This is a genomic window from Streptomyces sp. NPDC024698, assembly GCF_055559015.1.
Map to the genome: position 1 here is coordinate 56,982 of NZ_JBVHLK010000015.1, position 57,184 is coordinate 114,165.

Genomic DNA, 57,184 nt, shown 5'->3' on the forward strand with positions numbered 1-57,184 from the left:
CCTGGCCCTGCACGCGGCGGCGGGATTCCGGGTCATCGGCACCCGCGAACGCATCGGCCGGCGCCACGGCACATGGCGCGACGTCGTCCTCATCGAACGCCGGAGCCCGGTGATCTCGTGACCTGGCCCCGGGCCCCGCTAGGCGCCGGGCGGCCGGAAGTCGACCTGCCTGCGGGCGGCCTCGTCGATCTCTTCGAGGGTGAGGAGCGGCGTGGCCCTGGTCTGGAGCGCGCCGCTGGCCTTGACGCCGAGGCTGACGGCGGCCATGGAGACCGTGTCGGGGAAGTCGAGGACGCACACGAAGTCGTCCTCCCCGAAGGAGAAGTACATGACCTCGACCCTCCCGCCGAGGCCCGCGACCACCTGTTCGACGGCGGCACGACGGCCGCTCGCCCCTTCCTTCAGCACACCCTTGGCGCCCTCGGGCGTGTAGCGGGCCTGGATGAGGAACTTCGGCATTGGAGTGCTCCCTGCCCGTGACGAGTCCGGTACGGGGATGACCTTCCCGCTGCCGCCCCGGCCGCCGGTCGGCGACCGGGGGATTCACTCGTACGGCTCCGGCGAGCACCCGACCACCCGGCGGCCCGGGCGGCCTCGTACGGCCGATGCCGCCGGGCCGCCCGGGCGCGTACCGCCGGTTAAGCGAACTGGCCGGGCCGGTAGTCGCCCGCGGGCTGCTGGATCATGACGTTCGCGCGGTTGAAGGCGTTGATGAGCGCGATGCAGCACACCAGCGCGGCGAGCTGCTCCTCGTCGTAGTGCTTGGCGGCGTTCGCCCAGCACTCGTCCGTGACACCGCCGGCCGCGTCGGCGATACGGGTGCCCTGCTCCGTCAGCTCCAGGGCGGCGCGCTCGGCGTCGGTGAACACGGTCGCCTCCCGCCAGGCAGCGACCAGGTTGAGACGCACGGAGGTCTCGCCCGCGGCCTCGGCGTCCTTGCTGTGCATGTCGGTGCAGAACCCGCAGCCGTTGATCTGGCTGGCGCGAAGCTTCACCAGCTCCTGGGTCGCGTGCGGCAGCGTCGAATCGGCGAGCGGCCTGCCCGCGGCGACGATGTGCTTCATGAACTTGGCCGCCACCGGGTCGGCGAAGAGGTTGAGACGGGCTTCCATGGTGCGCTCCCTGGGTCGTTGTCGTGGCTACACCTGGATGACGGAACGGCCCGGCAGGATGTGACCGGCCCGGATGTGACCTGCGTCTCCCCCGGACGGGCAGGCTCCGGGCGCTGTCGCGACCTCACACCAAGGCCCTAGAATCGAATACGTGTCCGAAAAAGTGTCCCGCCTACAGCACCTGCGCAGCGTCCGCGTCTGGCTGCTCTGGCAACTGCGCCGCACCGAGGACACCATCGCCGAGCTGGAGCGCCAGGAGGTCGCCACCACCCGTGCGGCCCGTACGTCTCCCCCGCCGCCGCGCGGCTGCAAGCTGGCGATGCGCCGGGCGGGCGGTGACGGTGCCGGCGCGGCCCCGGACGCCGTCCACACCGGCGACTGCGGCCTGGCCGGGAAGAACACGAAGCCGCTCGCCCGCGAGCAGGCTCTCCGCGCGATCACCGAAGACGGCGTCACGGCATGCCCGTACTGCCGCCCCGACACGGATCTGGGTGTCCTGTGAACCACGACCACGACCACATACAGCCGAACGACGACGGCACGCGGCCGGACGAGAACCGGCGGCACGACGGCACGCGGCCGGACGGCGGCACGCGGCGGCCCGGCTCCGGAGGGACGCGCGCCGACCGCGCGCACGTCCCCACCGCGCCCATCGTCGTCGGCCGCCCGGCCGCCACCGGAGGCCGCCGTGTGACGATCCGCGGCGGGAACGCCGGCATCGCCCACAGCGACGCCGACGTGGTCGAGTTCCTGCGCCGCGCGGGTCTGCCCGACGCGTGGGACCACCTGGACGATCCGCAGTGGGTGGAGTGGCAGGACGGCCGGCCCCGAACCTACGACAACACCCCTCCGGGTCACGGGGATCACGGTGAGGTGATCGGATGACCCGAAGGGGTGGTGTCGTGGCGATGCGTCGCGGATACGAGGGTCGTAAACGCGTGCGGAAAAACGATCAGCCGGATCCGACGAAGAGCACCAGCAGCAGCCAGACGACCGGAGCCGTCGGGAGCAGGGAGTCCAGCCGGTCCATGATCCCGCCGTGGCCCGGCAGCAAGGTGCCCATGTCCTTGATGCCCAGGTCCCGCTTGATCATGGACTCGCCGAGGTCACCGAGCGTGGCGCTGGCCGCGACCGCGAGGCCGAGGATCAGACCCTGCCACCAGGTGCCGTCGTCGATCAGGTACTGCATGCACAGCGCACCCGCCGCCATCGCGAACGTGACCGCTCCGAACAGTCCCTCGCGGGTCTTTCCGGGGCTGATCCGCGGTGCCAGCTTGTGCTTGCCGAAGCGCCAGCCGATGGCGTACGCCCCGGTGTCGCTGACGACGGTCAGGAGCAGGAAGGTCAGCACGCGGCGCGGGCCGTCGTCGGCCGTGAGCATCATGGCCACGAAGGTCGCCAGGAACGGCACGTAGAAGGCCGCGAAGACCCCCGCCGTGACGTCCCTGAGGTAGCCCTCGGGCGGTTCCGTCATCCGCCAGACCAGGACGGCCAGCGCGGTGAGCGCCATGGCGACCCAGGCACCCTCGGCACCACGCACGTAGCCCGCGACGACCATGGCGGCCCCGCCGACCGCGAGCGGCACGAGGGGTGCCTTGATGCCCTTGCGCTCCTCCAGCCGTGAGGTGAGCTCCCAGAGCCCCACCACCACGGCGACCGCCACGACGCCCACGAAGACGGCCTTGACGACGAACAACGACGCGACGATCACCGCGCCGAGTCCGACGCCCACTCCTATGGCCGCACCGAGGTCGCGGCCCGCACTCTTCTTCTGCGGTGCGGGGGCGGGCTCGGGTGCGGTGCTGGGCATGGGCTCCTGCGGGCTCTGCGGGTCGTGCGACGGATCCCCGTAGGGCACCGCCGGCGTGTCGTTGCGGACCGAGGGGCCGCTCAGCCGAGCGGCCCCCCTGTCGTCATCCTGGTCTCCGCCATGTGCGGGTACGTCGGGCGCGGTGGGCATGGGCCGAGTGTGCTGCGCGTCATGCGCATCGTACGTGGGACCCGCCGGGGCCGCCCCCTGGGCAGGCCCCTGCTCGGACGGCCCCCAGTACCCGGCTTGTGGCGGCGCTCCCCAGGAAGAGTCGTTCATCAGACCTCGAGCAGCTCAGCTTCCTTGTGCTTCAGGAGCTCGTCCACCTGGGCGACGTACTTCGCCGTGGTGTCGTCGAGTTCCTTCTCCGCACGACGGACCTCGTCCTCGCCGGACTCCTTGTCCTTGACGAGCTTGTCGAGAGCGTCCTTGGCCTTGCGGCGCACGGCGCGGATCGAGACCTTGGCGTCCTCGCCCTTGGTCCGCGCGACCTTGATGTAGTCCTTGCGGCGCTCTTCCGTCAGCTCGGGGAACGTCACCCGGATGATGTTGCCGTCGTTGCTGGGGTTGACGCCCAGGTCGGAGTCGCGGATCGCCTGCTCGATGTTGCGCAGCGCGCTCTTGTCGAACGGGGTCACCACGGCCATGCGCGGCTCCGGAACGGAGAACGAGGCCAGCTGGTTGATCGGCGTCAGCGCGCCGTAGTAGTCGGCCACGATCTTGTTGAACATCGCCGGGTGCGCACGGCCGGTGCGGATCGCGGCGAAGTCCTCCTTGGCGACCACGACCGCCTTCTCCATCTTCTCCTCGGCCTCGAGGAGGGTCTCTTCGATCACCACTTGCTCCTGCGTGTCTTGAGTAGGCCCGGCAGCGGTTCCTCGTCGGAGTCCGGCGGCCGGCTGCGTCGCGTCTTGTTCCTGCACGGTTCCGGACCGGCAGGACATTGTCCATCCCCCGGTCGGGGTCCGTCCCGGACCGGAAGGCGTACCCGGTCCAGCGCGTTCCCCGTCAGGCTCGGCCGCTCTGGTCGCCCACGAGTGTGCCGATCTTCTCACCCTTGACGGCCCGCGCGATATTGCCCTCCGCAAGGAGTTCGAAGACCAGGATCGGCAGCTTGTTGTCCCGGCACAGCGTGATGGCGGTCATGTCGGCGACCTTGAGGTCCCGGGTGATGACCTCGCCGTAGCTGAGAGCGTCGAACTTGACCGCCCCGGGGTTGGTCTTCGGGTCGGAGTCGTAGACACCGTCCACGCCGTTCTTGCCCATGAGGAGCGCCTCGGCGTCGATCTCCAGGGCCCGCTGGGCGGCGGTGGTGTCGGTGGAGAAGTACGGCATTCCCATGCCGGCGCCGAAGATGACCACACGGCCCTTCTCCAGGTGCCGTACACCGCGCAGCGGGATGTACGGCTCCGCGACCTGGCCCATGGTGATGGCGGTCTGGACGCGGCTGTCGATGCCCTCCTTCTCCAGGAAGTCCTGGAGGGCGAGGCAGTTCATGACCGTGCCGAGCATGCCCATGTAGTCGGAGCGCGCCCGGTCCATGCCGCGCTGCTGGAGTTCGGCGCCGCGGAAGAAGTTGCCGCCGCCGATGACGACGGCGATCTGGGCGCCGCCGCGCACGACGGCCGCGATCTCGCGGGCGATCTTGTGCACCACGTCGGGATCGACGCCCAGTCCCCCGCCACCGGCGAACGCCTCGCCGGAAAGCTTCAGCAGGAAGCGGCCCGCGCCCTTGCCGTCGTCGCTCTTCTCGCCGTTGCCGGCCTGGGTGGTGGTCATGGAGATCTCCTCATGGTGCACATACGAAGAAGGCCATTGCCGGTGGGGTGTGTTCGCATCCCATGCTCGGCAATGGCCTCCTCGTCAGATCTGCTGTCGTCCGGCACACACGTGTGAGTGCCGGCGTACGCGGACGACTGCTGTCGACCCTATCGGGGTCGCGCGTCGATCGCTGTACGGACTCAGATGCCGACCTTGATGCGCGAGAAGCGCTTCAGGGTGACACCGGCCTCGTCCAGAACCTTCTGGACGGACTTCTTGTTGTCGAGCGCGTAGGGCTGACCGAGGAGGGTGGCCTCCTTGAAGAAGCCGTTGACGCGACCCTCGACGATCTTGGGGAGGGCGGCCTCGGGCTTGCCCTCGGCGCGGGTGGTCTCCTCGGCGACGCGACGCTCGGTCTCGACGACCTCGGCCGGAACGTCCTCACGGGAGAGGTACTTCGGCGCGAAGGCGGCGATGTGCTGCGCGATGCCCTTGGCGAGGTCGGCGTCGGCCTTGTCCAGCTCGACCAGAACACCGATCTGCGGGGGCAGGTCGGGCATGGTGCGGTGCATGTAGGAGGCCACGAACGCGCCGGAGAACTGGGCGAAGCGGTCCAGGACGATCTTCTCGCCCAGGTTGGCGTTGGCCTCGTCGACGAACGCCTGAACCGTCTTGCCGGGCTCGATCTCGGAGGCGAGCAGCGCCTCGATGTCGGCCGGCGACGTCTTGACGACGTGCTGGGCGATCTCGTCGGCGACGGCCTGGAACTTCTCGCCCTTGGCGACGAAGTCCGTCTCGCACTTCAGCTCGACCAGGACACCGGAGGTGTTGTCGTCAGCGATGATGGAGACCACGGCGCCGTTCTCGGCGGAGCGGCCCTCGCGCTTGGCGACGCCCTTCTGGCCCTTGATGCGCAGCGCCTCGACGGCCTTGTCGACGTTGCCGTCGGCCTCGTCCAGCGCCTTCTTGCAGTCCATCATGCCGGCGCCGGTGAGCTCACGGAGCTTCTTGACGTCAGCGGCGGTGTAGTTCGCCATGATTCCTGGAGTCTCTCTCGAAGTCTGAAGATCTACGGGCGGAACGGCGGGGGCTTGGTGCGCCCCCGCCGTTCACAGACCCGAAGGGGTGAGGGGGTCAGGCCTGCTCGGCGTCCGCGGCGGGGGCCTCGGCGGCGGGCGCCTCGGTCTCGGCGGCGGGGGCCTCGGTGACCTCGGCCTCGGCCTCGGCGGCCGGAACCTCGGCCTGCTCGGCGTCGGCGACCTTCTCCGTCTCGGCGGAGGTCTGGACCTCGGCGTCGTCGGCCTTCTTCTCGCCCTCGAGCAGGTCGCGCTCCCACGCGGCGAGCGGCTCGCCCGCGGCCTTGTCACCCGCGGCCTTGCCGGCGCCCGAGCGGGAGATGAGGCCCTCGGCGACGGCGTCGGCGATCACGCGGGTGAGCAGGGTGACGGAGCGGATCGCGTCGTCGTTGCCCGGGATCTTGTAGTCGACCTCGTCGGGGTCACAGTTGGTGTCGAGGATGGCGACGACCGGGATGTTGAGCTTCCGGGCCTCGCCGACCGCGATGTGCTCCTTCTTGGTGTCCACGATCCAGACGGCGCTGGGCACCTTCTGCATCTCGCGGATACCACCGAGGGTCTTCTCCAGCTTGGCCTTCTCGCGCGAGAGCACGAGAAGCTCCTTCTTGGTGAGACCCGAAGCGGCGACGTCCTCGAAGTCGATCTGCTCGAGCTCCTTGAGGCGCTGCAGACGCTTGTAGACGGTGGAGAAGTTGGTGAGCATGCCGCCCAGCCAGCGCTGGTTGACGTAGGGCATGCCGACGCGGGTGGCCTGCTCCGCGATGGCCTCCTGCGCCTGCTTCTTCGTGCCGACGAACATGACCGTGCCGCCGTGGGCGACGGTCTCCTTGACGAACTCATAGGCGCGGTCGATGTACGACAGCGACTGGAGCAGGTCGATGATGTAGATGCCGTTGCGCTCGGTGAAGATGAAGCGCTTCATCTTCGGGTTCCAGCGACGGGTCTGGTGACCGAAGTGGACGCCGCTTTCCAGCAGCTCCCGCATCGTGACGACGGCCATGGCCGTTCTCCTCGGTTTTCTCGGTTGTACCGCGTGTACCGGACGGCACTCGCGCCTGACGCCCGCGACGCGCCTTGCCACAAAGGACCGAGAGGCGCTGACACCGGTGGTGACCGGATGCCGGGGCGTGCGAAGTCGACCCGATGACCCGGGTCGCCATCAGAAGTGTACGGGACCCGAGAGGGCGCAGGTGACGCCGCTGTCCACAACCGGCCGGTACTCCACAGATCCCGGCCATGATCCGTCCGATGCGGGACGGTTCCCGCATGCGAGTGAACCGATGTGAGCGATTCCGGCGGGGTCTCCTGCTGTGTCTGGTCCTGACCGTCCTGTGCGTCCCGACCCCGTCCGCACGGGCCCACGCCCCGAGCCCCACCCCACCGGCCCACGACCGGCCGGTCCATGACCCGCCGCCGGCGGTCGACCCTTCCGTGCCGGCGGTCGCCCGCGTCTGGCCCGTGGGTGTCCGGCCGTTCGTCGTACGGGGCTGGGAACCGCCGGCGACGGCCTACTCCCGTGGGCATCGCGGGGTCGACCTCGCGGCCGGGCCCGGCGCCCCGGTGCGGGCCCTCGCGCCCGGCCGGGTCTCCTACGCGGGCCGGGTCGCGGGGCGCGGGGTCGTCTCGGTGGAGCTGTCGGGCACGGGGACGCCTCCGCTGCGGACGACGTACGGACCCGTGCGGGCCTCGGTGCGCAAGGGCGACAAGGTCCTCGCGGGCCAGATCGTCGGCACCCTGGAGACGCCGGACCCGCACTGCGGGGCGACGCCCTGTCTGCACTGGGGCCTGCGCAGAGGGCCCGCCTATCTGAACCCGCTGTCGCTGCTTCCCCCGTGGCTCCTGCACGCCGGCCCGTCCCGCCTGCTGCCGGTCGACGGCCCGGGCACCCGCTCCTGACCGGCGAAGACCGGTGGAACCCGACGGAACCGGCAAGGGCCCGACGGAACCCGGCGCGGACCCGGCGGAACCGGCGAGGACCAGGGGAACGGGAGGCGGTCCGGGCGTCGGCGGTGGGGCTCAGCCCCGGACGCCCCGGAGGGCCATCGTCACGGCCGCCTCCGTGATCGCGGAGGGGTCCTCGGCGGCGCCCAGCTCGATGCGCCGCGCGGCGGCGTCCACCACTCCCTGGAGGAGCATCGCGGCCAGCCGCGGCTCGGCGTGCCCCATCTCCTCGAGCGCCTCACCGATCATCGTGACCAGCCCGCCGTGCGCGGCCCGGATCTTGTCCCGGGCACCCGCGTCGAGTTCACCGGCGGAGATGGCGACCACGGCCCGGTGCCTGCGGTCCCCGACGAGGGCCAGCTGGCGGCGCACATAGGCCTCGACCGTGGCCTCGGCGCCGTCCGCCGCAGCCATCGCGGCCGAGACCTCGGCCGCCCAGACGGGGAAGTCGACCTCGCACAGTTCCTCGACCACGGCCGCTCTGGACCGGAAGTACTCGTACACGGACGAACGCGCGAGGCCCGTGCGCTCGGCGAGCGCGGGGAAGGTCAGCGCCTCCGTCCCGCCCTCGGACAACAGGGACCGCGCCGCGTCCAGCAGGGCGGCTCGCTGCATCGACCGGTGCTCGGCCACGGAGGCCGCTCGAATCCTTGGCACGTCAACCACTGTACGGACGCGGCACCACCGACGGGAACCACTCGGGCGAGCCCGCCGCGGTGGCGTCGCCCGCACCGGTCCGGTCGCCGGGACGGCGCGGCGACATCACCCGGGGTCGGGGCAGGGCCCGGGTCAGCGTCCGAAACTGGCCAGCTTGGCGCGCAGCTGAAGCACCGACTTGGTGTGGATCTGACTCACCCGGCTCTCGGTCACGCCGAGCACGTTGCCGATCTCCGCGAGCGTGAGGCCTTCGTAGTAGTAGAGCGTGACCACCGTCTTCTCGCGGTCGGGCAGCGTGTTGATCGCCCGCGCCAGCAGCCTCCGCAGCTCCCGGTCCTCGGCCACCTCGACCGGATTGTCGGCGGCGGTGTCCTCCAGCGTGTCCATCAGGCTCAGCCGGTCGCCGCCCTCGCCGCCGGCATGCAGCAGCTCCTCCAGGGCGACCACATTGGCCAGCGACAACTGGCTGAACACCGCGTGGAGTTCCTCGACGCCGATCCCCATCTCGGCGGCCACCTCCGCCTCCGAGGGGGTGCGCCTCAGCCGCGCCTCCAGCGTGGCGTAGGCGCGCTCCACATTGCGTGCCTTCTGCCGAACCGACCGCGGGATCCAGTCCAGCGCCCGCAGTTCGTCGATCATCGCGCCGCGGATGCGCGTGATCGCGTACGTCTCGAACTTGATCTCCCGTTCGATGTCGAACTTCTCGATCGCGTCGATCAGCCCGAACACCCCCGACGAGACGAAGTCGGCCTGCTCGACATTGGCCGGCAGACCCACGCTCACGCGGCCCGCGACGTACTTCACCAGCGGCGAGTAGTGCAGGATCAGCTGCTCCCGCAGCCGTTCGTCACCGGTCGACTTGTACGACCGCCACAGCTCGTCGAGCGTCGAGGGCGCGGGCGGGCGCACGCCGCCGCCGTCGCGGGCGGCTGGCGGGATCGCCGTCCGGTCGGTCCCGGAGGTGTGCTGGGGCATTCGTCGCCTTGTGCCGTTCTGCCGTGAACTGGGATTGCCTGGTCGTCCTGTCGGCTTCATGCCGAGATCACTGGTGAGCTTCGGATTCCTGTGAGCGTAGCGTGACTGGGCTGTCGCAGTGCGCGAAGAGCGGGCTGTCACCCGCACGCGAAACCTTTCCCCGGGACGTCTCCCGGAGTCACGGCGGTCGCCGTGCGTGACCGCCGAGGGGCGCCAACTGCGCTGATTCGCAGGCGTGTCGGCGTTCCCCCGGACGGCCGAACACGCTCGGTCAGCATCTGTCCCGGTCACCCCGGACGGGGGCCGTCGCCTGGCGTGTCAACTTCCAGCCGTCGCCGTGTCGTTCGACGTATCCAAGTGCTCGGAGTTCGTACAGTCGCCCGACCGCGTCGTCCGTGCTGGTCGCCGCCCGCCGGGCGATCTCCTCGGCCCCGGCCGGATCCCGGGCCGGGAGAGCGGCCAGGACCCGCCCCGCACCCGGTTCCAGCAGATCGCGCGGCAGGACGGGCCCACGCCGCTCCGGGGCCAGCTCCCCCATGCCGCCCACCAGTTCGGCGACCTCCGCGGCGTCGGAGACCAGGGCGGCCTCCCCGCGCAGCAGTTCGTGCACCCCGGCGGAGAGAGCGCTGGTGGCGGGTCCCGGCACGCCCATCGTGAAGCGGCCCAGCCGCTGGGCCGCGCGGGCGGTGACGAGCGCTCCGCTGCGGTACGCCGCCTCTACGACCACGGTGCCCCGGGTGAGCGCCGCGATGACCCGGTTGCGGAGGACGAATCTGCTCGGCGTCGGATGCTCGCCCGGCGGCAACTCCCCCACCACGAGCCCCTGTTCGGCGATCCTGTCGATCAGCCGGGCATGTCCGCGCGGATAGGGGCGGTCGACGCCGCAGGCGAGCACCGCGACAGTGGCGCCGCCCGCCCCGAGGGCGCCCCGGTGCGCGGCGCCGTCGATGCCGTAGGCGCCGCCGGACACCACGACCCAGCCCCGTTCCGCGAGCCCGGCGCCGAGGACGGCGGCCATGTGCGCGCCGTACTCCGTACAGGCACGGGCGCCGACGACGGCGACGGACCTCAGCGCCCACAGCCGCAGGCCGGCCCGGCCCCTGACCCACAGTCCGACCGGCCCGGCGTCCCCGAGGTCGTCGAGCTGGGCGGGCCATTCGGATTCACCGGGACAGATGAACCTCACCCCGGCGTCCCGGGCGAGGGCGAGGTCGCGCTCCGGGTCGGCCCGCGCGGCCCTGGCCCGCAGCCCGGCCCACCGTCTGTCGGTCATCCCCGGCGGCCGCCCCGGGTCCGCGTGCAGCCTTCGGACCGCCTCCGGGGCCCCGACCTCCCGGATCCAGCGTCCGCAGACCTCGTCGCCCGGTTCGACGACCCGGGACAGCGTGACGCGGGCTCCGCGCTCGGCGGCTGTCATGCCGGCGAGCCGATCGCCATCGGTACCCCGCGCGGGACGCCGGTGCGCAGCTGAAGGGCCAGGGCGACGTCCCCGGCGTCGGGCCGGTCGTGTCCGGACAGGTCGGCGACCGTCCAGGCGACCCGGAGCACCCGGTCGAGTCCACGGGCCGTCAGCAGCCCGCGCTCCAGGCCCCGCTCGGCCTCGTCCATCGCTCCGGGACGCGCCTGCCAGCGTCCGCGCAGCTCGCGTCCCGGTACCTCGCTGTTGGTGTGCCAGGGCGTTCCCTTCAGACGCTCCGCGGCCCGCTCCCGCCCGGCGAGCACCCGGTCCGCGACCGTCTTCGTGGACTCGCCCCGTGCGTCGCGCGCGGTCAGTTCGGCCCGGGTGACCGGCTCGACGTCCACGCGCAGGTCCACCCGGTCGAGCAGCGGCCCGGAGAGCCTCGCCTGATAGCGGCGGATGACGGAGGGAGGGCATTCGCAGAAGTCGTTCGTCGTGCTGAGACGCCCGCAGGGGCAGGGGTTGGCGGCCAGCACCAGCAGGAACTTCGCGGGGAACCGCACGACACCGGCGCTGCGCGCGATCACCACGTGTCCGGCCTCCAGGGGCTGCCTCAGGGCGTCCAGGACGCAGCCGCTGAACTCCGGCGCCTCGTCCAGGAAGAGCACGCCCCGGTGCGACAGGGACACCGCGCCGGGCCGGGCGAGCCCCTTGCCGCCGCCGACGAGTGCCTGCATGGTCGCGGAGTGATGGGGTGCGCAGTAGGGCGCGACGTCCACCATCGGTTTGCCGGGGGGCAGCAGGCCCGCGACGGAGTGGATCGCCGTCACCTCCAGGGATTCCTGCCGGGTGAGGCGCGGCATGATCAACGGCATCCGCTCGGCCAGCATCGTCTTGCCCGCGCCGGGCGGCCCCTGGAGGAAGACGTGATGGCCTCCGGCCGCCGCCACCTCCATCGCGGTGCGCGCCGACAGCTGGCCGACGACGTCGCCGAGGTCGTGGCCCCGGTCGTGCTCCGGCACGGCGATGCCGCACAGGCCGGTGGCCTCGCCCGTGCCGGGCAGGCGCAGACCGGCCGACAGCGGGTCCGGGCGGCCCCACTCGTCCGGTTCCTCCTCGGGCACCGGTTCGTCCGCGAGGACCGCGATCAGCTGGCGCAGGCTGCGGACGCCGAGCACCGAGACTCCCGGCACGAGTGCGGCCTCGGCCGCCGCGCATTCCGGCACCACGACCTGTTCGTACCCGGCCTCGGCCGCGGCGAGGACGGCCGGCAGGATGCCCCGGACCGGCCGGACCCTGCCGTCGAGCCCCAGCTCCCCGATCATCACGATGTCGGCGAGCACACGGGGATCGATCCGCTCGGCGGCTCCCAGCACGGCGCTCGCGACGGCGAGGTCGAAGCCCGATCCGCCCTTGGGCACCGAGGCCGGGCTCAGCCCCACCGTCAGCTTCTTCTGCGGCCAGGCGGCGCCGGAGTTGGCGTCTTCCCTGATGATCTGATGTGTTCAAGCGCATCAGGAGGGGCTCGAGTTGAGCGAGTGGCATGTGGAGTGGGTGCCGGATCCGGAGCGGTGGGGGCCGTTGCCGGCTGGGGGTGTCCTGGGAGTACAGGACTTGCCGGGGGCGGTGGCCCGGATCGGACTGAAGCCGGGCGATCCCGTGTACGTACGGCCGGATGGCATGGTCGACACGGAGCTGTTGGATTTCGTCCGCTCCAAGGAATTCAGAAATCTGGAGCGGGAATCGAAGCGGAATTACGCGACGGATATCCGAATCCTTCTGGGGTTCCTGTCGTCTCGCGGGGTGTCGTGGCAGAAGGCGACCGAGCGGGATCTCGCGGACTTCCGTGACTGGCGATGCCGGGCTCCGGAGAATCCGCAGCGGATCGGCGGGACGAAGTGGAATCGTGAGGCAGCAGCGTTCACCAAGCTTTTCAAGTGGGGCAAGGTCTACCCGCTGCCGGTGGATGTGTCGAGGCGGGAGGACCGGGCCGCGGACTCGGTGAGTGCTCGGGTGTCGTGGCTGACACCGCGGACGTGGGGCCTGTGGTCGGACGTCGGGCTGCGGGGTCACACCCGCGCGGGGGTGGCCGCGGCGGGGTGGGAGTCGCGGACGGAGATCCGTAACACCAGCTTCGTGCAGCTGCTGCTGAGCTCAGGTCTGCGGCGGCAGGAGGGTGGCTCGCTGCTGACGTTCGAGCTGCCGACTCAGCAGCTGCGCCACGGTCGCTACCTCCATGGCCGCGTCGCGGGCGCTGTGACGCGGTCGAAGACCACCCGCACGTTCTACGCGTCGGTGGACGCTGTCGGCCAGGTCGAGGCTTACGTGCAGTCGGAACGGGCCTGGGCCGTTCAGCGGGCACAGGAGAAGGGCGTCTACGAGCGGTTGCCCGCGATGCGGCTGGTCACGAAAGTGACGCGCGGGCTGAAGCCGAAGGTCGAGTGGGTTGACGCCGACGGTGTCGTCGGCGGGCAGGACCTGAATCTGCTCGGCTGGCACGAGCGGCAATGGCTGTTCCTGGGCGGGCCGGACGGGCCGGAGCCGGCATGGTTGTGGCTGACCGAGCAGGGCCTGCCGATGCTCCCGGACCGGTGGAACGGCGTGTTCAGGACCGCGAACCTGCGCTGCGAGGAGGTGCTGCTCACCGAGGAAGAACGCAAGATCGAGCGGAAGGTTCGGCTTTCGGAAGTACGCGGGAAGACTCCGTATGCGACCCCGCACTCTGCCCGGCATTCCATGGCTCTCTTCATGCTGATCCTGCTGAACGAGCTCTTCGAGTCCCGATACGGGCTGACGAAGAAGGACCGGCGGGACTTCGCCCAGCTGTTCGGCGATCCATGGTGGCTCGTGAAGACGATCTTGGGGCACGTGGATGTGGAGACGACGAAACGGCACTACCTCGCGCCCGTCTCCCACCTGCACCTGGAGTCGATCCTCGCCGCTGCGGAGGCTACCGATACGGGTCAGGACGTGGAGGATGTGGACGGGGTGTTCTCCCGGCTGGCCCGCGAGACGGCCGGGATCCAGGACATCGACACCCTTCTCGGCGAGGCCGCCTCATGAGCAGGCGGGGACGGCGGGCCAGCCTTCCACCGGGCGACCATCGCACCGAGCCGCTCATCGTCCCGGACGGGCTCGTGGTGACGGTCGTGAACAAGGCTGGCCACAGCAAGACGTTCGACTTCGCCGAACTGCCTGCTCCAGAGCCGATGCGACGGTCCCTGGCGGCCGCGTTCGCGGTCCAGGCCCGTCGCTGGGAGAGCCACCTCACCGCCTACAACTACTGGCTCAGACTCGTATGGTTCGCCCGCTTCTTGGCCGATCAGGAGCATCCCCCGCGGGACCTCGATGAGGTGACTGCGGCCATGCTCAAACGCTGGCGCACACGACACGTCGGCTCCAACGCCGGCAAGCAGATTCTGACGTCGGTACGCGGAGTGCTCGTGCACGATCCCCGGCTGGGCGACGGTCCGGTGGCCGAGGAACTTGCTCGCCGCCTTCCCAGGGCGAAACCGAGCAAGCAGTCCTTCACGGAGGCGGAGCGAGAGAAGGTACGGCTGGCCGCTCGGCGGCAGTTCCGAACCGCGTTGCTGCGGATCCGTGAGAACACCCTGGTCCTGGAGCGCTGGCGGGCCGACGACATCCCCGAAGGCAGCAAAAAGTGGCGGCTGGGACAGATCCTCGACTTCCTTGCACGCGCAGGTGACGTCCCCCGCACCCTCCTGCCGAGCGGCCAGACCACCGTGACGAACCGCAGGGTCCTCGACGGCAGAAGCGTGGACCGGACCTGGGGCCGGTTGTTCCTCACCCGTGGGGAATTGACGGCACTGGCCGTGCTGCTGACCGACCAATTCGGATGGAACCTCGCGGTCTACGACCGCATGCCCGCCCCCACGACCACACCGTCAGCCGGAGAGACGACCACGGTGACCTACCAAGTCCAAGTAGAGAAGCGGCGGGCCGGGGCCGGTCGCTGGTTCTCCACAGAGAACATCACCGACTCCGGCGCTGATTCCGCGGGACGGCTGATCACCCACGCTCTGGAGGCCACCGCGCACGGCCGTGCTCTGGCTGCCCGCCTCGCCCCGGGCACGGACCTGCTGATGACGGCCCGCGCCAGTATTACCGGGGGTGATCGCCAGGACCTGGACCGGCCCCGCCCGGTTGGCCCCCTCGTCTTCGGCATCGCGACCGGCGACGTCAAGGGATGGGTGGAGCATCACCAACTCGGCGGGTCACCCTTCCAGCGGGCCCGGCGGACGACAGTGACCCGCGAGGGCCGCCCACTGCAGCACACCCGGGGCACCCACGAGAGCGTCTATGTCCTACCCGACAAGAACGTCCAGGAAGCTGCCCAAGAAGTGATCGAAAGCGGCGCCCAGGAGGCTCTGGATCTGGCACGGAAGATCGCCTTCGCCGGCCACCTCACCAGCACCGCGAACCCAGATCACTCGGAGACGGCGACAGCCGACTGCGAGGACGAGACGACCACCCCCTGGCCCTCGCCCGACGGCGGATGCGGAGCCAACTTCCTGCTCTGCCTCGCCTGCACCAACGCCCACGTCCACCCAGGCCATCACCCCCGCCTTGCCCATCTTCACGAGCAGATGGGCGGCCTGCGATCCGCTCTGCCCGACCACATGTGGCACCAGCACTGGAACGACCATTGGCAGCGGCTGGAGGACCTGCGGGGCAAGGTCGGCCCGGCCGCCTGGGCCGGAGCGCTGGCCCGCGTCACCGGCACAGACCACGAAATCGTCGATCTTCTCCTGAAAGGTGCACTCGCCCCATGACTGCCGCGGCAACCGAGGACGACCCGTATGTGCTGCCGATGCCATCACCGGACAGCCCCATCGTCCTGCCGAAGTGGATACGCCCGAACAATCCGCATCCCGTCTCCCGCTACCACGACCGCATCTGGCCCCTGGCCCCGCTCATCGACAACCCCGGCACCAGGCTCATCAGCATCCACTGGGAGAAGTGCCCAGCCCGGATCCGTGGCCTGCTGAAATTGCCAGCCTGGACCATGATCAACGGCCAGCTTCGGCCCACCCGCATCAGGAGCCGCGGCACGGCGACCCGCTCCCGAAGCTCCGCCGAGGACATGGCAAGCACGTGTCGGGAGTGGATGCGACTGGCACGCTGGCTGGAAAAACGCGGCATCACAGATCTCGCCGCCTGCACCGAGGACGAGTGGCGGAAGTATCCAGATGAGCGCTGGAAGGGCGGGGTGAGCCGCGGCCGCGCCGAGAAGGTCCTGGGATGGTTGACGGACCTGTGGCTGTTCGACCAGCTCTCCGCGCATCCGGCGGGGATCGCCCGGCCTCCGTGGGACAGCGAAGGCATTGACGACTTCCTGCCCGCTGTCAGTGACAAGGGCGGCGGCGAAAACTCGACCGAGCCGCTGGATCCACAGGTCATCGGCCCCTTGCTGATCTGGGCGATGCGCGTGATCGAAGACTTCGCCGACGACATCCTGGCGGCTTGGACGGAAAACCGCCGCCTGACCGCCCTGATCGGCGCAGTTCCCCCCGTCCAGGGCGGCCAAGCCGCCGTTGAGGCCTATCTGATGCCCCTCATTGAGACGGGCGCCCCGTTGCCAAGCACCAGGAACCAGGGCAAGAACACCGTGGCCCGAACATTCATCGCCGCCACGACTGGTGCCAGCGGCGGCCAGGTCGACCGGTTCGCGATCAAGCACGGGCTCAGCGCGCTGACGGCACAACGTCCAGGACCTTGTCCGCTGGACATACCGGTGACCGGACGCATCAACGGACGCCCCTGGCGCACGCACCTGGACTTCAATGAGGCGGCCAGCCTGATGAAGCACCTCGGCACCGCCGCCATGATCATATGTCTTTATTTGACAGGTATGCGCCCACAAGAAGCGCAGGGATTGCGCTCAGGATGTTGCCCCGACCCCGAACCGGGCCCGAACGGCGCCCCCGGCCGGCACCTGATCCGCAGCCGTCACTTCAAGAACATCACCGACGAGGATGGCAACCACGTCTCCGAGGGCGAGGCGCGCGAAGTCCCCTGGGTTGCCATCACACCTGTCGTCCACGCAGTCCGAGTCCTGGAACGGATCGTCCCCGAAGGGGAGTACCTCTTCAGCGCCGCCCACCACGACTTCCCCTTCCAACGCAACCACCACGGCGCGCTGAAGGGCGAGGCATTGAACCAGCGGATCGAGGACTTCGTGACCTGGGCAAACCATGAGGCCAAAGCCAATGAGCTCCCGGGCCAGGCCATCCCGAAAGATCCACACGGATCGATTGGGATGTCGCGCTTTCGCCGGAGTCTGGCCTGGCATATCGCACGTCGCCCTGGCGGGCTGGTCGCACTCGCCATTCAGTACGGGCACATGCGCACCGTTCTGGATGCTCGCACCTCCAGCGGCTACGGCTCCCGCAGCCGCTCCGGAATCCACGGCGTTCTCGACATCGAGACGGCCCTGGCTGCCGCTGACACCGCCGCCCATCTGCGCGACCGCATCGCCGCTGGCGAGAAGGTCTCCGGGCCTGCCGCCCGACGCGCCATCACCGGCGCTGCCACCACACCCCGCTTCGAGGGCCGCATCGTCCCCAGAACGTTCGCGCGAAAGGCCGCCAAGTTCCTCGCCCGGGACGGCGTTGTGCTCTATGACAATCCGGACGCGTTCCTGATCTGCGCGTTCAAGCACGACAACGCGCTCTGCGAGCCTGAGCCGGGCGCGACCGCCCCGCGGCAGTACGCCTGCCAGAGCGGCTGCGGCAACACCGTCCGCACTGACACCCACGCACGTCAGTTGCGGGAGAAGGCCGACGAGATCGACCTCAAGGCCACCGTCGTCCCGGAGAAGCTCGCCAATCGGCTGCGACGCAATGCCGACATCCTCCGCAAGACGGCCGACGACCACGACGCCACCGCACAGACCGCCGAGGCCCTGATATGAACCAACAGCACCAGGACGAACGCACTCGCATCCGCGAGGCGATGGACCGGCTGCTGGCCGGGAAGGCCACCGCTTCCAATGGCAGCCTCACCGTCGTCGCACTCGCTGCCGAGGCCAGCGTTCACCGCATGGCCCTCATGAAACGCCACGCGGACCTGAAAAACGAGTTCTACGAGCGGGTTCGAACTGAAGCCCGGCAGGTCCCAGAGTCCGAGAAGCGACTGCGGGAGACCGTCGCGAAACTCAAGAAGACGATCACCAATCAGAAGGCCGAGATCGAAGAACTTCGCAATCTAGTGACCCGTCTCACCCTCGCCAGCGCCGTTCTCACCCAAAAGAAGGACGAGGCCACAGAGCCAGTCGCGGCTCCTGACAACGTCACTCCCATCCGCCCGCGCACCACCTAACTGGTCCGGCAATACTCACACCGCTTATGCCGGCCTGCGCCGCCTCCTGGCCGCCGGGTACGGCAGCGAAGTATCGGGCTCATGACCTAGCCGGTGCTTACGAGCCTCGCCTGGTGGAGCACACCACTGCGGTCACGGTGCTGGACGATGTCACCGCCTCCGTCGACCTGGTCCGCGAGGCGACCATGCCGCTGGCCGCCGACGGCGTCGACGTCCAGGCCGTGGTGGCTGTGCAGGCAAGTGCCCTCGCCGACGCCGCCGCGCGGCTGACCGTCCTGGCCAATCGGTCCTGGATCCTGATCGCCTCCACCATCGAGCGGCTCGCCGAGGCGGTCGGCGCCCCGCGCCCGGTCCCCGCGGTCCTTGAGGTAGGTGGGCCTGAGCTGGCCGTTGAGCCTCGTCCAGGGACAATCGTGCATCCACATAATGCCCGCCTGCGTCGGCGGGCAGACAGACGGCGAAAGGCACGACCCGTCCCGGACAGCCATTGCCTGACGGGCCACTGACCGCGGCGGCGGACCTCGGCCGGAGTGTTGTTCACAGTCGGAGCTACTCACCGCGCTTTGTGCCGCCGTTCGCATGCGGTGAGCTGCAACTCCACTGGACGTCACCGGTATCCGGACAGACCTGCCACCACTTCAGGAAGCCAATCGCCGCAAGCTGGGCGAGTGTACCGGGCAGGTCCTGGGCCTCTCCGCCGCACTCGCGGGCCATCCGGTCGGCCTCGCCCTGACCTCGCCCGGTAACAGGGTCACTGTGCGCGGCGACGTGGATGCTCAGCAGTTGCTCGAGCACGCCTTCACCAGCTGTTCGCGCTCCGTGTCCGGCGCGTAGTGCCCAGTCCGCAGCGCGCTGCCGGTCAGGGCGGGAGGGAGACTGGCCGAGCAGCGCTGGATCCAGCAATTCGGTGATCACTTCGCCCGGCCGCGGGCTGGTGCGCACACAGAGCCAGCGAGCCTGCTCCAGTTCCTGCCACGGGTGCGGCGCGCTGAGGCGAAGGCTGCGCAGGACGCCTACCGGCAGCCGGACGTGCATACGCGAGTCCATGCGGAGCGCGCACTGCAGGGCGACCAGCCTGGCCGCTGCCGAAACGCCGTGAGGAAGCGCGACGGCGAGGTAGCTGAGCATTTCCGCCACCCGGATCCGGTCGCCCGGCCCTCTGGCTCGACGCTGGCGCCGACGGGCGGCACCGCGCCGTTGATGCGGTGAGACGAGCAGCGTGTCCGGTACCACGGCTGCCTGTTCCGTGGCTGCCGCACAAGCCGTGCACGCATCGGCCAGCCGCCAAAGCCGACCGCCCCGCTCCCGGGTCAGGAGCAGCCGGATGGGGCCGGCGCAGCCGCGATGGCGGGCGTGCCAGCGGCATCCACGCTCGTGGCACTGGCAGATCCGAAGGTGAGTTGCGCGCAGATCGGCGCGGGCGTGCCTGGCGAGGTGGGCCAGGGCGGCCGCGCGGGCGGCCGCGGGGGCGACGCGACCACCGTCCAGCGGGCAGTGTCGGCAGACGAGGGTGATGCCGCCGGGATGGGAACGCAGCTCCACCGTCCAGGCGCGCGCCGCCGCAGAACAAGGTGTGCGCAGCCTCATGGGTGCGTGCTCCTCCCGCTGCCTCGTGCTGGCCCCGGCCCGGGGCGGGCAGGGACGGCCGCCCACCGTAGTGCAGACCTCTGCCCTACTGCTGCCGCCCACCAGCTCAAATAGGGCAGAGGTCTGCACTGACAGGGCAGGGGTCTGCCCCGTCGGATGGTTGGGTGACGATCTTGCCGCCCGAGCCGGACCTGAACGCGCTGCGTCTGAAGCTCGCGCGTCTGCGCTCCGAGCGCGGGTGGAGCTATGACGAACTCGCGGCGCGAAGCGGCCTGGCCAGGCGGACCATCATCGAGATCGAGCAGGGCCGAACCGTCGGCAGCCTCAAGACCTGGCACGCCCTGGCGCACGCCCTCGGTACACCCCTCGACGACCTGTTCGGCACGTTGTGCGAGGGCCACGACCTGCCCGGCACGCCTGACGGCTGAACGGGCGCCCGCAGCCTGCGGGAAATCACCCGAACCGGCCATCCGGCATCGAAAATGTGATCGCCTCCTCGTGCACGTGTCGCCCTGGTAGGGGCCACTTGGGGGATCGCGCGGCGCAGGTCCCGGTGAGGCGGCGTGTTGGCTGGCAGCTTCGTCCTCATGTGCTCCACACCTCCTCCTGCTGCCCGGCGCTGGGACGGCAGCCCGGTGCATGTCCCTGTCCGCCGGTCCCTGCGCGTTGCGCCCGACGCGATCAGCCGGCTGCTGCGCTGCGGCCAGAGCGACCGGTGCCGCGACTGCGGCAACCGGATCGAGTGGTACCAGCGCGGCAGGCACAGTGCCGTGCGCCTGCATCCGGGCGAAGTGCTCGTGAGCGCCGTGCCGGCCGCCTGCCGCTGGCACGTCAGCTCCGGCGTCGCCCACCCGTCGCACGATGGGACGCCCTGGTGCCGCCTGCCCCACGCCGTACTCTGCCCCGCCCAACCCGCCCCGCAGGCAGCTCCCGAACTCGCCGAGCTGCGGCGCATGCTGGCCGTCAACACCCGCCGCCTGATCGACGCCGGCGCCTTCACCCCGCCACCGGCCGACTCCGCTTGCAAACCCGCGCCCGCCGCGTCCGGCTGCCGCCCGGCCCGGCCGACCGTGCAGATCCTGTACGTCCGCTACCTTGCCGACCGCCCCGTCGAAGAGATCCAGTGCGTCGCCCAGACCCGGCGCCGCCACCGATGCACCAGCCCGGTTCTCACGTCCGGCACCCGTGGCGGGCAGTGGAGACTGATGCCCGTCGCTGCTCACGCAGGCCAACTGGCCCCAGCCGCTGAGACCATGGCTGTCTACAGCCTCGCCGCCATGCCCTACGCGGAGCAGCTGCGCTGGCGTTCCCAGCGCTGCCCGCAGCACTCCGCCATTCCCGCCGCGGCCGACCTGGCCCTGGCCGAGTGGGAGCCCTTTGACCCGCTCCTGCACAGCGACCACATCCACACCCGGGTGCCCACGCTCAGACGCCGCGGCGGGCCCGCAGATCACCCCAGGTGGGGGGTGCGGGTATGACGCGGCACTACGCCATCGAGATCACCTTGACCCGGCCCGCCTCCTGCCGCGAACTGCGCCGTGCCCGCAAGCACGTGGCGCTCGCCGAGAACGCCGACCGCACGCGGCTGATGACCCTGCAGAGCGCGAAGAGCCCGGGCAATGCCCTGCACCAGATGCGACGCAGACTCGATGGGCAACTGCCCATCGACATCCTCGCCACCCACTACCTCGACCACAGCGGCCACCTCCTGCTCAACGTGAACTTCGGCCGCACAACCACCAAGGCCGTCCGCAAGGCTGCGGCGGCCAACGGCCAGCGCCCCCGCGACTTCCTCGGCCAGCGCCTGGCCCAGGAAGTCGAGCGCAGCGAGCAAGAACGCCAACGCCGCCTGCCAGCCCGCCTGGAAAGCCTGCTCCAGCAGCACACCCGTGAAGAAGTGCTCTCCTGCGCGGCTGGCCTCCTCAACCGCCGCCACCCGTCCGCCGCACCGCGGCGACCCGCGCGCTGCCCCGCCTTCCAGCTCTCTCCTGCGCAGTACGGAGCTCTTTTTGCACATCCCGACCGATGAACAGGCGCACGCCGCCAACACCTTCCGCGCCGGCCACCACCTCGTCCTGCAGGCCGGGGCCGGCACCGGCAAGACCAGCACCCTTGCCCTTCTGGCGGCCAGTACCCCGCGCCGGGGCAGGTACCTGGCCTTCAACAAGGACATCGCCCGCGACGCCGCGGGCCGCTTCCCGAGCACAGTGCGGTGCAAGACGGCCCACGCCACGGCCTACGCCGCCCTCGGCCACCGCTACGCCCGCCGCCTCAGCAGCCCACGCCAGCCGGCGTGGAAAAGCGGCCAGGCCCTGGGCATCACCGGCCCCGTCCGTATCGGGGAGCGCGACCTTACTCAGCGGACACTGTCCCACGTCGTCGTACGAACGGTGACCCACTTCTGCTACTCGGCCGACAGCAGCCTGGCTCGCCAGCACGTGCCCCGCCTGCGCGGCCTGGGCACATCTGAAGAGCAGGCCCACCTCGCGGAGGTGATTTTGCCGTTCGCCGTCAAAGCGTGGACAGACCTGCAGGATCCCGACCTCGGCGCGGTCCGCTTCGAACATGACCACTACTTGAAGATGTGGGCCCTGACCGGGCCGAAGATCGAGGCGGACTACCTCTTCCTCGACGAAGCCCAGGACACCAACCCCGTCCTGGAACACGTCTTCGCCGCCCAACGCGACCATGCTCAGCTGGTCATGGTCGGCGACTCAGCCCAGGCCATCTACGGCTGGCGCGGCGCCCGCGACGTGATGACCGGATTCGACGCGGCGCAGCTAACCCTGACACGCTCCTTCCGCTTCGGGCCTCGGATCGCAGCAGAGGCCAACCGGTGGCTCGACCTCGCCGACGCCCCCATCCGGCTGACCGGAACGGACACCATCCCCGCCGAAGTCGGCGACATCGCCTGCCCCGACGCGGTGCTGTGCCGCACCAACATCGGCGCCATGGCCGAAGTCATGCGCCTGCTCGCCGAGGGACACCGCGTCGCCCTGACCCGGGGAGGACAACAACTGGCCGCACTGGCCCACGCCGCCCGCGATCTCAAGGACGGCCGCCGCACCAACCATCCGGAGCTGGTGCTGTTCTCCTCCTGGGGCGAACTGCAGGACTACGCCGCCTACGACCCGGCCGGCCGCGACCTCCAGCCCTTCGTCGATCTCGTCGACACCCACGGACCCGACGCCATCCTCACCGCCGTGGACAAACTGACCGACGAATCCACCGCCGACGTCACCGTCTCCACCGCCCACAAGGCCAAGGGCCGCGAATGGCCCACCGTGAAGATCGCCGACGACTTCCCCGCACCGAAAGACACCGACCAGCACGATGCCCAGGGCCGCCCGATTCCGGAACCTGTGAGCAACACCGACGCCCGCCTCGCCTACGTCGCCGTCACCCGCGCCCGCAACCGCCTCGACCTCGGCGGCCTGTCATGGATCGACAGCCATCCCCAGGCGGCGGGCCAGACCGCCACGTAGCGCAGCTACCGGCGCCACCGCACCGGCCGGCCGCAGCTCTGTCTCCTCCTAACCGTCCGCGGCGGAGAAGGGGAAGAAGCCGTGCCTGCCCGGTCCGGTGCCGGTGAACCGGTAGCTGCGGGCTTCGGAGAGCACGTCGACGGGCGGGTCGCCGTTTCCGACGACGACGGCCTGGCCGGGGAAGTCGAGCATGTCCCGGTAGAAGTGGTCCACCACGTGTGCGGTCAGGTCGACGTCCTCGCCGATGGGCTCGTCGCTGATGGGGTCCGGGTACGTCACCACGGGCGAGTGGAGGACGACGAAACTCGGATGCGGCTGTCGTTGCTCAGACAGAACTGTGCCAGCGCGGTGGTGAACGCCGGTGCAGGACCGAGCGGACACCCTTGCCCCGGCTGGCACGGGGACGGCCTCCCGCACGGACGTCCATGGCGTACTGGTCGTACTCCGCGACCTCCACGGCGGGGACCTTCCAACACTTCCAGCGTGCCGCTCCTCCAGTTCGTCGATCCGCGCGTGAAGCTCAAGAGCCCGCTCGATCTCTCACCGGACCTGCAGGTGCTGCTCCATGCGTTGCCTCAGAAGTGCCAACCGGTCCTCTGTCGCGGGGATCTCCGCATCCATGCGGACCGTCTTCTGCCTTGTTGTGATCCTCGGTCGCCCCGGAGAGCGACCGCCACTCGGAGGAGGACTCCGAACGTTGCCATCCGCTGGTTATTGCGATCCCCGGCCGCTCCGGGGAGCGACCGCCAGGGTCCTCAAGGAGGGAACCCAGTACCAGCAGGCGATGTTGCGATTCTCGGTCGCCCCTTTAAGGCGGCCGCCACCGTCATCGCTGATGTGCTGATCCACCCGACTGGCACGTTGCGATCCTTGGCCGCCCCGGAGGACGGCTGCCACGTCGGGGACGTATAGCGGCGGGTTCTCGGTGGTGTAGTCGTTGCGATTCTCGGTCGCCCCCTGAAGGCGGCCGCCACCGTCATCGCGGATGTGCTGATCCACCCGACTGGCACGTTGCGATTCTCGGCTGCCTCGGAGGGCGGCCGCCAGGGTGATTGTGGCGCGGTTGGAGCGGGTCACCTCAACGTTGCAATCCTCAGCCACCCCGGAGACCAGCCGCCGTACCACCGAACCGCTCCACGTCTGGGAGCCCTAGTTGTTCAATGCTCGGCCGCCCCAGAGAGCAGCCGTTCCAGGCCCAAGTGACCCAGCTTGTACGTGTTATAGACGTTGAGATCCTCCGTCGCCCTGGAGGGCGGGCGATCGCCAGCCGTGCCCCACGGTGTACGCGTAGTCGGTGCCATTGCCATCTGCGGTCGCCCCAGAGGGCGACCGCCAGTCTGACCCTGCGGAATGACGATCCAGCGCTGGATTTGGTTGTGATCCTCGGTCGTCTTGGAGGGCGACCGCCAACTAGAAGACCTACGTCTACACCGTCGAGGGCAATACGTTGCGACCCTCGACCGCCCCGGAGGGCAACCGCCAGCATATGGCGGCCTGCTCTGTGGCGCCGATGGGGCCGACGTTGTGATCCTCGGTCACTGCTGAGGGCGACCGCCAGGTCCACGTAGTCCTGCCAGCGCGGCGGGTCTGCGTAGTTGCGATTCTCGATCGCCCCTGAGGACGACCGCTAGGTGGCCTCACGGGGTGAACTCCTGGGAGTCCTCGTCGTTGCGATCCTCAGCCGCCTCGGAGGGCGACCGTCGGTCGACTCCAGTCAGGATGAGTAGCCACTGGCCGGAGCCGTTGCGATCCTCAGTCGCCCCGAGGGGCGGCTGCCAGGACCCTGGCCACTGACGCGGCCACCGATGTGGATGTGTTTCGATCCTCAGCCGTCCCACCGGTCGGCCGCCGCTTGCCAGCTGGGTCGTGCGCGACTGGATGTAGCTGTGGTTGCGATCCTCGGTCGCCACCGAGGGCGACCGCCAGCGGTCGTCTCCGATGAAGACCTGGTTCAGGGTCTGGTTGCGATGCTCGGTCGGCCCACAGGGTGACCGCCACCCTGGAAAGATCGAGACGCCTTCCACCATATCCCCGGTGTTGCGATCCACGGTCGCCCCGGAGAGCGACCGCCGGTTCGCGTACTACGACCGCGACTCGTTTTCCTGGAGTTGCGATCCTCGGCCGCCACACAGGGCGACCGCCAGGTTCCCGCTGGGTGTCTACGACCAATGCTTAGAATCCGTTGCGATCCTCGGCCGCCCCGGAGAGCGACCGCCAGTCCAACGCGCCCAGTATGTACCGCTGCGGAGCACCGAAGTTGCGATCGTCGGCCGCTCCTCAGGCGGCCACCACCGCGTCGACCGTGTTGTAACAGCGAGGCGACTCCATGTAGTTGCGATCCTCGGCCACTCCGGATGGCGGCCGCCACCCAACCGTCGGAGCACTCGGCGATGCGGTTGCAGAAGTTGCGATTCTCGGTCGCCCCCGGCGGGTGAACGCCAGGTACAGCCAGACGCGCTTGTCGCCGTCCATGGTGTCGTTGCGATCCTCGGTCGCCCCGAAGGGCGACCACCAGCCGCGTCCGGCGACGTGATCGACATCGACTATGCGATGTTGCGATCCTCCCCGCAGGACGACCGTCAGGGCCCGCAGGTCTTGCGGGGCGTTTGACGTGTCCCAGTTGCGAGCCTTGGTCGCCCGAGAGGGCGACCGCCAACTGCATGCTGATCACGCACCTGCCAGGCACCCTGCCGTTGTGATCGATCCTCTACTACTCCGGTAGGGAACCTCCGGTAACGTGCATCCGGGCCGTGTGCGGATTCTCCCGCTGTTGCGATCCTCGGCCACCTTCAGGGGCGACCGCAAGTTGTCTGTTTGACCGGGTATGTTTCCTCGACCGCGCAGTCGTGATTCTCGGCTGCCCCGAAGGGCGACCGGCAGGCCGGCTTCGGCAGCCACGACGTTGTCGAGCTGAAGTTGCGATCCATGGTCACCCTAGAGGCGCCCTGGAGGGCGACCGCCAGCTGCACGGCCGTGGACGGGGTGATCGGCTGGTAGCGATTGCGATCCTCGGTCACCCCCTGGGGATGACCGTCAGACTCACATTAGGTTCCCGAACAGCAGGTTGACCTCGTGGTTGCGATCCTTGGTCGCCCCGGAGGGCGACCGCCACGGCCAACGGCTTTTGCAGTCTGGCCGAGATCGAGTTCGTTGCGATCCTCAGCCGTAGCTCGAAACTGCACGTAGTCCTGAGCCGCATACCGCGCTCTTGACTCGCATCAGTCGGTGAGGCGGGTGAGGGTGACTCCCTCGGGCATATTGTCTTCGTCGATGTCGATGCGGTCGGCGTAGTCGTCCCAAGATCGCGCTTCGCTGTGGCCCAGCGGCTTGACGCGGATCAGGTCGAAGAGCTTGTGGGCTGGTGCCCGCCCGTACGGGTCGTCGTGGGTGAAGATGTACAGGCCGCGGATGGCCATCTCGCCGCGGGAGCTGGCGCGGTCGTGGTCGAACATCATGGTCATGGCGTGCCAGTAGGCGGCCAGGTCGTCCGGAGTGACGCCGGCTTTCGTGCCGAGGGCTCCGGAGTAGAAGCCGTGGCCGCGGTAGAGCCCGTAGGGCACGTAGTGCTTGTTGCCCATCTCGGTGACCTTGCCCTTGGCGAGGTCCTCGGGCTTGTTCGGGGCGACGCGGGTGATGCCGGCCTCGAGGGGGGTGACGGGGTCGATGGAGCGGGAGAAGGTGAGCTGCATGGGGCCACGGGCCTTGCCGGCGTGCTTCTTCTGGTCGCCGACGGACATGACGGCGCCGAAGAGGCGCACGTCGTAGAAGTTGCGGATCATCCACTGCTGGGCGGTCGCGGTGTCGCCTTCCGTGGTGCCGCCTTCGTGGTAGGCACGCTGGATCTGCGGGTTGAGGGCGACGCCTTCCTCGACGTACATCTCGAAGCCGGGCTGCCCCTGATGGGTGAGGGTGATGGTGTTGCGGATCTTTCGCTTGAGCGCGACGTCGGTGATGATGCCCTGGCTGGTGATGGGGTCGATGCGGGGCATGCCGCCGGCGTCGGGGTCGCCGTTGGGGTTGCCGTCCTTGACGTCGATGAGGAAGACATAGTCGTGCTTGCGGGTGGGGTCCAGGTGTGCGGCGGTCATGACTGTGTTCGGTGTCCTTTCCGGGTTGGTGGTGTTGCGGGCTGCTGGGCGCTTACCAGAGGGTTTCGTTCGTATCTTCGGCCGCTTCGGGGAGGGCGTCCGCGGTCTGGTCGGCGGCAAGTTCCTTGCCGGCTTCGCGGGCCTTGATGGCTTCGGCTGCGGCCCGGGCGGAGTGGGCGCGCTGGTGTTCGTAGCCGAGGATGAACAGGGCCTGCTGCTCGGCGTTGAGGTGGGCGGGGAGGGTGTCGAGCAGGTCGAAGGCGTCCCGCAGTCGGTTTTCCATGGCCTTGGCTGCGGGTTCGCTCGTGCGGGCGATGGTGCGCAGGTGGGGGCGTGCGCCGATGCGGAGGCGGGTGAGGACGGCTCGCGGCGAGACGACGGCGGTGGTCAGGTACTTGTCGGTGATGGTGGTGTTGACCTTGGGCATGGCCTTGCGCTGGATCGCTTCGAGCATGGCCATGATCCGTCCGCACACGTATCCGGGTTCGGTCGAGGTGGTGTTCAGCTGGGGCACGCACAGCTCCTTGTGGCGGGTGGTCGTACGGGTCAGGGCGAGGCGCAGCAGCGCGATGCGGGGCCGGTCGATGTGGTGGTCGGCGCGGATGCGCTGCATGAGGACCGGCAGGACATGGGCCGGCGGCGGTGTGCCGTGGAGTGCAGCTTTGGCCAGGTCGGCTTGAAGGTGCTTGGGGATGGTGGTGTCGATGTATGTGTTCTTGCGCTTGTCCCAGCGGGCAGCGGCCAGAGCCAAGCGCCAGATGGGCCAGTAGAGGTAGGTGTTGTTCCAGCCGTCCCAGGTCTGCTGGTCGGCGAACCAGGTTCCGAGCCGCTGCTTGAGCTCGGGGACGGGGATGGTGATCCAGTCGGCGATGATCACCCTGTTGGTGTTCACCCGCAAGGTGACGGCGTGGAAGGCGTCGTCGTCGAGGGCAGTCAGCGCGTTGCGTCCCTTGTGGGGGTGGTGGAGTCCGTCGACGAGTTGGGCAACCTCTGTGGGTTCGGGGTTGTCCAGGGTCCACATGTCGGTCTCTGTGGTGGCGTTACGGGTCCACCAGACGATGGCGGAGTCGCCGGCGCGGGTGTGGTGCTCGGGGTCGGCCAGCAGTGCGTTCAGGGCGGTGGTGGCCTTGGTTCCGCAGTCGACGCAGACGGGGGTGGCACCGAGCTGCTTGATGCCGGCCCGGTAGTGGGCGGGCTGGTTGAGGCAGATCAGCTGGGTGTTCATCCCCGAGTTGGGAAGGCCCTTGACGGGGACCGGAAGGGTGGACAGCAACGCTTTCGTCTGCCCGCAGACAAGGCAGGTGCCTTCCTGGCTCTTGCCCGGTTTACCGCTCTTCGTGCTCTTGACCTTTTCTGCCCACCAGCGCTGGGCCTGGGGGAGGTCGTGGATCCACTCGCCGTCCACGCTGATGGCCACGAGGTGCCCTTGATCCATCTCCTCGGGCCAGTCGTCCGGCGTGAAGGTTCTGTCCAGCCACTGGGCCAGGGTGCGGCCCTGGGGAAGGCCGGGGTGCTCGTTGCACCAGGAGGTCACCATGGTCCGGTAGGCGGTGTGACGCTCCTCGGCCTTGGTGATGTCCTTCGGGTTGGCCGACGGAACCTTCTTATCGTCTGGCCCCTTCACCAGGCCGGGGTGGGCGAGGACGTACAGCGCGCTGTCAGCAAGTAGAAACGGCGGCGGGTTCTTCCCCGAGCGGCCTGTGTAGGGGGCGGTGACCTTCCGTGGCTCTTCCCCCTTGCCGGGACGCAGGTCGATGATCAGCGGCTCGGCATCGCTGGTGCTGGAAAGGTCGATCTGCCACATGATCGGACGCCGCTGGTAGTAGTCGGGGACGGCGTCCTCGCGGCTGTTGGCGTGCTGGACGAGGTTGTGCAGGAACACTTCAGGCCGTCCCCTCGGCAGAAACGCGGCCCTCGGCCCCGGGCATCTGGCCGACCCGCGCGGGGGCGAGCGGGCGGTCCGGCACGTGGAGAACACCGCGCTCAAGACGGGCACGGAACCAGTGGTAGCGCTCCTTGCCGTTCGGCAGGTACTCGATGTGGTGAAGCATCAGCCCGATCTCGTCGATCGGGGGGATACCGGCCTGGTCGGCGGCGGTGACGGCACCGGCTTCCTGCGCTGATCCGCGGGGGCCGAAGAACGCTGCGAACTCGCGGCACCCGAAGTGGGGTTGCTCGAAGCAGGCACCGCGCTTGACGCGGCGGTCGAACTGGTCGCGGTACTTCGGCAGCGGCGCGGTGCAGCGGTCGGTGGCGTTGATGGTGGCGTGGACGCGGTAGGCGACGTCGCGCAGTGCGACGGTGACGCGCTGCCCGCGGTCCTCGGCGACGTCATACCGGTAGCCGTTGTTGGCGCGCAGGTCCTCAAAGGTCTTCTTGGTGATGATCGAGTTGTTGACCTCGTTGCGCCGGAAGCTGGTCCACTGCACCGGCTTGAGCAGCTCGATCCGCTCGATCCGGTAGGTGATCTCCGGCTTCCACAGGATCGCCTCCAGCAGCCCCCTCGCCGCCGACGGGGTCATGACCGGGTAGGAGACCCGCTCGACCTTGAGTTCCGGACGCGTGAAGCATGCCAGCGGACCCCAGGCCTCCACCTGAACGTGAAGTGGCCGGTCGGCCCTCTCTCCACGCTGCCGTGCTTGTGTCGAAATCATGCATCCTCCCCCTCTATGCCCTAGCTGACTCGGCCCGTTGTCAGTGCCGGCGGCTAGCGTCGTCGCACTGCCCCGATCCACGACCTTCGGTACGCAGGCCGGTAGTGAACTACGGCCATCTAGCCGGATCTCAGCGCATAAGTGATGGTAAGTCAAGTATGGTTGTAAAAAAGGCAGTTGATGAGATATCGGCACGTATGCCAGCCCCGGCAGGCAGGCTCGTAGCCCACTCACCGGGCCGTCGGGGCATCTGGCACTGGTACGAAGACCACGCCCGAGGCACCGGCGAGATGGCCCGGCATTTCGCCGAGCCATGGGGAGGCGGAGAACTCGCCTACCGGCTGGGACGCGACCACGACACCGGCAAGGGCGCGTGCGCCTGGCAGGACGGCCTGATCGAAGAAGCCACAACCGGCCGGAAGGTCCGCCGCCCCGCACACCATGACGCCGGGGCGTTCCTGTTCGCTCAAGTAGCACGGCAGCATCCGGTGCTGACACCGTTCGCCGGCGTCATCGAGGGACACCACACCGGCCTGTCCGCCTGGTCGGAACTCCGTGTCCGGCTCAAGGGCCTGATGCGGGACTCCGGAAAGGTCAACGAGGCGATCAGCCGGGTCGCCGAAGTCATGCCGGAGATCCTGGACGGAACCTGCCCGGCTGCCCCGGACTGGCTCGACCCGTGCAACAGGATCAGCGTGGAGATGCTGGTCCGCATGACCTACTCGGCTGTGGTCGACGCCGACCGGCTGGACACCGCCGCGCACTTCAGACCGGGCCCGCTTCCCCGGCCGGATGCGGGCATGCCGGAGTTGTGGGAACGGTACGAGACCCGCCGCCAGGAGGCCCTTGCCGAGCGCCGACGCCGGAAGGAGCCCTCGTGGCTGGACGGGCTCCGCGAGGACGTCTATCAGGAGGCGATCGAAACCGCGGCCGGCGAGCCGGGGGTGTACCGGCTGCACCTGCCGACCGGCGCCGGCAAGACCTTCACCGGCGGAGGATTCGCACTCCGACATGCCGCGCTGCGCGGACTGCGGCGCGTGATCGTCGCGGTCCCGTTCATTTCGATCACGGAACAGAATGCGGCTGTCTACCGGAACCTGCTGGATCCAGAACACGGACCGCGGACGGTGCTGGAACACCACTCCGCCGTGAACTTCGAGGCGCCCGACCGGCACGCACCACGGTCCTCGGGCACCTCAGGAGACGTTTACCAAGACCAAAGGCGTGCTCGCATTAACCGGTGGGCGAAACTGGCAGCGGAGAACTGGGACGCCCCATTCATCGTAACCACCACGGTCCGGCTGATCGAGAGCCTGTTCGGCAACAGTCCGTCAGCCACCCGCCGACTGCACCAGCTCGCCAACTCCGTCATCGTCCTGGACGAGGTCCAGGCACTCCCCGACACCCTTCTGACACCGATCCTGTCCGGACTTCGGGAACTCGTCGAGCACTACGGGGTAACCCTGGTCCTGTCCTCGGCCACACAACCGGAACTCACCGCACTGAACCCCTGGCAGACCGGCCTGCCACAGCGCGACATCGTCGCCAACCCCGCACCGCTTTTCCAGCGGCTCCGCCGGGTCCGGTACGACTGGCGCACCGGACCAGAGGTGACCCTCAAAAGCATCGCCGCAGAGGCCACAACGCACAGCCAGGCTCTGATGGTGGTCAACGGAACGAAAGACGCCAACCACGTGCACAAGGTCTGGCTTGGCGACCGCGACGAGGACCCCAGCACCCTGCACCTGTCGACCCGCATGACCGGCGGCCACCGCAGAGAAACCATCCAAGCGGCAAAGCAACGCCTTGACGCCGGCCTGGACACGCTGCTGGTGTCGACATCACTGATCGAGGCCGGCGTCGACCTCGACCTCCCGCGCGGATACCGCGCCAGATCGCTGCCAGAGTCCGAACAGCAAGCCGCCGGGCGCATCAACCGTGAAGGCCACCGCACGACCGAAGACAGCATCATGACCATCTTCGAACCGACAGACGGTCTCCAGCCACAAGCGATCTACAACCGGTGCGGCATCGCCGCAGCATCCCGCCGCTTCGGCAAGGGCCTCGCAGACCCAGACGATCTGGACATACTGCGCTCCTACTACCAGCACCGCTACCGACTCCAGGCCGGACGCTCCTCCACAGACCCCAACGGAGCCACCGGAGAAGCCATCGAGGCACTGCGAGAAAAGCTGGACTACCCGGAAACCGCCCGCAGGATGCGCATGATCGACAACGAGCACTCCGTTGCTGTCGTCGCCATCCGCTCTCAGCTCAACGAGAACGACCGACAAGCCGCCCAAAATGCCATCGAACAACTCCGTAGCGGGATACCAACCCCCGAGACCTACCGCACACTCCAGGCCCACATGGCATCCATCCCGCAACGAGAACTGGAGACAGCGATCAAGGCTGGACACGCCGTCGAAATCGCCGGTGACCTATACGAGTGGACAGGCCCCTACCATCCCCAACGAGGAATCGAACCCGCCGTGTAGCGAAACGCAGCGACTGAAGGACCACCGATAGATACGGTGTTCCGGGACAGTGGCGTCCGGAGCGCCCGAGGATCGCAACCACTTCCGCACCGACCGGCCCTACGGCCCACCGGAGTGGCGGTCGCCCTTCGAGGCAACCGAAGATCGCAGCACCTTTTACTGTGTCAGTTGAAACTGAGGGCACGGTGGCGGTCGCCCTTGGGGCGATCGAGGATCGCAACAAAGTCCAGTGGGCGCAGAACACGGCCGAGGCCTCGGGTGGCGGTCGCTCTTCGGGGCGACCGCGGATCGCAACGTCACGTCCGGCCGCGGCGGAGTCGTCGACCGGCTCGTGGCGGTCACCTTCCGGGGCGACCGAGTATCGCAACGTGGACAGCAGGGCGACCAGGGTTTCCAGCCGCCGGGTGGCGGTCGCCCTCCGGGGCGACCGAGGATCGCAACGTCCAGCCGGTCTCCCGGGTGCCGTAGAGGACCGGGTGGCGGTCGCCCTCCGGGGCCACCGAGGATCGCAACTGGAAGAAGCACTGGCTGGACACGATCATGGCGGTGGTGGCGGTCGTCTTCCGGGGCGACCGAGAATCGCAACGCCGCCCAGAATGTCAGGTAGTCCTTCGGCAGCATGGTGGCGGTCGCCCTCCGGGGTGACCGCGGATCGCAACGGGTACAAGGTCACCCATCTGAAGAACGGATCGGTAGTGGCGGTCGCTCTCCGGGGCGATCGAGGATCGCAACCAGTACGTGTACATCCTGTCCATCGCATCCGGCGGCGGTGGCGGCCTTCGTCAGGGCGGCCCAGGATCGCAACTGCACTCCTCCGGCGAACCGGGTCGGGGCCAGGCCGACTGGCGGTCGTCCTGCGGGGCGACCGAGGATCGCAACTCCGGCACATGCGCATGCGCGTACCAGCCGGCCGTCTGGCGGTCGCCTCTCGGGGCGACCGAGGATCGCTGCCTCTGCCTGCAGCCGATTGGAAGCAGGCACGGTCCAGCCGACTGCGGATCTTAACGCAAGCCCCCAAGCTATCCACAGGCCGAAACGCGGGCGGCAGCTCCCTCATACGATGCTGCCGGAGTCTTGCGGCCTGCGCCCGGTTGATCGGTAACTACTCGGCGATGCCCATTGAGACCTCCGGACCAGCCGTTGCCGACCTGCTCCAGGTCGCCGGCCTCGATGCTCATTAAGTTCGTCCGCCGGGGAAGGCCGACCTCAAGCCGGGAGACGTCGTCATGGAGATCCATTACCAGGAGCAGCTCCGTGCCGTGCCCCTCCCCGGAGGCCTGACGATGACTCTGGGCTGGACGTTGCAGATGGGACGCTCCGAACTAGATCGCTACATGATCGAGCTTGTCCAGCCGCGTTCGTGGATTGCAGGGATGAAGCACCTGCTTGCCGCGCGCCGGGTCGGGCAGCCCTAGCCGCACTACCGCAACGAGCACAAGGTCTGGCTTTAGCCTTCATAGGCGAAGTCCAAGAACCCATGGTGAGGCGTACGCGACTCGCTCCAGAATTTGACGGGCCCTTCTGGCCTATCGCGGTGCCTGACATGAGTCAAGACCAGATGTTGCTTAGCGCGGGAAATCGCAACGAAGAACTCAGATATCGCTGCAGTGGCATGGCCCCAGAAGAGCTGCTCTTCGACCCCGAGCACAACGACCTTCTCGAACTCCAGGCCCTTGCACTTGTGGATGGTCAAGAACCGGATGGCGTCCATCTCCGAAAGGCGCCGGAGGGCTTGGACGGCATCTCCGTCAACGGCAAGCTCCCGGTCGAATGCATCAAGCGCCTGCTCGATCAGATCGTCAAGCCGGGTGCCCTGCTGGTACCCGGTTGACAACGCGGCCAGCGTTGGCCGCGACACCAGCTGTAGGAACTCGCAGACAAGGGTCCTCCACGCCGCGGGCTCTGCCGCCTTAAACGTAGGGTCACGTACGACCGCTCGGGCCTCGCTGATCATCCGCTTCAACTGGCCGTCGAAGCGAGATGCCTCGTCGTCGGACATGCTCGATGGGTTAGTGATCCTCATGAGTTCGGCGTACGCGTCGGGTTGCCTGCCGCCGGCGATCACGCGAATAAAGTTGAACACGAGCGCAGCTGCTGGTTCCGCGGTGAGGTCCTGGCTGTCTTGCTCGTTACGGAAGGGGATGCCGCGATCTGCGAGTCCACGGCCGAGGACGGCCGCGACCAGGTGCGGCTGCTGGCGTACGAGGATGGCGATCTCGCTTGGTGCCGTCCCTTCGTGGAGCCAGCTGTCAACGAGCTGCGCGACGGCTTGCGCCTCGTCCTGGCCGGTTTCGAAGGACAGCACTTCGATGACGCCCTCATCTCCGGTCAGCTCCTCGTCGGGGCTGACCGCTCCAGAGTCCATCTGAGCGATCATTCGGTTCTGCATCCGCCGCAGTCGGGGGGCGGAGCGGAAGTTCTGATAAAGCGGCAGTGGTTGGGCCGAAAAGTCGTCGGCGAAGGTTTGTAGCACTCCATCCAGTGCGCCGGCCCAGGCCATGATTCGCTGCTTGGTGTCGCCGACTGCGGTCAGGACGGCCGTGCTCTGGCCGAACGCCGCCTTGATCAGTCGGTACTGCTGGCCGGTGCAGTCTTGAAACTCGTCGAGGAAGACGTGGCTGTACGTCTGACGGATGCCTCCTCGGGCGTAGGTGTTGGTCTCGATGATCTGCAACGCCAGGGGGACGAGGTCGTTGAAGGTGATCTGCTCGCCCTGGATCCGGTTGGCAGGATCGATCCGGTAGTCCGGTTTGAGCGCGTTGTATCCGGTCAGTGCGGGCCGGTAATTGTCGATCAAACGCTTGGCGAAGGCATGAAAGGTGAAGCTGTCGAACCTGGCTGCGAGCCGCGTGCCAGAGCGACGGCGAACTCGCTCTCGCAAGTTGCGGGCGGCGTCGACCTTGAAAGAAACCGCCAGGATCCTGCGCGGGTATGGGCACTGTCCAGTGCGCAATAGAAAGTCCGCCCGTTGGGCGAGAAGCTCCGTCTTCCCGGCTCCTGGTCCCGCGGAGACAACCACGTTCCTGTCCGACGTGGTGACGGCCGACAACGCGTTGGGTTCGAGGACCAGACCGTCGACGGGGTGCCACTGGTTAGGGCGGATCATTCCGGCAGCTCCGCTAGTTTCGTGCGCACCAGCTCGACCAGCCGAACGAGCACGTCGGGGAGGTTCTTCAGCAACTGCTGGTCATTCAGGTATGCGAGAGCGGTCAGGTGGGCAGCGGGCTTGCTTCCGAGATCGAAAATGCTGTGGTAGTCAGCGAAGAGCGCGCTGACGTCCGCAGGGAGGCGGCCTTCGTTCGTGTGGCTCTTACCGAGTACAGCCACGATGGTGGTTTCGTCCGGCTCGGCAGGACTGACGCCGTAGGCGTCGGGGTAAGCCGCCATCAACATCAGGTCGAGGTCGACCGGGTGAGAGAAGAAGACCCCTTGCTCCTCCAGCGCCTCAACAGGGCTGCGCCCGTTGAAGCGAGGGTCTACCAGGGTTGGGAAATCGCAGTCATCATTCCACTTGGGGAGTTTGTCGATCTGCTCGTCTGTGTAGGTCTCCGGGCGAACTGCGTTGATCTGTTTCAGCGCGTAGCGCACCCGCCCCCAGCCGGCCTGGTAGCGGCCAGCGTCGAGGTCAAGTAGCGTCACGTGCGGGATCTGCAGTTCGTTGAGAAGGCGCCAGAAGTGATTCACGTGCCGACCGCCCAGGGGGACCACCGAAACGGATGCGTCGTCCTCCGTGAGCCCGAAGGCCGCTAGGACGCGGGGCAAGACCACTTGTTCGCTGTCGCCTTCACCGAGCACGACCAGCCGGGAGAAGTACAGCTCGGGGTAGGCCTCCACTGCCTCCCGTACGTACTTAGCGGCTGCCACCTGCTCCTCGGGCAGGATAATGCGGTGGATCGTCGTTTCCCGGGCAGCGTTCAACCTGAGGAAGCAGACTGTGCGGGGATCGACGCGACGCAGGAGGGTGGCCGCATGCGTGGCGATGAGGACCTGCATGTCTCCGTGTGCGCAGGCACCCCGTAGTTGGCGGATGATTCGACCGAGGTACTGCGGCGCGAGGCTGTTCTCGGGCTCCTCAAGCGCGATGACGGTGTGCACAGGTGGGCGCAAGCGGTCGGCGTCGATGGAGGGCTCCTCGCCGTTGAGAACGCGCCGGGCGAGGGACTGCCAGGCAAGCACGAGCGAGATGTACAGCAAGGATTTCTGTCCGTCACTCAGCCGCTCGTAAGGAAGTGGTGACCCGTTGGGCGTGGGCGAGAAGGTCACAGTGAGCAGGCGCAATACACTCTCTAGTTCGCCTCGCCCGAAAGCGATCGACGGCTCCCTGAAGTACGCGCCGCGGTGCAGCCCGTGCCACTCGTCGGCTAGTCGAACACCGATGCTCGCTACCGTGGCGTTCTCGCCCAGCGATGAGGTGATTTGAGCAGTAAGGCTGCTCAGCGTCTCGCGCTCGGCAGTCCAGTCAGTGGCTCGCAGGACCCGCCCGATGAGCGATGCCGTCGTGTACGAGACATGGTCGGCGGGGTCCCGACGAGCCGGAAGGTAGTGCACCTCAATGTGCCCACGGTCATACCGTGACATGTCTGATCGGCGAGTCGGCTCACCCGAATCATCCGACTCCAGCACGTACTCGATCTTCTCGTCGATGACACCGTCCGACGCCAGCGACGCAGTCAATCGGACACGGGTTCGCGGAACCCCGTCGACGGTAGCGATTGCCATATGCGAGAAATTCGGTGGAACCGATGCATGATCCCCGTCGGCCCCTGCTTCCGGGAACTCGACATCCACCTCCAGCCACAACGTCGGATCCCCGGCTTGCAAATCGCCTGCGGATTGACCGGCTGGCACATGGAAATCCTCATGTCGGATCTTACGCTGAGTCTCCAGCGGGCTGAATAGCCGCGACAATGCCTCAAGAACAGTGGTTTTACCTGAGCCGTTGGGACCGAGGACATACGTCAGGTCATCAAGATCAATTCCCGTCGGTTCCGGACCAAAGGACTGAAAATTACTCAGCCGCAACGTCGTAATCTTCATCGGCTCCGCCCCGTTAATTCATGCATGTAATTTTACGCAAAAGCGACCACTTGATGAGGGCTGGCGGCCTGAGGCGCCGGCCTCGTCAGTCAGCCTCGGACGGGATCCACGCGGCGGGTACGAGTGCTTGTCCATCGCGCCGACGCCACCGATGCACGACGTAGTCACTGAAGGCCGGATCTTCAAGGTCTGCGTGCTCCATAACGATGACCTGCAGCTTCCCGTCGAGCCTGCGGAGCGTCCGGTGGATGGCGTTGAAGATGTTCAGAAGCAGGACCCGGTCATCACTCTCAAGCACTTCTTCGCCAACGTGATCGGGTGGGAAGTACACCTGCGAAGGTTGGTCGAGAATGAGCACGCCTGGCACGGGGCTAGCGTTCTCGGCGAACCACTCGTGCAGGCTGAGGAGCGTGGCCACGTGGTACCCGAGATGGTTGTCGCCGCTGCCCATATCCCTCAGGGGCACCGGCCCCTCTACGGTGTCGGCCACCACGGTGAGGCGGTTGACATCGAGGCGAATAGGCGAGCTGGAGTGTTCCAGAGCGAGTTCGAGGGCCTTCTTCCTGATCTCCACGTTGATCAGTGACAGGAAGCTGGTCAGGCGGTCACCTTGAACATCTTCGCTGAGAAGCGTCTCCAACTCGGCAATCCGTGTCCGAAGCTCTTCAGTTCGATCTTCCAGCCTAGGGCCGACAGCGAGTTGGGCCGCCGTGTCTAGGTAAAGGCTGATACGGCCTTGCACTATGGCAGCACGTCGAACGTCGTCGGGCTCTTGGTCGAGGATCCGGGACGCTGCGGTGACCTCGTTGATCTCTTCCTGATTGCGGGCGAGTTCCGAGCGGAGTTCCTGAAGGTGGCCCTCTTCGTGGCTGATCATCCGTTCGATGGCGGGCGTGTCGCTGCGGATGGCGTGCAGGTCGCCTTGGAGGTGGAGTAGGTCGGCGGTCAACGCCATGACGGTGGCATGGGCGGATCTGACCGGGCTGTCGCAGACCGGGCACTGTTCAGCAGCGGATGCCTCTGGATCGCGCTTCAGCAGGCCAAGGGTGGCCAGCCGCGCGCGCTGTTCGTTGGCTTGGTCGGTGAAGTCACTGTTCTCCGCCAAGGCGGCCTTGAGGTCGGCGATCCGGACCCGTGCTCTGCTGGCCCGACCGCGCAGCTCGGCACGGTGGGCGCGCAGCTCGGTGAGAGGGTCGTCGGTCCTGTCTGGACCCGGCTGTGGGCCCCTTTGGAGGAGTGCCTCACGCCAGGAGGCGCAGGATGCCTTCGGCGGTCGTCTCGTGGCCGGGGGGAGGGTCCACGAGACGGGCTTCGATGGCCTCGGTGAGCAGGGCCTGTGCCTGCCCGGCGGCAGGGGCGAGGTTACTCGCGGTGGCCAGCTTGGCTTCGTGGTCGGACAAATCCCGGCGGGCGAGGCGTAGCCGACTGCGGAGAAGTGCTTGCTCACGGTCTGTCGCGCCAAGGAAGTAGGGGATGACGCCCCGGATGGTGTTCGGCCTCCACTCTTCGCCTTGCGAGTGGAAGAGCACATCTTCGTTGGCGATCTCGTTCTGGGCCTGGAAGCAGAAAAACAGTGCATGCCGGACGGAGGGTGCGATGAGTGTTGCGCGGCCGACGGCGGGGACGCGGATGTTGCGGTCGATGCCGCAGAAGTCGCTCAGTAGGCCCTTGGCGACGTCCCTCGGTGTGACGAAGCGAAGCTCGTTCAGAGGCGGCGGCGGCGAGCCGGGCGTCTGCGAGAGGATGCAGAGGACGGTGCTGACGCTTCCCTTGGCTTCCGGGGCCCGGCGGGCGACGAAGAGCTGTTCTCCAGGCTTGACAAGGGTGATCGCGAACGTGCTGACGTACTCACGGACTTTGCCGGACTTCACTGGATAGCCGGCGCTGGCGAGGCAGTAGTCGATGATCGTCAACAGGGCGCTCTTCCCGCGGCGGGAGTCGCCGGTGACGATGTTGAGACTGCCTGGCTCGAAGGGCACGGTGTGCACCTGGCCGGGCTGCTTGCCGTAGATGGTGACCGCTTTGATCTGAAAGGTCACGGCTTGACTCCGAAGAGGGTCAGGACGGTGCCAAGACTGCCGGTGCTGGGAAGCCAGCGTCCGAGCATGAGGGCTGCCCGTTGGATGTCTACGGTCTGTGGTGTGCCACCACTAGGGGTCTTGGCCAGCGCGCGGGGCACGGGGGTGAGGCCGGCGGCCGTGCAGTGCAAGACGCGGGACTGAAGGGCGAACAGAAGACCTGGCCTGACCACGTCGGCGAGGAGCGCGGCGTTGCGGGACATCTCAACGCGCACATGCTCGTTCGCTTCGAGCCACCCCATCAGCCCAGTGCCAGTCGTTGCTGGCAGCGCTGCCCGGATGGCAGGCTGCAAAGCCATGACGCTGGCTGTCACAGCTACGGGAAGCGGGCATGCGGCGGCGTACTCCTTGTCGTAGCCCTGAACAGCGCGGATGCACAAGACCCCGGTGAATGCAGGGTTGTATAGGGCCCGTTCCTCACGACTCAGCTGCATCAGCGGGCCCCGGTCGGCTCAAGGAGCTCCATGAGGCGCGCGGAGAAGTCCGGGTGCCATCCGACTTTCAGTTCGTCGGCGAGCATGTGATACGAGCCTTTGGTGACGAAGATTTCGTCACAATCTGCGCGAATTGGGAAGCGGGCCTCTCGATCGACCCAGCGGTAGATCAGCCTGGCTTCCTTCTTCTTCTCCTCCTCGGAAGCCTCGAACCCGAGGTCCTCCGCCATCTCGGCGAAACGCGACTGCCATTCCTCAACGAGCCTGCGCTCGTACTTGCCAAGCTCGCCCGCACGCAGCAAATTCTCGGCGGACCAGCGGGACCGCTGGGTGAAGGCACGGACGTAGTCCCTCACCGCGAGACCGATCCGTTCATCTCCGACACCGATCAGCGCGAGCTGGCGGACAAACTTCCTGTCGGCTGAGTGGGAGGCGTCAGAAGTCATGTCGGAGATGTCGGAGTCGATCGGCAGGTTGTCGTAGCGGAACTGTCGCTGCAGGTCGGAGAGCCGCTCATCGAATTCGATGCCGGTGACCGGACTGCCTCCTGTCGTCTGCATCTGCTCGATCACGCGGTCGTAGAACCAGCCTTCCAGCCTGGCAAGGAAGGCCTTCGCCGCATCGTGGCCGACCGCGAAGGCGGCGAGGCCCTTCAACGCGTCTCGGACCTCGGTGATGTCCTGAGTGCCTCCAAGGACTTCGATCCGGGAGATCAAGGACTGCTGCAGCGGCCTATCCCCCAGGTCTAGATCATCGAAGGCCTCAAAGCACTTGGGAAGGGACCCCTTCTTCGCCTTCGACGCCTTACGGGCCTCGCGGAGCAAGTGCAGAGCGCGGTCTTCATCGCGATGCTGGCTGCTTCGAGGCTGCAGGCAGAAGGCTGCGCTGCCCTCAGGGAGCTCAGCTGTCGTCAGCAGGAACAGTTTCGTCTCAGTGAGCGCGATCCGGCTGGACTTGGCGGCCTCCGCCCAGATGCGCAACGTCTTCCAGAGGTCCTCGGACAGATCGGTCATGCGAACGCCCTCGGCGCGCTGCTTGAGCTGGATCAGGCTTCTATCCGGGCCCCGTTGGATTTCAATGTCGTCAGCTGCTTCGACCGCAACGTCCCAGTCCATGCCGCCGCTCATCCACTGCTCGATACAGATGTGCAGCGCCTTCGCGAACTGAAAAAGGTACCCGAGTGCCGATGCCGACGCCTCGTACTGCTCACCCGTGTCTGTCATCGTCCACTCTCCCCCAGGCCGACCCAGCGATCATTCCACGGAGGTGACCGCCGCACATAGCGATGTGCAGAGAGGAGCAGCGGATTAAGGCGAAGGGGACCACTTCACCCTCCTAGGCGCCCCCGCACGTTGGCCTCTCCTCGGGCTACCAGATGCGGGGAGCCAACCTGAACACACTTGTCCCGGATTCTCTACATCTGATCGATAGCAAGGTCGAATGCAATGTGACCGTGTGTCACCTATGCAGGTGGGCACGCGGGTCAACCGTTCGGCAGCGAAAGACGGCGGTGAGTGAAGACGATGTCCCTCGCGCGTTCTACCGCGGCCGGGGCGAGGCAAGCCAGAACGGGCAGGGCGCAGTGCCAGCCGTCACCCGCGAGGGCACTGGCCGTGAACAACCGGGCTTTCTGCGTCGTTTCCGTCGTGTCGGGCGGGACTTGTATCAGAGCAAACGTCCGGAACGTCTCGGTGAAGGCGGTGCTGGTGGATGCCGAGACGGTGCGGAGGCCTGCCGGCGTCCCGGCTAGGTAGCCAGCCACGGCCGCGAATGCTTCGGCACGGTCGTACGGGACGTTGTGGCAGCGTGCGCGCAGGCGTGCGGCGTCAAGGTTGCCGAGTGCCGCATGGGCGATGGCGATGGCCCCGGTCGGCAGCCCCCACGGGGCGCTGCTGGTCGACTTCCGCTCCCACGACGTCAGCGTGCTGCGGGCGTCGTCGCGTTCTTCTCGGGCGTGCAGGAGGAGCACCGTGAGAAGGTCCTCCGTCTCCAGCCAGGTACCCGACCCTCTGAGCTGATGCGCCACGTGTTCGGCGGCCTGGTGAAGGCGGTCAGCGCATCCTTCGTCGGCATCGTCGATGGCGGCGAAGAGCTCAGTGAGGTCAGCGATACGTCCCCTCCAACCGCGTGAGGAGTCCGCGGTGAGGAGACGTTCTCGTTGGCGGTCGATGAGGTCCACGGCGGTGGCTGGGTCGTAGGACCGCAGACCGGCTGCGATGGCGACGAGCGTGCGATGTCTTCTGTCGTGTTTCGACGGGCCTGTTTCCTCGGCAAGGGCAAGGGCACGCTCACGTTCGCCGACGTGGGCCAGGGCCTGCGCGGCGGAGCCCTTCGCGTCGGCCACCTCCCGGCCCGGAGCGCCGTCGAAGAAGGAGAAATTGCCGGCGCCCTCCAGCGTCCGGGTTCGGTCAGCGGCCTCGTACGCCAGGCGTCGAGCATCCTCGACATGCCCGGCCCGCGACGCCGATACAGCCACCGCAGCGAGCGCCTGCACCTGCTCGACCGGATCCCGCAGACTCCGAGCCAACTGCGCGCCGTCCCCATGCTGGCCGATGGCCGACAGCGCCGCGCACAACGAGCTGAGCCAGGTCTCCCGTGGCAAGAGGCGCCGGGGGCCTCCCCCTTGGGGAGAACCGAGTGCCTCCAGTGCCTTGGACAGCCGCCGGCTCGCCGCGTCCCGCTCGCCGCGGTCCGCTAGGCGGTAGGCCTGCTCCGCCAGCGTCTGCGCCGACGGATCCTGGGCCGGCTCGTCGACGTCATCGGCGAGTACGGCGCGTGCCCCGGCGAGCGTGTCCATGCCCATCAGCCCGGTGTGCCTCTTCTCCGGCACGCACGCGACGAGGCCGCGTGCACGGTCCACTGACCCGGTGTCCACCAGGGCTCGCACGACGGTGGTCAGCATGGGGCTGAGGAGCATGGTCAGGTCGCCTCCGTCCTCGTCCGACAGACCTTCGGGATCGCCCAGCGCGGCCTCAAGGCGACCCGCCGCCCGGTCAGCCAGTATGTTCGCCTGTTCCGGACGGACGGTCGCCAGGGCCGAGGCCGCGGAGGCGTCGACGGCGCAGGCGGTGAGCCGGGACGGGAACGCTCGGGCGTACTGAATGATCCGCTCGTACATCCGGTTGGCTCGCGGGCCCTCAGCGGCCGCGGCGACGGCGGCCCACGCCGCGACCGGCGCGCTCGGATCGGCCGGAGAGCCGGCGACCAGCTCCTCGGCATACCGCTCGGACTGGTCGAGCAACTCCTCGGCCACCGCAGGGTCCTGGGAACGGGCGGCGAAGGCGGCGCGGGCCACCACGGTGGCCCCCGCCTCGTCACCGGCATTCGCCGATGCCCCGAGCTGGCCGAGCAGTTCGCGGCCCCGGCGCAGCTCGCCGACGGCCATCAGGGCCACGGCCGCCTCCCCCGTTGCCTCCTTCGCCTCCTGCTCATCCCCGCTCGGCGGAGCGCTTTCCCGACGAGCCCGCTCAGCCCATTGTGCGGCCTCCGACGCCGCCTCAGTAGCGAGCCAGTCGCCGACTCCGACCAGCACACGGGCCACCCTCGCCAGACGGACAGCCTTCTCTGCCGGGAAAAGGGCGACGAGGGCTAGATCCATGGCTCGCCGAGCATGTCCCAGCCGGGCGAACGTCAACGGGACTCCGGCTGGCAGGGCTCTGGCCCGCTCGGCGAGGACGGCCGAGGATGCCGCGAGCGCCGTCAACTCCACCAAGTCCTCGGGGCATTGACGGCGCACCAGCTGGGCGGTCAGCTCGATGTGGGTGAAGGCGGTGTCCAGTGAGGCGCGCTCCATCAGGGCCCGTTGACGATGTGGGTCGAGGGCGATGTCGGTCAGCCGCTTCAGATCGCCGGCGCTGTGCAGCATGTGCGGGTAGTCGTAGAGCAGGTAGGACGGGGTGTCCGAGGGCCACTCCTGGTCGCGATAGCCATCCGCCCACTCGTGCAGCTGCCTCTCGAACCCGGTCACATCGCCCAAGGCGATCAGGGCTTCCTGACGAAGCTCCTCGTGGCCCAGCGCGTGGACGTGCGGGGTGGCGTGAGAATCGGGCACCAGGACCTGGCCGTGGCTTCCCGGTACGAAGCTGCGGCCGGTAATCCCCCGCAGAAGCCGGTCCACCCGGTGCGGGCGTACCCCGACGAGACGGGCCAGGTCGGCGGCCGTCAGACCACCGCGGGCCGCCACCAGCAATCCGAGCAGCGGGACCCCGACTTCCTCGTCGTCCAGCAGCCGCCGTAGCTCATTCCGTGCCAGGACGCTGATGCCCGTGGCGTGAGACCACGGGGCGAGCGTGCGGATGACGTCCCGGGCACGGAGAGGGTGGTCGTCTGGAACGTCGTCCGGAACGCGCGGACTGGGCCGGCTCGTGACCACCACCCGCATCCCGGCCGGCGGGACCCTCGGTAGCAGGGCGGCAATGCTCGGCCCGCCGGACGCGGCTCCCTTGTCCTCGTCCAGGCCGTCCACGATCAGCACCAGGCGCCGCCCCCGGTTCTGGCACGCCTCCGCCGCGGCCCGGCACAGTCCGGGCAAGTCCTCGGGACGGCTTCCCGCTGCTCCGACCTCCCGCTGGGCGATCAGCGCCAGCTGCCGCATCACCGTCTCGAGGAACACCGACTGGTCGTTGCGGCCCAGGCGATCCGTAATGAAACAGGACACGACCTCCACGGTGTCCGGCCGGTGCCGGAGCGCGAAGTCAGCGACCAAGGCAGACTTGCCCGCCCAGGGACGCGCCTGCCACCACCTGTACGCGGACCCACCTGGGAGATCTGGTCCGGAACAGAACGCGGCCAGTTCCTGAAGCTCGGCCTCCCTGTCCACCAGCTGCGCCGACAGGATGTGCTGCTCGATCCACGCGGCGTAGCTCTCGTCCCCCCGCTCTCGCGCCCTCGCGGACGGGAGAGGCGAGCGGGGAGGCTGGGCTTGATCCAGGAGCGTGCGCCACCAGCCCTCGTCAAACCGCTCATCCGCCCACGTGCTCCACTGCCGGACGACGGCGATCAACTTCTCGCTGCTGCTCGGTTTCGGGCGCTTCGCCTTGGTCCAGTCGTCGTGCAGCCACACGGCCAGGCGCCGGTCGAGCGACGAGTCCCGGCCGTCGACCGACTTGGCGAGAGCCCTACGCGAATATGCGTGCCCGGCTTTCCTGCCGTACCCGGCTCGGGCCTTGACCTCCAGGGCCCGCAGCGCGTCGTACAGCTCACGGGCCTTGGACGACTCCTCCACCCACGCCACCTTCCCCATGTGCCCGCCTGCCCTCCGCTGCCCGCGTCGGGGTCCGGCGGGCACGCCGATGGCCAGGAGCGTAGAGCCAGTTCGCCCGCCTTGCCCGCCCTTTCGGACAGCCACCACCCCCACGCGGCACGGTCATCCATGTCCGGCCCCACCGGCCGGCGACCACCGAGGAGAGGAACACGTGAAAATGACCACGCCCATCGCCCGCAAACTGGGCCGTGCCGCGCTCTTCAGCCTGGTCCGCGGCGCATGCTGGGCACTGGGCTCAGCACTCGTGGCGGGCATCGTTTGGTGGGCCCAGCACCAGTAGATGAACCAAGGTTGCGCCTGGGCCCCGCCCCCGGCCCAGGCGTATCCGGGATGAGCAAGTCGACCACGTTCTCACTCGCCGATACGTGGTGCGGGGGCCGGGGATGTCACTATGCCTCGGAGGATCAGTCGACCAGGACAGCGGCGGCCAAGTCGTCGTCCCTGCCCCAGGCCGAGTATTCACAACGTCTCGAACGGCTGAAGACGAAGCCACCTGCTCGACCGGCCCTAGACCGGGCACCGAAGTGTCCGGGAGGAATATCGAGCCGGGCCTTAGGGGCCTGCCGATCAATAACACGCCGATTCCGGTTCTGCGCCGGCGGCATCTGCTACGAGTGGATGACCTGCGGTGCCACAACATCGAGCAACTGCCAAAGTCGGCGCTACTGAGGCGTAGGTCCGCGTGTTATTGATCGGCAGGCCCTAACGGGTCGATCAGCACCCGCAGGGAGCCCGCTGGCTTCACCTGCACGGACAGACCAGGCTGCAGCGGCCTCCTCCAGAGGCACTGAGAGGCGAGGGCTCAGCCTGAACACACTGACTTGACAGGGAAGACGACCGCCGCCCTGACCCGGTCCCGGCTCTCCGTCAGGCTCTTGTCGGGGAGCCCGACCAGGGTGAAGGCGGCGATGCCCGGCTCCAGGTCGGCCTGGACCTCGACGACGACGCCCTCCACACCCACCAGGGCCACCGAACACGTACGCGCGAATCCCATCAGGCCACCCCCCGCGCGTGCTCGACCACGGGTGCGCCGCGTTCGGGGATCAGGACGCCGACCAGGTCGATGCGGACGCCGCCCGGTGGGGCTCCGCCGTGTTCCTGGAGCCAGCGTTCGGCCAGACCGCGCAACCGGCGGGCCTTGACCGGTGTGACGGCCTCCATCGGATGCTGGAACGCCCCCGCCCTGCGAGTCTTGACCTCGCAGACGACCAGCGCGTCGCCGTCCCGGGCCACGATGTCGATCTCGCCGGTCCTGCCGCCACGCCAGTTGCGGGCCAGGACCGTCATGCCCGTCCCGGTCAGCCTGCGCGCGGCCAGTTCCTCGCCGTAGGCGCCCAGTGCGTTGCGTGCCTCGGATGTCTTCATGTCGGCACCACCTCCGGCACCGACACTGACGCCGTTTCATCCAGCTGTTGGATCTTGGTGGACGAGCGGGTGACTGGGGAAAACCCAGTCACCCGAACGAGTCACCACCGTGATTCCGGTGCTCAGCCGCCCGGCAGCTCCAGATCGCTCTTGTTCAACTCCTCGATATTCACGTCCTTGAACGTCAGGACGCGCACCTGTTTCACGAAGCGGGCGGGCCGGTACATGTCCCACACCCAGGCATCCGCCATCGACACCTCGAAAAACACCTCACCCTGGACCGAGTGCACCTGCATCTCGTAGTCGTTGGTGAGATAGAAGCGCCGCTCGGTCTCGATCACATATTTGAACAGACCGACGACGTCGCGGTACTCCCGATAGAGCTTCAGCTCCATCTCGGTCTCGTACTTCTCGAGGTCCTCGGCGCTCATGGCATGTTCCCCTTCAGCCGTGCGTTCCCCTATTGTGCGCCAGCACCGGGAGCCCCTAGACGATTTCCGTGTCGAGGACCTCGGGCGTGGCCGGGGGACCCTCGTCGAGCACCCTGCGCAGCAGCCCGGCGAGCTTGGTCGGATACACCGTCTCATGTGCCTCGGTCAGTTCCCGGCACGTCCACCAGCGCGCTCCGGCGACGCTGCGCCGCTCCAGGTCCGTCAGCCCCGTGGCGGCGATGGCCGTCTGGGTCGTACGGGCCAGGAAGTACCACTCGTCCTGGTCCCAGCGCCTGCCCGCGAACGGGAACGAGCAGATCCGCCGCCACAGCACGGGGCCCAGTTCGACCTCGGTGACACCGGTCTCCTCGACGAGCTCGCGCAGGGCCGCCTGCTCCCGGGTCTCGTCGCCCTCCACACCGCCGCCCGGAGTGAACCACCAGTCGTCGCTCGGATCGTCCGGCTCGTGGCCGTGCAGCAGCAGGACGCGGTCCTGCGGATCGAGCAGCACGACCCGGGCGACCCTGCGCAGCCCGCCGGGGCCCTCGTCGGACGCGGGCGCCTCAGCGGGCACCGGCGGACTCCTCGCGGGCGCGGGAGCGCCCGGCCAGCTTGGCGACGGGTCCGTACGCCGCTCCGCCCAGCACGAGGACGGCGCCGGCGATCACCAGGGCGATCATCGTGACAAGCGGTCCCGGCTGGGACAGGGCGCCGAGCGTCTTGAACCCGTCGGGGCGGGCGAGCATGCCGTTCATCGGCCAGGCGATGGCGTCGACCCGAGCCCGCACGGCGTCGCGCGCCACGGTGCCACGGGCCGCGTCCGTCAGGTGCGCGGTGGAGTCCAGGGAGCCCCGCCGCTCGTCACCCAGGAGGAACAGCCGCCCCGCGGGGACCTTCACGGTGGGGAAGCCCGTGAGCTCGGCGAGGCTTCCCTCGGGCAGATACGATTCGTCGATCTGTTTGCCGTTGACGGTCAGCTTGCCGTCGGTGCAGCAGGAGACCGTGTCCCCGCCGACGGCGACCACACGCTTGACCACGGACGAGCCCGTGACCCAGGTCTTGTCGTCGAAGACGACGACGTCACCGCGGCGGACCTCGCCGCCGTCGACGCGCTGCGCCAGCACCCGGTCGCCGATCTTGATCGTCGGTGCCATCGAACTCGTGGGGACGGTGTACGGCCGGTAGACGACCGCCGCCCAGGCGAAACCGCCGAGGAACAGCACCAGACCCAGCGCGACGGCGAGCCCGGACAGCCGCTGTCCGGTCCTGCTCCCCACCGGGACCTTGCCTGTGCCGCCGCTGCGCGGGGCCGTACGTGTTGCGCTCTCGCCACCCATGGGGCCGCACCTTACCCGGGGGTACGGTCCGGGGTCAGCCCCCTCTCGATCACGATCGCCCGAGCGGGCCGGATCCGAGCGGCCCGTACGGGAGACGAAAGGGGCCGGCCGCCCCGGACCTGTCCGGAGGGACCGGCCCCGAAGGCCGAGCGGTGTCTCAGTCGTTCTTGGACGCCTTGCGCCTGCGGCGCACCAGCACCAGCGGCGCCGCGCCCAGCAGGGCCACGGAGCCCGGCGAGGTGACCGCCGCGGCCGCCTGGTCGCTCAGACCGGGCTGGTCGAAGGTGTCCGGCACGGGGAGGGCGCCCCAGCGGTTGATGGGCCAGGCCTTGACGATGGCGCGGCCGACGACGTCGTTCACCGGCACCATGCCGTGGTGCTTGTCCGTCTGGTTGTAGCGCGAGTCCCGCGAGTTCTGGCGGTGGTCGCCCATCACCCAGATCATGCCCTTGGGGACCTTGACCGTGAACTGGCCGCCGTCCTCGTCCTGGCTGCACGGGGTGTTCCCGGCGTACACGTACGACGACTCGTTCAGTGCCTTGCCGTTGACCTTCAGCGGGCCGGTGCCCTTGCACTCGATGGTGTCACCACCGACGCCGATGACCCGCTTGATCAGGTCCTTCTCCTCGGCGGACGGCATCAGGCCGATCCAGCTGAGGACGGTCTGAAGGGCGTTCGGGTTAGCCGTGGGCTCGCCCGCCAGCCAGTTGTCCGGGTCGTGGAAGACCACGACCTCACCCCGCTGCGGCTCGGAGCCGAACCACGGAGTGAGCTTGTCGACCAGGACGCGGTCACCCTGCTGGAGGGTGTTCTGCATCGAGTCCGAGGGGATCGAGAACGCCTGCACCAGGAAGGTCTTGATGATCAGCGCGAGGACCAGAGCGATGCCGATCAGGATCGGCAGCTCCTTCCAGAAGGAGCGCTGCTTGGTGGACTTCGGGTCCCGCCCGGAACGTCCGGTCGAGACGTCACCGTCCTCGGAGCCGCTCCCGGAGTCCCCGTCGGGTTCTACGGCCGGGGCAGTCGCATCCTCGGGCCGCTCCGGCTGCCCTTCGGGACCTTCGTGCCCAGAACGCGCGCCGACCGCCACATCCCCCACATCCACTCCTCACTCCGTGCCGCCGCCCGCGCCGTATTCGGCGCAGGCCCACCACTCCCATAACGAGCGGGAGTTCCGCAGGGCTCGGGAGCGGGATCAATCCATCAGGATCCGCAGAGGCCACCCTATGCGACAGAGCTGGAGCGGAAGCCGACCCTCCAGGCGCGTCGGCCACGGTCGAGAACGTGTTCGGCTCCTGGAGCCGGGTCCAGTGGCCGATGGGCCAGCCGATGACCATCGCGCGGCCCACCACCGACTTCTCGGAGACGGTACCGCTGAACTTGTCGCTGCGGTGGTACCGGGAGTCCGCGGAGTTGCCCCGGTGGTCTCCCAGCACGAACAGGCGGCCCGCGGGCACCTTCACCTCGAAGGCGAACTCCGACGGTTTGTCACCGGCGTAGATGTACGGCTCGGTCAAGGGAGTGCCGTTCACCGTCACCCGGCCCTGTGCGTCGCAGCACTTGACCGTGTCCCCACCGAGCCCGACGACCCGCTTGATCAGGTCCTTCTCGTTGTCGGACGGCAGCAGTCCGATGAAGGTGAGCCCCTCCTTGAACTGCTTGACGACCACGGGGTCGTTCTTCTTGTGGCTGTCCTCGGCGGTGAGCCAGCCGCCGGGGTCCTTGAAGACCACGACGTCACCGCGCTTGGGCTGGGAGCCGAACCAGGGGGTGAACTTGTCGACGAGGACGCGGTCGCCGATCTGGATCGTGTTCTCCATGGAGCCCGACGGGATCACGAAGGCCTGGACGAGGAACGTCTTGAGGACCAGGGCTATCAGCACGGCCACGCCGACGAGGAGAGGGATCTCCTTGACCGCCGACCGGCGTCTGCGCCGCTTGATCTTGCGCGCGAGCTTGCGGCGCTCGACCCGGCTCGGCCGTGCGGCGCCGCCGGCGGCACGCCGGGCCCCGGTGGGCAGCAGGTTGTCGGCGGCAGCGGCGGAGACCCCGCGCGCCCGTCCACGGTTACCCACGGGCACCTCCGGCGGCCGGCACGCCCGCGTAGGCGCCGGGACGTGTCAGACGGGTCCAGTGACCCACGGGCCAGGCGATCCAGTCGGCCCGGCCGATGACGTCGCCGACGGGGACCATGCCACCGCCGGGCGAGCCCAGATGGTCACGGGAGTCGCGGGAGCGGCTGCGGTGATCCCCCAGAAGGAACAGGGACCCCTCGGGGACGACGATGTCGAAGGGCACCTCTGACGGGCTGTCGCCTCGATAGAGAAATGTCGACTCGTCGACCGGTCGGCCGTTCACCTCGAGTCTCCCCTCCTTGTCGCAGCAGACCACGTGGTCTCCCCCTACCCCGACGACGCGTTTGACGTAGTCCGCGTTCCCGAAATAACCGGTGCCGTCGAAGACGACGACATCGCCCCGCTGCGGCTCGGAACCGAAACGGTACGCCAACTTGTTTACGAGAACGCGGTCCCCGATCCTCAATCCGGACTCCATGGAGCCGCTGGGAATTTCGAAGGGCTGCATCACGAAGCGGCTGACCAGCAGCAGAAATCCCAGACAGATCAGCACGGTCAAGGTGATCCGGCCCCCGGGAAGCCACCCGGCGACCTTGTCGGCGAACGCAGAACGCGACCGCTCCTCCGGCCCCGCTGTGTCCGAGATCTCCTCGGAAGCGGAAGGGCGGGAGGAGCGGTCGCGCTCCACGGGCTGTGCTTCGGTGTCCATCGGGGCCAGATGCTATCCGGCCCGTCTGAGACACCTTCTTACCGGCTCGGCCGCCGACGGGTCACCGCGGCGGACAAGCTCAGCGGTCGCGCTTCTCCTTGATCTTCGCGGCCTTGCCGCGGAGCTCACGAAGGTAGTACAGCTTGGCGCGGCGCACGTCACCACGGGTGACGACCTCGATCTTCTCGACGATCGGGGTGTGCACCGGGAAGGTGCGCTCGACGCCGACGGAGAACGAGACCTTGCGGACCGAGAAGGTCTCACGGACACCGGCGCCCTGGCGGCGGATGACTACGCCCTTGAACTGCTGCACACGGGAGCGGTTGCCCTCGATGACGCGGACGTGGACGTTGACGGTGTCACCCGGGCGGAAGGCCGGGATGTCGGTGCGCAGCGAGGCGCCGTCGACGATGTCGAGCACGTGGGACATTTTGTCTGCTTTCTTCGCCGATGCCACAGGTCATCAGCGGGAGAGAGGTTCGAAGGTGATGCTGTCTCGTCGGGACGGGCGTCGTGTCCCCCCGTGGCAGGGGCGCACGCCGGACGACGTAGAGCAGCGGCCTATTCTTCCACGGGCTGAGGCCTGCGCCAAAATCGACCGTCGGGGGCCGGGCTCCAGCCCAGGATCGAGAGCATCTCGCGGTCCTTCTTGTCGAAGGAGGAGGCCTCGCAGCGTTCGATGAGGTCGGGCCGGTTCGCCGCCGTACGGCGCAGCGCCTCGTCCCGGCGCCAGCGGGCGATCTTCCCGTGGTGCCCGCTGACCAGCACGTCGGGGATCTCACGGCCACGCCATTGCGGGGGCTTGGTGTACACCGGGCCCTCCAGGAGGTTGGCCATGGCCCCGGGGGCGAAGGAGTCGTCCCGGTGGGACTCGGCGTTGCCGAGGACGCCCGGGAGCAGCCTGGCCACGGCCTCGGTGACGACCAGGACGGCCGCCTCGCCGCCGGCCAGGACGTAGTCGCCGATGGACACCTCGTAGACGGGCATCCTCGTGGCGTACTCGTCGATGACACGGCGGTCGATGCCCTCGTAGCGCGCGGGCGTGAAGACCAGCCAGGGGCGCTCGGAGAGCTCGACGGCGAGCTGCTGGGTGAAGGGGAGTCCGCTCGGGGTGGGGACCACGAGGGCGGGGCCGTGGGCGCCCGTCTCGTATCCGTCGGCCAGTGCGGAGTCGAGGGCATCGCCCCAGGGCTCGGTCTTCATGACCATGCCGGGGCCGCCGCCGTAGGGCGTGTCGTCGACCGTGTTGTGACGGTCGTACGTCCAGTCCCTGAGGTCGTGAACGTGCACGTCCAGCTGTCCGCGCGCGCGGGCCTTGCCGACCAGCGAGACGTTCAGGGGCTCCAGGTACTCGGGGAAGATCGTGACCACGTCGAGCCGCATCAGGCGTCGGCCCCCGTGGCGCCCTCGCCTGAACCGCCTTCGGCCTCGGCCTCGGCTTCGGCGGAACAGGAGGCTTCCGAGCCGCCCTCGTCGGGCCCGGCCTCCTCGTCCCTGGTGGAGGCGATCTCGGCCAGGTCGTCGATCAGCCCGGGCGGCGGGTCGATGACGGCCCGCTGCTCCTCCAGGTCGATCTCGACGACGATCTCCTCCACGAACGGGATCAGCACCTCGGTCCCGTCCGGGCGCTCCACCACGAACAGGTCCTGCGAGGGCAGGTGCGAGATCTCCGTGATGCGTCCGACCTCGGCGCCTTCGACGGTGACCACGTCCAGGTCCATCAGCTGGTGGTCGTAGTACTCGTCCGGGTCCTCCGGCGTCTCCTCCGGGTCCACCTCGGCGATCAGCAGGGTGTTGCGCAGCGCCTCGGCGGCGTTGCGGTCCCGCACGCCCGCGAAGCGCAGCAGGAGACGGCCGCTGTGGACGCGGCCGGTCTCGATGGTCAGCGGTCCGGTGGAGGCCGGATCGGTGAACAGGACGGCACCGGGGCCGAGCCGCAGCTCCGGCTCGTCGGTGCGGACCTCCACGGTGACCTCGCCCTTGATGCCGTGGGCGCGGCCGACGCGAGCGACTACCAGCTGCACTGTGCTTGATCTCCTGTCGTGTACCGACGGCAATGCTTCGGATGCGGATACGAGGGCCCGGTCGGCCCGCGGGGCGGACGACTCCGGCCGTACGGACGGCCACGGGCCGCCGTACAGACGACTGCGGGCCGGGGACGGCTCGTAAGCCCTCCCCGGCCCGAGCCGGTGCTGCCTGTTACATCAGCGGACGTGGTCCACATCGACGAGGTCGACGCGGACACCGCGGCCGCCGATGGCGCCCACGACGGTACGCAGAGCGCGCGCGGTGCGGCCGTTGCGGCCGATCACCTTGCCGAGGTCGTCCGGGTGGACCCGGACCTCGAGAACGCGCCCACGGCGCAGGTCACGCGAGGCGACCTGCACGTCGTCGGGGTTGTCGACGATGCCCTTCACGAGGTGCTCGAGAGCCTCCTCGAGCATGCTCAGGCCTCGGTCGACTCGGACTCGGCCGCAGCCTCGTCCTTCTTCTCAGCCTTCTTCTTCTGGGTGATGGCCTCACCCTTGCCCGTGTCGTCGCCACCGAGGGCGTCGAACAGCGGGCGCGCGGCCTTCGGCTCGGCGACGAGCAGCGGAGCCGGGGCCGGCAGGCCCTTGAACTTCTGCCAGTCACCGGTCAGCTTCAGGATGGCGAGCACGGGCTCGGTCGGCTGCGCGCCGACACCCAGCCAGTACTGCGCGCGGTCCGAGTCGACCTCGATGCGCGAAGGGTTCTGCACCGGGTGGTACAGACCGATCTCCTCGATGGCCCTGCCGTCACGGCGGGTACGGGAGTCGGCGACGACGATGCGGTAGTGAGGCGAACGGATCTTGCCCAGACGCTTCAGCTTGATCTTGACTGCCACGGAAGTGGTGTCTCCTGGTCTTGACGGGGTTGGGCACGCAGAGATGGCCGCGTGGGGTTGCGGTACCCGAGTGCCCGATGGACGCGTCAGCCGGAGGAGAGAGGGGTCCTATGCGGCTGTCGAGTACAGCTAGCCATTCTGCCACATCCCGCGGTCCGTCCGGACCGGGGGTGCTCGGGCTCACGCCGGGACGAGCGCGCGGCCGACGGGCACCCGGTGTCCGGGTGCCCGCCGGCCGCGCGACGGTGTGGACCGGCCGCGGGGGCGTCGGAGCGGTGCCGCCCGCGCGCACTCGTGCCTCCTGAATTCCCCCACACGCCCGAGGGCGTGGAGGGAGGCACGACTGCTCACGGGCCGCGCTGACTCGTCCGGCACCCACGAGACGCCGGTGGAGCTCGCGCTTCAGCCGGCTGCCGCCCCGACCACCTCCGGGATGCGGAAGGGCTTGCCACAGCCTCCGCACACGATCGGCGCCTGCGCGAGGACGGACGGGACGACGCGCACGTTGCGCCCGCAGTCGCAGACAGCCTTGACGCGGACACCTCCCCCGGAGGAGCCGTGGCGGGCGGCCGGTCCGCGGAACGAGCGGGCGGTGTCCGCGGACGTGGCGGCCGAGTGGGCCTTCAGCGCGCGCTGGAGCCGCTCGATGGTCGGGCGGTAGCGGCGCTTCGCCTCGGGGTTGAGCGTGACCAGCGAGAAGCCACTGCTGGGATGCGGCTCCTCGGGGTGGTCGAGGCCCAGCTCCTCGGCGATCGCGAGGAATCTGCGGTTGTGATAGCGGCCGGCGCGCGAGGTGTCGCGGACTCCACGCGCGGCGGCGATGCCGTGGACTGCTTCGTGAAGCAGTCGTTCGAAGGAGAGCTCGTGCCCGCAGGCGGACGACGATTCTCCGATCAGGGACTCTGGCGCGGCAAGATCGGGCAGTTCGGGGTGGTGCCGCTGAATATCGGCCCACGCGCCTGCCAGCTCTGCGGCGAGAACAGGTGGTGTCGTGCTCACGTAATGAGAACGAGCGGGAGTGCCTCCGTGTTCCTATTACGGGGCATCCCAAATAATTTGCACGTACCCGTCAGTTGCCACTGATGCGTCCCGACGAGGGCGGGTGCGCTGATCTGCGGAGAAGCGTCACAGCTCATACCAAGGCGGTACGTAGGCACACGTACGCCCCGGCGCGTAGGCGGTCTCCGCACGCCGGGACACCTGTGGTCGGCAGTTGCGCAAGAGGTGTTTCGGCCGCCCTGCCGGTGTCCTCAGTAGGCGCGAGCGACGACGGCGACGTTACCGGGTGCGTCGTCGGTGCCGGGCACCGACCCGTCCTCGGCGACCAGACACCGTACGGTCACCGCGTGCTCGGCGAGCCTGGCCTCGCCCTCTTCGCCGAGGTCGGCCCAGGGAATGCGGGCCCAGCCGCCGGCCAGCGCGGCCTCCACGGCCGCGTCGATCGTCGACACGTCCGACGTACGGGACGCACGGCGCTCCCTGGACTGCTTCAGGAGCAGCGCCTGGTCCTCCTCGAGGATCGCGGGGAGCAGCGTCGCCAGCGCGTCGACGGCCACCGGCTCCTTGCCGCCGGGAATGCGGCGGGCCAGCATCGCCGTGCCGTTCTCCAGGTCACGGGGGCCGACCTCGACGCGTACGGGCACGCCCTTGAGCTCCCAGTCGACGGCGCGGCGCCCGAACGGGGTGTCCGTGCGGTCGTCGACCTGGACCCTCACGCCCGCCGCGGTCAGCCGGTCGCCGATCTCGCGGACCTTGGCCAGAACCGCCTCGTCGCCCTTGATCGCGAGGACGACCACCTGTACGGGGGCGAGCCGGGGCGGCACCCGCAACCCGCTGTCATCGCCGTGCGACATGATCAGGCCACCCACCATGCGGGTCGAGGAGCCCCAGGAGGTCTGCCAGACGAGCTCCTGCTTCCCGTCCCTGGACAGGTACCGGGTGTTGAACGCCTTCGCGAAGTTCTGCCCCAGCTCGTGGCTGGTGCCCATCTGGAGCGCCTTGCCGTCGCCCATCATGGCTTCGAGCGTGAGGGTGTTGACGGCACCCGCGAACCGCTCGCTCGCCGTCTTCCGGCCAAGGACGACATCGATGCCGAGGATGTCGGTCATGAAGTCGGCGTACACCTCCTTGTGGATGTGCGCCGCGTAGTCCCGGGCGTCCTCGTACGTGGCGTGCGCGGTGTGGCCCTCCTGCCAGAGGAATTCGGTCGTCCTCAGGAACACCCGGGGGCGCATCTCCCAACGGACCACGTTCGCCCACTGGTTGATGAGCAGGGGAAGGTCGCGGTAACTCTGCACCCACTTGGAGAAGTACTCGTTGACGATCGTCTCGGAGGTGGGGCGGACGACGACCGGCTCCTCCAGCTCCTTGCCTCCGCCGTGCGTGACCACCGCGAGCTCCGGCGCGAAGCCCTCGACGTGCTCCGCCTCCCGGGTCAGGTACGACTGCGGGATGAACAGCGGGAAGTACGCGTTCTGGGCACCCGCCCGCTTGATGCGGGCGTCCATCTCCTGCTGCATCCGCTCCCACAGCCCGTACCCGTAGGGCCGGATGACCATCGTGCCGCGCACCGGGCCGTTGTCGGCGAGCTCGGCCTTGTTGATCAAGTCCTGGTACCAGCGCGGGAAATCGTCCGCCCTGGGCGTGAGAACGGGTGCCTTTGCCATGTGGGTGATGCTACGGGCACACGTTGCCGGTATGTGAATTCTTGCGCCTTTCGCGGCCGGGGCACAAACGGGCCCCCGCAACCCCTGGACGGCACGTCGAGGGCGGAGTTACCTGACATACGGGGGGAGTGCGGGCCTTACGCGCGGGGGCGGAGGAAAGGAGGCCCGGCGGCAACTCTCGGCGGATTGGGGCACTTTCGATGACACCTACGCTCGTGCGGCAGCGCCTTCCTCATGCGGGCCCATCGCCCCACGCGGACCGGGATGCACGCGCGCGTGACTGGGCCGAGATCCAGGAGCGGATGCTGGTGCCGCTCTACGAGGCCGTCTACGACCGGCTCGAAGTGGGCGGCGGGACACGGCTGCTCGGGCTCGGCTGCGGGTCGGGGCTCGCCCTGCTGATGGCGGCCTCCCGCGGCGCCGCGGTCACGGGTGTCGACTCCTCGTCGCCCGAACGGCTGGCCCTCGCGCGGGACCGGCTGCTGCCCCGGGACGGGGACACCGGACCGCGGGCCGGGGCCCGGATCGTCTCCGGATCC

The 57,184-nt window shown here is 68.5% G+C and carries 52 protein-coding genes and 3 pseudogenes (2 of these 55 only partly in view); 17 read left to right on the forward strand and 38 right to left on the reverse strand.

The window, feature by feature from the left end:
- Positions 1-121, forward strand: partial view of a GNAT family N-acetyltransferase gene (locus ACZ4AA_RS27430; RefSeq protein ID WP_467608823.1) — the 3' end only. The gene continues 371 nt to the left of window position 1, outside the view; only the last 121 of its 492 coding nucleotides appear in the window; its start codon lies off the left edge, out of view; it ends in the stop codon at positions 119-121.
- 17 nt (positions 122-138) lie between these two features.
- Here the strand turns inward: ACZ4AA_RS27430 and ACZ4AA_RS27435 are convergent, their stop codons facing one another.
- Together ACZ4AA_RS27435 and ACZ4AA_RS27440 are read right to left on the reverse strand one after the other, a co-directional pair.
- On the reverse strand, positions 139-459 hold the full coding sequence (locus ACZ4AA_RS27435) for a GYD domain-containing protein (RefSeq protein WP_467608497.1): 321 nt from the start codon (positions 457-459) through the stop codon (positions 139-141).
- A 179-nt stretch (positions 460-638) separates the two neighbouring features.
- Entirely contained in the window at positions 639-1,112 is a 474-nt protein-coding gene (locus ACZ4AA_RS27440; RefSeq protein ID WP_467608502.1) for a carboxymuconolactone decarboxylase family protein, read from the reverse strand.
- 151 nt (positions 1,113-1,263) lie between these two features.
- On the opposite strand from ACZ4AA_RS27440, the gene ACZ4AA_RS27445 reads away from it, so the two are divergent.
- Positions 1,264-1,614: a DUF6233 domain-containing protein gene (locus tag ACZ4AA_RS27445; protein ID WP_467608507.1), complete on the forward strand. Its 351-nt coding sequence runs from the start codon at positions 1,264-1,266 to the stop codon at positions 1,612-1,614.
- Positions 1,615-1,763: 149 nt separating this feature from the next.
- The gene (locus ACZ4AA_RS27450) at positions 1,764-1,997 is read left to right on the forward strand and encodes a hypothetical protein (protein ID WP_467608828.1); all 234 of its coding nucleotides are present in this window, start codon (positions 1,764-1,766) and stop codon (positions 1,995-1,997) included.
- A 67-nt stretch (positions 1,998-2,064) separates the two neighbouring features.
- On the opposite strand, the gene ACZ4AA_RS27455 is transcribed toward ACZ4AA_RS27450, so the two are convergent.
- The 5 genes from ACZ4AA_RS27455 to rpsB all read right to left on the reverse strand — a co-directional run bounded on the left by ACZ4AA_RS27455 (position 2,065) and on the right by rpsB (position 6,759).
- Positions 2,065-3,201, reverse strand: a complete 1,137-nt coding sequence (locus tag ACZ4AA_RS27455; RefSeq protein WP_467608512.1) for a phosphatidate cytidylyltransferase — start codon at positions 3,199-3,201, stop codon at positions 2,065-2,067.
- Complete coding sequence (gene frr, locus ACZ4AA_RS27460; RefSeq protein WP_037625129.1) at positions 3,201-3,758, reverse strand: ribosome recycling factor; 558 nt, start codon at positions 3,756-3,758, stop codon at positions 3,201-3,203. The genes ACZ4AA_RS27455 and frr overlap by 1 nt, the downstream gene beginning before the upstream one ends.
- Positions 3,759-3,930: 172 nt before the next feature.
- Positions 3,931-4,701, reverse strand: a complete 771-nt coding sequence (gene pyrH, locus ACZ4AA_RS27465) for a UMP kinase (protein WP_467608517.1) — start codon at positions 4,699-4,701, stop codon at positions 3,931-3,933.
- 182 nt (positions 4,702-4,883) lie between these two features.
- Complete coding sequence (gene tsf / locus ACZ4AA_RS27470) at positions 4,884-5,720, reverse strand: translation elongation factor Ts (RefSeq protein ID WP_467608523.1); 837 nt, start codon at positions 5,718-5,720, stop codon at positions 4,884-4,886.
- 97 nt (positions 5,721-5,817) lie between these two features.
- Positions 5,818-6,759 (reverse strand): 30S ribosomal protein S2, encoded by a 942-nt coding sequence (gene rpsB / locus ACZ4AA_RS27475; protein WP_384797056.1) that lies wholly within the window; start codon positions 6,757-6,759, stop codon positions 5,818-5,820.
- Positions 6,760-7,025: 266 nt separating this feature from the next.
- On the opposite strand from rpsB, the gene ACZ4AA_RS27480 reads away from it, so the two are divergent.
- Entirely contained in the window at positions 7,026-7,655 is a 630-nt protein-coding gene (locus ACZ4AA_RS27480; RefSeq protein ID WP_467608529.1) for a murein hydrolase activator EnvC family protein, read from the forward strand.
- A gap of 120 nt (positions 7,656-7,775) precedes the next feature.
- On the opposite strand, the gene ACZ4AA_RS27485 is transcribed toward ACZ4AA_RS27480, so the two are convergent.
- The 4 genes and pseudogenes from ACZ4AA_RS27485 to ACZ4AA_RS27500 all read right to left on the reverse strand — a co-directional run.
- On the reverse strand, positions 7,776-8,333 hold the full coding sequence (locus ACZ4AA_RS27485) for a TetR/AcrR family transcriptional regulator (protein ID WP_389405347.1): 558 nt from the start codon (positions 8,331-8,333) through the stop codon (positions 7,776-7,778).
- Between the two features lie 156 nt (positions 8,334-8,489).
- A complete protein-coding gene (whiG, locus tag ACZ4AA_RS27490) occupies positions 8,490-9,332 on the reverse strand; it encodes an RNA polymerase sigma factor WhiG (RefSeq protein ID WP_467608533.1) in 843 nt (280 codons plus the stop codon).
- 271 nt (positions 9,333-9,603) lie between these two features.
- The gene (gene dprA, locus ACZ4AA_RS27495; protein ID WP_467608536.1) at positions 9,604-10,749 is read right to left on the reverse strand and encodes a DNA-processing protein DprA; all 1,146 of its coding nucleotides are present in this window, start codon (positions 10,747-10,749) and stop codon (positions 9,604-9,606) included.
- A pseudogene (locus ACZ4AA_RS27500) lies at positions 10,746-12,209 on the reverse strand (YifB family Mg chelatase-like AAA ATPase); the annotation flags it as partial. The gene dprA and the pseudogene ACZ4AA_RS27500, both read right to left, overlap by 4 nt.
- 52 nt (positions 12,210-12,261) lie before the next feature.
- Between ACZ4AA_RS27500 and ACZ4AA_RS27505 the strand changes: the two are divergent.
- From ACZ4AA_RS27505 to ACZ4AA_RS27525, 5 genes are all read left to right on the forward strand, one after another.
- On the forward strand, positions 12,262-13,794 hold the full coding sequence (locus ACZ4AA_RS27505; RefSeq protein WP_467608540.1) for an integrase: 1,533 nt from the start codon (positions 12,262-12,264) through the stop codon (positions 13,792-13,794).
- The gene (locus ACZ4AA_RS27510) at positions 13,791-15,524 is read left to right on the forward strand and encodes a hypothetical protein (RefSeq protein WP_467608542.1); all 1,734 of its coding nucleotides are present in this window, start codon (positions 13,791-13,793) and stop codon (positions 15,522-15,524) included. Before ACZ4AA_RS27505 ends, ACZ4AA_RS27510 begins: the two co-directional genes overlap by 4 nt.
- Positions 15,521-17,665, forward strand: a complete 2,145-nt coding sequence (locus ACZ4AA_RS27515) for an integrase (RefSeq protein WP_467608546.1) — start codon at positions 15,521-15,523, stop codon at positions 17,663-17,665. The genes ACZ4AA_RS27510 and ACZ4AA_RS27515 overlap by 4 nt, the downstream gene beginning before the upstream one ends.
- Positions 17,662-18,072, forward strand: coding sequence for a hypothetical protein (locus ACZ4AA_RS27520; protein WP_467608548.1), 411 nt, complete (start codon positions 17,662-17,664; stop codon positions 18,070-18,072). Before ACZ4AA_RS27515 ends, ACZ4AA_RS27520 begins: the two co-directional genes overlap by 4 nt.
- Positions 18,073-18,185: 113 nt before the next feature.
- Complete coding sequence (locus tag ACZ4AA_RS27525) at positions 18,186-18,578, forward strand: hypothetical protein (protein WP_467608551.1); 393 nt, start codon at positions 18,186-18,188, stop codon at positions 18,576-18,578.
- Positions 18,579-18,621: 43 nt separating this feature from the next.
- Here ACZ4AA_RS27525 and ACZ4AA_RS27530 read toward each other — a convergent pair whose 3' ends face one another.
- Positions 18,622-19,659, reverse strand: a complete 1,038-nt coding sequence (locus ACZ4AA_RS27530) for a hypothetical protein (protein WP_467608555.1) — start codon at positions 19,657-19,659, stop codon at positions 18,622-18,624.
- 164 nt (positions 19,660-19,823) lie between these two features.
- Here ACZ4AA_RS27530 and ACZ4AA_RS27535 point away from each other — a divergent pair, with 164 nt between their 5' ends.
- The 4 genes from ACZ4AA_RS27535 (at position 19,824) to ACZ4AA_RS27550 (ending at position 23,144) form a co-directional block, all read left to right on the forward strand.
- Positions 19,824-20,087, forward strand: a complete 264-nt coding sequence (locus ACZ4AA_RS27535; protein ID WP_467608557.1) for a helix-turn-helix transcriptional regulator — start codon at positions 19,824-19,826, stop codon at positions 20,085-20,087.
- Between the two features lie 159 nt (positions 20,088-20,246).
- Positions 20,247-21,137 carry a DUF6083 domain-containing protein gene (locus tag ACZ4AA_RS27540; RefSeq protein ID WP_467608561.1) on the forward strand — a complete coding sequence of 297 codons (891 nt, stop codon included), beginning with the start codon at positions 20,247-20,249 and terminating at the stop codon, positions 21,135-21,137.
- Positions 21,134-21,688, forward strand: a complete 555-nt coding sequence (locus tag ACZ4AA_RS27545) for a hypothetical protein (RefSeq protein ID WP_467608563.1) — start codon at positions 21,134-21,136, stop codon at positions 21,686-21,688. The genes ACZ4AA_RS27540 and ACZ4AA_RS27545 overlap by 4 nt, the downstream gene beginning before the upstream one ends.
- Positions 21,669-23,144, forward strand: a complete 1,476-nt coding sequence (locus ACZ4AA_RS27550; protein WP_467608566.1) for a UvrD-helicase domain-containing protein — start codon at positions 21,669-21,671, stop codon at positions 23,142-23,144. The genes ACZ4AA_RS27545 and ACZ4AA_RS27550 overlap by 20 nt, the downstream gene beginning before the upstream one ends.
- Before the next feature lie 48 nt (positions 23,145-23,192).
- Here the strand turns inward: ACZ4AA_RS27550 and ACZ4AA_RS27555 are convergent, their stop codons facing one another.
- The 4 genes from ACZ4AA_RS27555 to cas5c form a co-directional block, all read right to left on the reverse strand.
- A complete protein-coding gene (locus ACZ4AA_RS27555) occupies positions 23,193-23,423 on the reverse strand; it encodes a hypothetical protein (protein WP_467608572.1) in 231 nt (76 codons plus the stop codon).
- A gap of 2,939 nt (positions 23,424-26,362) precedes the next feature.
- Positions 26,363-27,232, reverse strand: coding sequence for a type I-C CRISPR-associated protein Cas7/Csd2 (gene cas7c / locus ACZ4AA_RS27560; RefSeq protein ID WP_467608577.1), 870 nt, complete (start codon positions 27,230-27,232; stop codon positions 26,363-26,365).
- Positions 27,233-27,284: 52 nt separating this feature from the next.
- Positions 27,285-29,114 (reverse strand): type I-C CRISPR-associated protein Cas8c/Csd1, encoded by a 1,830-nt coding sequence (cas8c, locus tag ACZ4AA_RS27565; RefSeq protein ID WP_467608582.1) that lies wholly within the window; start codon positions 29,112-29,114, stop codon positions 27,285-27,287.
- Between the two features lies 1 nt (position 29,115).
- Positions 29,116-29,886, reverse strand: coding sequence for a type I-C CRISPR-associated protein Cas5c (cas5c, locus tag ACZ4AA_RS27570; protein WP_467608587.1), 771 nt, complete (start codon positions 29,884-29,886; stop codon positions 29,116-29,118).
- A 197-nt stretch (positions 29,887-30,083) separates the two neighbouring features.
- Here cas5c and ACZ4AA_RS27575 point away from each other — a divergent pair, with 197 nt between their 5' ends.
- Positions 30,084-32,384, forward strand: coding sequence for a CRISPR-associated endonuclease Cas3'' (locus ACZ4AA_RS27575; RefSeq protein ID WP_467608590.1), 2,301 nt, complete (start codon positions 30,084-30,086; stop codon positions 32,382-32,384).
- Between the two features lie 1,226 nt (positions 32,385-33,610).
- The gene (locus ACZ4AA_RS27580; protein ID WP_467608595.1) at positions 33,611-33,799 is read left to right on the forward strand and encodes a hypothetical protein; all 189 of its coding nucleotides are present in this window, start codon (positions 33,611-33,613) and stop codon (positions 33,797-33,799) included.
- Between the two features lie 32 nt (positions 33,800-33,831).
- On the opposite strand, the gene ACZ4AA_RS27585 is transcribed toward ACZ4AA_RS27580, so the two are convergent.
- The 7 genes from ACZ4AA_RS27585 to ACZ4AA_RS27615 form a co-directional block, all read right to left on the reverse strand.
- A complete protein-coding gene (locus tag ACZ4AA_RS27585; RefSeq protein ID WP_467608599.1) occupies positions 33,832-35,490 on the reverse strand; it encodes a UvrD-helicase domain-containing protein in 1,659 nt (552 codons plus the stop codon).
- Positions 35,487-37,421, reverse strand: coding sequence for an ATP-dependent nuclease (locus tag ACZ4AA_RS27590; protein ID WP_467608604.1), 1,935 nt, complete (start codon positions 37,419-37,421; stop codon positions 35,487-35,489). Before ACZ4AA_RS27590 ends, ACZ4AA_RS27585 begins: the two co-directional genes overlap by 4 nt.
- An 85-nt stretch (positions 37,422-37,506) precedes the next feature.
- Positions 37,507-38,526: a DUF3732 domain-containing protein gene (locus tag ACZ4AA_RS27595; RefSeq protein ID WP_467608607.1), complete on the reverse strand. Its 1,020-nt coding sequence runs from the start codon at positions 38,524-38,526 to the stop codon at positions 37,507-37,509.
- A 136-nt stretch (positions 38,527-38,662) separates the two neighbouring features.
- On the reverse strand, positions 38,663-39,460 hold the full coding sequence (locus ACZ4AA_RS27600) for a hypothetical protein (RefSeq protein ID WP_467608610.1): 798 nt from the start codon (positions 39,458-39,460) through the stop codon (positions 38,663-38,665).
- On the reverse strand, positions 39,457-39,933 hold the full coding sequence (locus tag ACZ4AA_RS27605) for a three component ABC system middle component (RefSeq protein WP_389453905.1): 477 nt from the start codon (positions 39,931-39,933) through the stop codon (positions 39,457-39,459). The genes ACZ4AA_RS27600 and ACZ4AA_RS27605 overlap by 4 nt, the downstream gene beginning before the upstream one ends.
- A complete protein-coding gene (locus ACZ4AA_RS27610; RefSeq protein ID WP_389453902.1) occupies positions 39,933-41,156 on the reverse strand; it encodes an ABC-three component system protein in 1,224 nt (407 codons plus the stop codon). The genes ACZ4AA_RS27605 and ACZ4AA_RS27610 overlap by 1 nt, the downstream gene beginning before the upstream one ends.
- A 260-nt stretch (positions 41,157-41,416) precedes the next feature.
- Positions 41,417-45,157, reverse strand: coding sequence for a hypothetical protein (locus ACZ4AA_RS27615; protein WP_467608615.1), 3,741 nt, complete (start codon positions 45,155-45,157; stop codon positions 41,417-41,419).
- Between the two features lie 196 nt (positions 45,158-45,353).
- Between ACZ4AA_RS27615 and ACZ4AA_RS27620 the strand changes: the two genes are divergently transcribed.
- Positions 45,354-45,476, forward strand: coding sequence for a hypothetical protein (locus ACZ4AA_RS27620; protein WP_467608618.1), 123 nt, complete (start codon positions 45,354-45,356; stop codon positions 45,474-45,476).
- Positions 45,477-46,028: 552 nt separating this feature from the next.
- Here the strand turns inward: ACZ4AA_RS27620 and ACZ4AA_RS27625 are convergent.
- From ACZ4AA_RS27625 to proS, 15 genes and pseudogenes are all read right to left on the reverse strand, one after another.
- Positions 46,029-46,190 (reverse strand): annotated as a pseudogene (locus tag ACZ4AA_RS27625) (magnesium chelatase domain-containing protein); the annotation flags it as partial.
- On the reverse strand, positions 46,190-46,561 hold the full coding sequence (locus ACZ4AA_RS27630) for a YraN family protein (RefSeq protein WP_467608621.1): 372 nt from the start codon (positions 46,559-46,561) through the stop codon (positions 46,190-46,192). The pseudogene ACZ4AA_RS27625 and the gene ACZ4AA_RS27630, both read right to left, overlap by 1 nt.
- Before the next feature lie 122 nt (positions 46,562-46,683).
- On the reverse strand, positions 46,684-46,992 hold the full coding sequence (locus tag ACZ4AA_RS27635) for a DUF2469 domain-containing protein (RefSeq protein WP_003965949.1): 309 nt from the start codon (positions 46,990-46,992) through the stop codon (positions 46,684-46,686).
- Between the two features lie 55 nt (positions 46,993-47,047).
- A complete protein-coding gene (locus tag ACZ4AA_RS27640; protein ID WP_467608625.1) occupies positions 47,048-47,566 on the reverse strand; it encodes an NUDIX hydrolase in 519 nt (172 codons plus the stop codon).
- Positions 47,556-48,329 (reverse strand): signal peptidase I, encoded by a 774-nt coding sequence (lepB, locus tag ACZ4AA_RS27645; protein WP_467608629.1) that lies wholly within the window; start codon positions 48,327-48,329, stop codon positions 47,556-47,558. Before lepB (ACZ4AA_RS27645) ends, ACZ4AA_RS27640 begins: the two co-directional genes overlap by 11 nt.
- A gap of 157 nt (positions 48,330-48,486) precedes the next feature.
- Positions 48,487-49,428, reverse strand: a complete 942-nt coding sequence (gene lepB, locus ACZ4AA_RS27650; protein ID WP_467608634.1) for a signal peptidase I — start codon at positions 49,426-49,428, stop codon at positions 48,487-48,489.
- Positions 49,316-50,404: pseudogene (gene lepB / locus ACZ4AA_RS27655) on the reverse strand (signal peptidase I); the annotation flags it as partial. The pseudogene lepB (ACZ4AA_RS27655) and the gene lepB (ACZ4AA_RS27650), both read right to left, overlap by 113 nt.
- Positions 50,397-51,113: a signal peptidase I gene (gene lepB, locus ACZ4AA_RS27660; RefSeq protein ID WP_467608637.1), complete on the reverse strand. Its 717-nt coding sequence runs from the start codon at positions 51,111-51,113 to the stop codon at positions 50,397-50,399. The gene lepB (ACZ4AA_RS27660) and the pseudogene lepB (ACZ4AA_RS27655), both read right to left, overlap by 8 nt.
- A gap of 79 nt (positions 51,114-51,192) precedes the next feature.
- A complete protein-coding gene (rplS, locus tag ACZ4AA_RS27665) occupies positions 51,193-51,543 on the reverse strand; it encodes a 50S ribosomal protein L19 (RefSeq protein ID WP_467608640.1) in 351 nt (116 codons plus the stop codon).
- A gap of 131 nt (positions 51,544-51,674) precedes the next feature.
- Positions 51,675-52,496, reverse strand: a complete 822-nt coding sequence (gene trmD / locus ACZ4AA_RS27670) for a tRNA (guanosine(37)-N1)-methyltransferase TrmD (protein WP_467608643.1) — start codon at positions 52,494-52,496, stop codon at positions 51,675-51,677.
- Complete coding sequence (rimM, locus tag ACZ4AA_RS27675) at positions 52,496-53,137, reverse strand: ribosome maturation factor RimM (RefSeq protein ID WP_467608648.1); 642 nt, start codon at positions 53,135-53,137, stop codon at positions 52,496-52,498. Before rimM ends, trmD begins: the two co-directional genes overlap by 1 nt.
- A 180-nt stretch (positions 53,138-53,317) precedes the next feature.
- Positions 53,318-53,557 (reverse strand): RNA-binding protein, encoded by a 240-nt coding sequence (locus ACZ4AA_RS27680; protein ID WP_005479813.1) that lies wholly within the window; start codon positions 53,555-53,557, stop codon positions 53,318-53,320.
- 2 nt (positions 53,558-53,559) lie between these two features.
- Positions 53,560-53,979 (reverse strand): 30S ribosomal protein S16, encoded by a 420-nt coding sequence (gene rpsP, locus ACZ4AA_RS27685; protein WP_355769591.1) that lies wholly within the window; start codon positions 53,977-53,979, stop codon positions 53,560-53,562.
- Between the two features lie 402 nt (positions 53,980-54,381).
- Positions 54,382-54,978 (reverse strand): hypothetical protein, encoded by a 597-nt coding sequence (locus ACZ4AA_RS27690; RefSeq protein WP_385404012.1) that lies wholly within the window; start codon positions 54,976-54,978, stop codon positions 54,382-54,384.
- Between the two features lie 251 nt (positions 54,979-55,229).
- On the reverse strand, positions 55,230-56,645 hold the full coding sequence (gene proS / locus ACZ4AA_RS27695) for a proline--tRNA ligase (protein ID WP_467608653.1): 1,416 nt from the start codon (positions 56,643-56,645) through the stop codon (positions 55,230-55,232).
- A gap of 200 nt (positions 56,646-56,845) precedes the next feature.
- Here proS and ACZ4AA_RS27700 point away from each other — a divergent pair, with 200 nt between their 5' ends.
- A protein-coding gene (locus ACZ4AA_RS27700) for an SAM-dependent methyltransferase (RefSeq protein ID WP_467608657.1) crosses the window boundary here: on the forward strand, positions 56,846-57,184 show its start. Its footprint extends 519 nt past the window's final position; the window shows 339 of its 858 coding nt (coding positions 1-339); its start codon is at positions 56,846-56,848; the stop codon falls past the right edge of the window.

Coding starts and splice junctions, on each gene's coding strand:
- ACZ4AA_RS27435 (WP_467608497.1), bottom strand. CDS start 459: ATGCCGAAGTTCCTCATCCAGGCCCGCTACACGCCCGAGGGCGCCAAG.
- ACZ4AA_RS27440 (WP_467608502.1), bottom strand. CDS start 1,112: ATGGAAGCCCGTCTCAACCTCTTCGCCGACCCGGTGGCGGCCAAGTTC.
- ACZ4AA_RS27455 (WP_467608512.1), bottom strand. CDS start 3,201: ATGAACGACTCTTCCTGGGGAGCGCCGCCACAAGCCGGGTACTGGGGG.
- pyrH (WP_467608517.1), bottom strand. CDS start 4,701: ATGACCACCACCCAGGCCGGCAACGGCGAGAAGAGCGACGACGGCAAG.
- tsf (WP_467608523.1), bottom strand. CDS start 5,720: ATGGCGAACTACACCGCCGCTGACGTCAAGAAGCTCCGTGAGCTCACC.
- rpsB (WP_384797056.1), bottom strand. CDS start 6,759: ATGGCCGTCGTCACGATGCGGGAGCTGCTGGAAAGCGGCGTCCACTTC.
- ACZ4AA_RS27480 (WP_467608529.1), top strand. CDS start 7,026: ATGCGAGTGAACCGATGTGAGCGATTCCGGCGGGGTCTCCTGCTGTGT.
- whiG (WP_467608533.1), bottom strand. CDS start 9,332: ATGCCCCAGCACACCTCCGGGACCGACCGGACGGCGATCCCGCCAGCC.
- dprA (WP_467608536.1), bottom strand. CDS start 10,749: ATGACAGCCGCCGAGCGCGGAGCCCGCGTCACGCTGTCCCGGGTCGTC.
- ACZ4AA_RS27510 (WP_467608542.1), top strand. CDS start 13,791: ATGAGCAGGCGGGGACGGCGGGCCAGCCTTCCACCGGGCGACCATCGC.
- ACZ4AA_RS27515 (WP_467608546.1), top strand. CDS start 15,521: ATGACTGCCGCGGCAACCGAGGACGACCCGTATGTGCTGCCGATGCCA.
- ACZ4AA_RS27520 (WP_467608548.1), top strand. CDS start 17,662: ATGAACCAACAGCACCAGGACGAACGCACTCGCATCCGCGAGGCGATG.
- ACZ4AA_RS27530 (WP_467608555.1), bottom strand. CDS start 19,659: ATGAGGCTGCGCACACCTTGTTCTGCGGCGGCGCGCGCCTGGACGGTG.
- ACZ4AA_RS27540 (WP_467608561.1), top strand. CDS start 20,247: ATGTGCTCCACACCTCCTCCTGCTGCCCGGCGCTGGGACGGCAGCCCG.
- ACZ4AA_RS27545 (WP_467608563.1), top strand. CDS start 21,134: ATGACGCGGCACTACGCCATCGAGATCACCTTGACCCGGCCCGCCTCC.
- cas7c (WP_467608577.1), bottom strand. CDS start 27,232: ATGACCGCCGCACACCTGGACCCCACCCGCAAGCACGACTATGTCTTC.
- cas5c (WP_467608587.1), bottom strand. CDS start 29,886: ATGATTTCGACACAAGCACGGCAGCGTGGAGAGAGGGCCGACCGGCCA.
- ACZ4AA_RS27575 (WP_467608590.1), top strand. CDS start 30,084: ATGCCAGCCCCGGCAGGCAGGCTCGTAGCCCACTCACCGGGCCGTCGG.
- ACZ4AA_RS27580 (WP_467608595.1), top strand. CDS start 33,611: ATGGAGATCCATTACCAGGAGCAGCTCCGTGCCGTGCCCCTCCCCGGA.
- ACZ4AA_RS27585 (WP_467608599.1), bottom strand. CDS start 35,490: ATGATCCGCCCTAACCAGTGGCACCCCGTCGACGGTCTGGTCCTCGAA.
- ACZ4AA_RS27590 (WP_467608604.1), bottom strand. CDS start 37,421: ATGAAGATTACGACGTTGCGGCTGAGTAATTTTCAGTCCTTTGGTCCG.
- ACZ4AA_RS27605 (WP_389453905.1), bottom strand. CDS start 39,933: ATGCAGCTGAGTCGTGAGGAACGGGCCCTATACAACCCTGCATTCACC.
- ACZ4AA_RS27610 (WP_389453902.1), bottom strand. CDS start 41,156: ATGACAGACACGGGTGAGCAGTACGAGGCGTCGGCATCGGCACTCGGG.
- ACZ4AA_RS27620 (WP_467608618.1), top strand. CDS start 45,354: ATGACCACGCCCATCGCCCGCAAACTGGGCCGTGCCGCGCTCTTCAGC.
- ACZ4AA_RS27630 (WP_467608621.1), bottom strand. CDS start 46,561: ATGAAGACATCCGAGGCACGCAACGCACTGGGCGCCTACGGCGAGGAA.
- ACZ4AA_RS27635 (WP_003965949.1), bottom strand. CDS start 46,992: ATGAGCGCCGAGGACCTCGAGAAGTACGAGACCGAGATGGAGCTGAAG.
- lepB (WP_467608629.1), bottom strand. CDS start 48,329: ATGGGTGGCGAGAGCGCAACACGTACGGCCCCGCGCAGCGGCGGCACA.
- lepB (WP_467608637.1), bottom strand. CDS start 51,113: ATGGACACCGAAGCACAGCCCGTGGAGCGCGACCGCTCCTCCCGCCCT.
- rplS (WP_467608640.1), bottom strand. CDS start 51,543: ATGTCCCACGTGCTCGACATCGTCGACGGCGCCTCGCTGCGCACCGAC.
- trmD (WP_467608643.1), bottom strand. CDS start 52,496: ATGCGGCTCGACGTGGTCACGATCTTCCCCGAGTACCTGGAGCCCCTG.
- ACZ4AA_RS27680 (WP_005479813.1), bottom strand. CDS start 53,557: ATGCTCGAGGAGGCTCTCGAGCACCTCGTGAAGGGCATCGTCGACAAC.
- proS (WP_467608653.1), bottom strand. CDS start 56,645: ATGGCAAAGGCACCCGTTCTCACGCCCAGGGCGGACGATTTCCCGCGC.